We start from the raw sequence: 54,774 nt of genomic DNA, 5'->3' as shown, positions 1-54,774 counted from the left end.
ATCAACATTAAGCAGCAAGGTATTCTGAAGTTAAAAGCGACGGGGCTCGTCGTTTCTGCTCATGGAGGCCTGCGTAAGACCGGCACAGTGTCGGCAGCGGCCTAAGAAGTGAGAAGCCTCACCCTAGTGAAGCGTAGGGTGGGGAGAAGTCACCGACTTTTTATTTGCACCGCAGATGTAATTTTTAATTGGTGTAATTGCGCGTTCAATTTTAGAACTTCACTTTGTTCACCGTTGCTAATTCCGAGGGCAATATGGCCGGCCGTAAACTGGCCTAGGCCACTGTCAAAACTCTCCCATTTGTCGCCAGTCCACGCTTGTACCCACGCGTGGGGAACAAACACGTATTTCCGCCCTAAAAAACGCTCATTGCTATAAGCCAAACCAAATGCTACGCGGCTGGGGATCCCCGCTGCGCGTGCTAAGCTCGCTAGTAATAAAGCGTGTTCAGTGCAGTCTCCCTGTTTGCTGTGGTAGGCCTCAAGCGCAGTGGCATAGCCGGAGTAACTGGCTTCCTCGTTCATGTGTCGACTTACAAAGCGACTGAGTCGCCGCATTTTGGCGGCCGTGCTGATTGGCTTGTCGCCAAGGATCTCGAGTGCCTTGCTGTGGATTAGCTCGGCGTCGCTGGTGAGCCAATAATTAGCCTGTAATCGTGCCGTGAGGTCGGCGGGGCTGGCGGTGGATTCTGAGCCGCAGTTTGAACAGACAGTAATTTCGACTCCGCCGTCGATGGCCCTGACAGATTGTTCGCTAGTTGCTGGTGGTGTGCTGGATAAATGGCCAAGCAGTTGGTAGCGGATCTTACTGCGTAGTGCGGCATCGCTAATTTTGTATGGCGAAGAAATCAGTTGGCGGTATACGTGGGTGACTGGCTCAAAATAAGCCGTGGCGCATTCTTGTGTGCAGCTTTCAATTAGTAGTTCGTCACCGCCTGAGCGACTAATTTCGCGTAATGTGTAAAAGGCGGCATCAGTATATATATCTGTTTCTCTAGCGCCGCCACTCATGATTTTACGCTGAATATGCCATGTGAAGTCGGGGTTTTCTGGGTTGAGGTGTGGTTTTACGGTCAGTTGAATTTGTTCAAATTGTTGGTTGCTGAAACTCCAGCTGAAATAGTTGAATGGCGATTTTTGCCCCGCGCCATTTTGCAGGGCTTGCCGCAAAGCTTGCGATAATAAAAAGGGCTGCGGTATAGGGTAGTCTTTACCGCCGCTCGCTAGCTCGTCTTGGGTTAGGTGCAGTACGTTGCCGTCGACCGTCACTCGCATATTGTGGTTTGCGGTGGCAGAACTGACGGTTTTGCTCATCGACAGAGGTTTGCCGTCGTAGCTTTCGCGGGACTCCAATACTGTCGTGGTGGTGGTATTGCTAGCGCCGGGCTGACTTACGGTAATAGTGAGGGTTTCTCTGCTAATGATCGTCTTCTCAATCTCCTTGTGCTCGATGTGCCGGTAACCCATTTTATTACCTGCAAGGCTGAGGATTTGCCATTGCTCTTGAGCGGCTAATGTCCGAACGCTTATGGCGCAAAGTAGCGCAAAGCTTAAAAATTTAAATGCCTGCTCTGGGCTTAGTCGCTTAAACGTCATTTTCTTAAACTGTCGTGCTGAGCAAGTTGTTACTGGCTAACCAGTCGCGACTGAGTTCGACGACTTGTTTGCAATCTTCCTGTAGTGCCATATGGCCGGCGCCGCGAATAACATCGTGGCTGACGAGGGCGGGAAGGCGCTTTACTCGTCGTTCAAATTCGTTTTGCTTGTGGAGGTAAGAATGCTCAGCCCTGAGGATTAGAGTTGGAATCTGGATGTTGCGTAGGGCCAGCCATGGCGATGAGGTATGTTTGAAATTGTGTGCTTCCCACTCGCGGCTGTAACGTAGTTTATAATGGCCGTCGGGCTGTTCTACTAAGCCGGATTCGGCATAGTCGTTGAATGCTTCATCTGAAAAGTGACGATAGGCGGCTTTGTTGCGATGGTAGTCGATAAAGGTCTGGCGGTCCGGCCAAAGCTGACGACGGTTCTGCGTGCGTTTGACTAAATTCAGCTTCCCCATTAACTCGGTGGGCGCAATGGCAGCGAGCGTGGGTAGAAACCGGCCAGGTATCGCAGCAGGATCAAACATCAGTAGCGCTTTAAAAAGATCTGGTCGTTTTGCCGCGGCGATAGCGGAAATCGTTGCGCCAATAGAGTGGCCCATAGCGATTACGGGCTTCTGAGCTAAACTTGATGGGCGCTGATCTAAAAACGTAATTAGATCGTCGGCATGCTGGCGCCAAGAAAACTGCCTAGATGGGGGCGTGTTGTCCCACGCGCCGCGATTTTCAAAGCCAATGAGGTTAAAGTCGTTTTGGAAATGGCAAAGAAATGTTTTGTAGCTTCCTGCCGGGAAGCCATTGGCAGGGGCAAAGAGCAGCGTTTCATCGCCCTGTCCGCCAGATAGCCATGTTGCAGGGCCGTGACCAAATTCAGTTTGTTGGGGTTTTAACATAGTAAATGCAGGCTAAGAAATTGGAGTTCCAAGCATAGCATGGTCCCGCGAGTGTGGCGGTGACTCGCCGTATTGTTGCGCGGTGTTTTACGTTCGGAGTATCGTTGAAATCCGCTATGGACGATGCTGAGTTGGGCGAGTTATTGTGGTGTTCAAGCTGCAGCGGGGGCAATTTAGGTTTCGAATTTGCTGAATTGACCGCTCGTAAGGGAATTCCCTATAAAGTTAAGTGCCCTGCTGCCGTTAATAAAGTTACGTAAGGGTGAAATGGCGGCCAAAGAATACGCAATTTGGCACATTTCCCAATTCACAGACAAAGAGAGCCGGAGTTTCCTTTGGACTTAGCAACGTTATTAGGTATGTTGGGTGCGCTTGGGGTTATTGTCACCGCCATTGTGTTAGGTGGCAGTGCCAGTGGCTTTATCGATACCCCGAGTTTGCTAATTGTTGTTGGCGGGGGGTTATTAGCCAATTTGGTTAAGTTCCCGCTAGACCAAACGATGGGCGCCTTCAAGGTAGCGTCGAGGGCGTTTATTCATAAGCCAACCAGCTCGGCTGACCTTATTGCCGAATGTATGTCGATGGCAGGCGTAGCCCGTAAAGAGGGTTTGCTTGGTTTGGAATCACTGGAAATTAGCAATGAGTTTTTAAATAAAGGCGTACAGATGGCTATTGATGGCCATGATCCTGAGTTTGTGCGCCGAGTATTGAATAAAGAAATCAGCCAGACCATTGAGCGCCATGAAATGGGCGAGGCTGTTTTTAAGGGCTTTGGTGAATCCGCTCCAGCCATGGGGATGATTGGTACATTGGTGGGCTTAGTGCAAATGATGTCGAATATGTCTGACCCCAAGGCGTTGGGGCCGGCGATGGCGGTTGCGCTTTTGACTACCTTGTATGGCGCGGTCTTAGCGAACGTTGTTGCGCTGCCAATGGCGGAAAAAATGGCCTTTCGAACGGCTGAAGAGCGGCGCAATCGCCATTTGATTTTAGAAGCCGTTGATGGCATTCAAGAAGGTATTAATCCACGGGTACTTGAGTCATTGCTGCAAACCTATCTTCCTGATAATAAGCGCGACGTTGAACCTAAGGCTGAGGAAGCCTAAGTGGAGGAAGACGCGCCCAAGAAACCGGCTGCCGGTGCCCCAGCTTGGGTGCTTACCTTTGCTGATTTAATGTCGCTTTTGCTCGCGTTCTTTGTACTTTTGTTTTCATTTTCTGAAATGGACAAGCAAAAGTTTAAGGAGCTGTCGGGGTCGATGAAAGACGCTTTCGGTGTGCAGCGCGAAATACCCGCATTTAAGCCGCCGATAGGCACCAGCATGATCGCCCGGGAATTTAGTCCCGGCCAACCAAAACCCACAGCCGAAAATCAAATTCGCCAAGAAGCGGTGCGCGAAATGCGCGACTTTGTCAAAGTTGAAGCAGACGAGGCGCTCAATGACGATCTTGAGAAAGTTAAAGCGCATTTGGCCCTCGAGATCAGTGAAGGTCTTGTCGAGGTAGTGGACGATGGCGAACGGGTGATTATCATCCGTATTCGCGAACGGGGCTCCTTTGCATCGGGTAGCGCTGAATTGTCGCCGGGATTTGATCCTGTGCTAGTGAAGCTCGGGACACTGCTAAATGAAATAGATGGGGAAATTGTGGTTGCCGGTCACACTGACACAGTACCAATCCACACTGACCGCTTTTCCTCCAACTGGGATCTTTCATCGGCTAGGGCGACTACGGTATTGTTGGGGATTATTGCAGCGAGCGGTCAGCCGAATGAACGGTTCAGAGTAATGGCCCATGCCGCAACGCGTCCGTTAGCTGATAATGATACTGCGGAGGGGCGGGGGCGAAATCGACGCGTCGAGATATTCCTTCTCCGTGGGGCCAAGCATGACCCAGCTATGGGCTCTGCCGTAGGCGGTCGTGAAGCGTCACTGTTGGATCAATAAGTTTCTATACTTGAACGCTAAATTTAAATGTTAGTAATGTGAACTGTCTCTCGCCGAGGAATACTACGTATAGTTTGAAATTCATTTTGGTTGCTAAATACGGTTATTGAAGTTTAAAGCCGGAATAGCAGGGTGGATGTAATGACTGTACGTAAATTGGTATCTGTAGGTGTCGCCTTAGTTGCAATGTCGTTGGCCGCGGAAGCAAAAGTGTCTGGCGGCTGGGAGCTTGAAGCAATTTCAAAATCGACTGGTTATAGCGTTCACGGTCAAGAAGGTAGCAAGAACCAATTCGGATTGCTTAAACACAGTAATACCTGCGCTGCAGATGAGTTGTATATAAGCTGGGTAAGCGATAGCGACAATATATGGCCGCTCGCAGGAAAACAGATTTCCCTCGCGGCAGACTTTGATGGGGTTGCGCTAGATATTCCGGTGGAGGTCGTGTCAATCCGTCCAATGCAGGGCGATCGATACCAAGTGATTTTCGGGCGTTCGTTTGCAAATTCTGAGTTGCTATCTCTTATGGCGAATGCGGCGTCAGTTAATTTGGTGATGGCCTCGACTGATGTAGCTCAATTTTTTAGTGTTACCGGCGATCGATTTTCAATGCAAGGTTTTGCTCAAGCGCGTTTAGATGCGCAGAGCCGCTGCCAATCCCAGAGTAGTTAAACCGACCATTTAGAATATAAACAGGCTGCCCGTATTCTGCGTGGTGGCCTTTTTTTGTTTTTGCCTTCAGCTATCGTTCAGCTAGCTCCTGATATCTTACAAGCACATTCAGGAGGAACTGATGATGACAAATACAACAGCATTTGAAGTAGAACAGCCTAAGGTGATCCGCAATCTGTTACTCACTGCTTTACTTGCGGTGGCAGTGGCGGTGACACCAAAGCAAGCGCACGCGGAGCATGCGGAAACAGCTGCAGCCGTGTTAATTGGTGCCGCGGTCTTGTATGCCGCCCACGATGCTCATAAATCGGATAAAAAATACGCAAGACGCCATGCACATGTGCATGATAGACACTGTGGGCATCATGTTGAGTACCGCGGAAATAAATACCAGCGCTACGGTAATGCTCATGTTTATTATCAAAAGCACTATACCGCTGATCGATACTCGAACCACGGTAAGCATCACAAATATCTAGAGCAGCGCGATGACGGAAAGCATGGAAATAAATATGCTGAAAAGCACTATAAGAAAGACAAATACGTGCGTGATGACCGCAAGGGTAATGGGCACGGCAATGATAATCGTCATCGTGAGCAGTCGTGGAATACCCGGGTGAACGTTAGTACGCGGCACTAAAGTTAGTGGGAGCAAACGCTAGAAAGGTGGCAGTCTTAGGGCTGTCACCTTTTTTGTGATCTTGCTGTTTAGCTGAGTGAGACGGCCATATTGATTTTATTCTCATATTTAGCGCGCTTACTCGGCAAGACATTGATGCGATTGATGTCGTTGTCGGCCCAATTTAGGACTTTTTTGTCCATCACCATAAACCACAGTGGCGGGATATAGGCGAGCATAAACATAGCGTAATAACCGGCGGGGAGTTGAGGAACGTCTTCAAAATGCCGCAGGCATTGGTAGCGCCGACTAGGGTGAGCGTGGTGGTCTGAATGGCGCTGCAGCTGAAAGGTTATTAAATTAGATACGAGTGAATTTTGGTTCCACGAGTGTTCCGGTTGAGGTGTCTCATAGCGGCCGTTCTCAAGCTTTTTACGCAGTAGTCCATAGTGCTCAACATAGTTTGCCGCAGTTAAGTTGGTATGCCCGAGCAGGCTAGTGACAACAACAAAGAGTAGAACGGTCGGGCCAAAAAGGACGCCAACTACCGTAAAGAATAGGACGGTGATCGTCGCGCCGGGTAGAATTTCATTTTTTGTCGACCAGAATGACAAGCCCTTTTTGTGTAGTCTATCCGCTTCAATACGCCAACCACGCAACCAAGTGCCAGGCATTTCCCTGAGCATAAAACGGTAGAAGTTTTCGCCGAGGCGTGAAGAGGCGTGGTCGTGCGGAGTGGCGACATCGCGATGATGGCCGCGATTGTGCTCTACGCTGAAATGCGGAAGCGCCGTTATGCCAAGGGCGAGGCTTGCTGCCCAGCGCTCAGGTCGGTTTTTCTTGTGGCCTAGCTCGTGGCCAAGATTTAAAAATGCGCCGCCCAGTCCCATGCAAGAGAGTGCAAGGGCGGCTAGTCCTAGGATCGATAATTCAGCATACCAAGCGTAGGTAATTGCGCTAAACCACACAACGAGGGTGCCGGCCAGTGCCACAAACAAGGCCCAGCGAAAGTAGTTGTCGGCATCCAGGGCGGGTACATCGGCTTCATCATGGTTGTTGGGATCTTGGCCAGAGATGTAATCGAGTATTGGAACGGCAGCATAGAAAATAACAAAGCCGAGCGCTAGCCAGGCATTATTGCCCGTTTTTATGGCAGGGATGATGCCGATCAAGGCCAGCCATGGCATAAAAAAGGCGTTAATCATCCATAGCCAGCGAAATCGCTGGGTAAGATCCGTTATTGAAAATCGCGATATTGTCGTTGCCATAGTATGCCGTCCTTATTATGGGGTTTCTTTACTTCAGGTCCTTTGGCTAGTGCGCATAGTGCGATTGATTAGGCTACGCCTAGCGTAGTGCGAGTTAAATGTTGCTACTGACCTATATAATTGTTAATTTCGGCCATTATGGATAAAAATAACAATATAATTTCGGTTTCACCCACAGGGTTGCGACCAGCGCTAGGTTTGCTGATATTGTGCCAAACCTTGGAAGAATTGGGGTTGGATCACAGCGCGGCGAGCAAAATTACAGGTCTGAGCCGAAATCAGTTAGAGACGCCTGGGTGTCTAATTAAGTCGGGCCAGGAAATTGCCTTTATCGAGGCAACGCTTGCCGCGAATACGCGACCGGATCTCGCGTATCTTGTTGGTCGACGTTACCATTTTGGTGTTTTTGGTATATGGGGCTTGGCGCTTATATGCAGTAAAAATTTGTTGCAGGCTTTTCAGGTTGCTCAAGAGTTTGTTGAATTAACTCACAGCTTTGTTGGCTTGGAATTAAGTGTGGAGGGGCCAGTCGCAAGCATAGCCTTGCGTGACCACTATCCGGCGGGAGCGGTGCGTAATTTTGTCGTTGAGCGCGATCTTATTGTTACGCTTGGCATTGCGACAGAGGCCGCTGGGCAGAAATTGCCGCTACTTTCTCTTGAGGTAGCCATTCCCCGGCCCGGGCATGCTTTAGAAATAGAGCGTTTAGTAGGCTGTCCTGTGGAGTTCAATGCTCTTCATACGCGAGCCAGCTTATCGAGTGACCTTTTGCAGATTATTTTACCGCAGTCGAATGCGGTGACGTGGTCGGCTTGCGTTCGTCAGTGTCGAGAGCTTATTACGCGGCAGCATGGTGGTCATAGTTTTACGCACAGAGTGCAGCGCGCCATCGCTGATTCTGCGTTCCAAGGAATTCAAACGGTAGCGCATGCATTAGGGGTGCCTGAGCGTACACTGCGACGTCAACTTCAGCGAGAAGGTACCAGCTATCGGGTGCTGAACCAAAAAACGAGATTGGCGATGGCTCAACAGTTTCTTGCTGACGATATCCTGCGGCTTGATCAGGTTGCTGAAAGATTAGGCTATAGCGAGGCGGCCAATTTCAGTCACGCTTTTAAGCAGTGGTGCGGAATTACGCCTGGGCAATATCGGCGTAGTACGCGAGATGGCAGCGCAGAAAAACCGTTATAATGCGTGGCGAAACTTTGGGGAGTTAATCATGGTTATACAAGAATTTATTGACCGCTTGGCGCGGCAATCTGTCGCTTTTACTGACGTCATGGCGTTTATAGATGAACACTATAGCTTTACACCGACTGCCTTTCAGAATGGTGAGCAATTTAATGACGCGGGGAGCAATAATGGCTCCTGCAAGGTATTTGCATTTGGCGCATTGCATCAGTTGAGTGTGCAAGCAACGCTGCATGCCTTCGGGGATTATTATACGAATGACGTTTTGGCGAATCCCCACGGTGATGACCACGCCAATATTCGCAACTTCATGCGCAGCGGCTGGGGTGTTATTCGGTTTGAAGGTGATGCTTTAATGGCAAAGTAAGGTAACTGGCGCACACTGTGCGCCGAGTTAAGCTGGCTTAGCATAACGCATCGGTTTCACTCACCAGCGGGCGGTCAGTCTTGGTGGCGCGCATGATATTGCCGTCAGGTTTATTGTCGGCGCCACAATGGCCTAGCATCACATGGTCTTCATGGACTTCAACTAATACGCCAACAAAGGGCATGTCGCGCATACTGCCGTCTACTCGGTAACTTACGAGATCACCTGGCTTAAAGGTGTCGGGCTCAAAATTTAGGTCAAACGGGCATTTTTCGCCGCTGTCACTTCCCATATCTATCATGGTTTTCTGTCTCTAATTATTGGTTTTGGGATTTAAAACTAATAGCCGTAGTATATCTATCTTTCACACTAAATGGTGCCCTATTCATGTTGAGTGGTGTTCACGGTGTTAGTGAGAACATTATAATTAATCTACGCAAGGTATTTGGCCTTGGGGTGCAGAGACAAGGGCTACTTAGCAATGAAAATGCTTAAACGATTATTTTTAACGATCTTGGTGCTCGCGGGTTTGCTTATATTCACGCCGTTGCTGCTTGTCCAGTTTGGCCCCGCCGGCTGGGGAACAACCTCAAAACTTCTGGTGAATATGGTGTTTGGTTATGGTGACACGCTCAACGCCAGCGCTGTGAAGCAGCAGCTAAAGGTAGCAGACGGTTTTCAGGTCAGTCTATATGCTAAAGACCTTGGGAAAATACGTTTCTTGAAAGTAACTGATGCCGGCGACTTGTTGGTGAGTAGGCCAAACACAGGCGATGTGCTGTTGCTAGAGCAAGATCGTAATAGTGATGGCGTGCCTGACGGCCAGCGAATCTTGCTCGGGGGTCTGACGCGTCCCCATGGTTTGGATATCGCCGATGGTTGGTTATATGTGGCGGAGTCAGACGGACTTGGAAAAATTCACTTTAATAGCGCAACAGGGACGGTCACGGGTGAATACCAGCGCATTGTTTCTGGCTTGGGTGATAAGGGCAATCACTGGACCAAAACCGTTCGTGCGTCCGTGGATGGTTGGCTGTATCTCAGTTCAGGCTCCACGTGTAACGTCTGCGAGGAGGACGACCCGCAGCGAGCGAGTATTATGCGGCTTCGATCCGATGGCAGTGAACTCTCGGTCTATGCGAGTGGTTTGCGAAATAGCGTCGGCTTTGACTGGGCGCCTTGGGATAATAGTTTGTACGCTACCGATAACGGGCGTGACTTGCTTGGCGATGATATTCCGCCTTGTGAACTCAATAAAATTGACGCCGGTGGTTTCTACGGCTGGCCCTATGTGAATGCGAGTGCAGCAGACCCAGATTTTGGTGAATTAAATCCGGCAGTAGCAGCTAAGAATATAGCTCCGAGTTACGAATTTCGTGCACATAACGCACCGCTGGGAATTCGATTTTTACGGCATAGCGGCGTCGCGGGCTTCGAGCGCACAGCGCTCGTTGCTTTGCATGGTTCATGGAATCGCAGCGTACCTGACGGTTATAAAGTAGTGTCACTGCATTGGTTGGCCGATGGTCGTATTGTCGAACGCGATTTTTTAAGTGGCTTTTTACAAGGTGAAAACCTGCTCGGTCGCCCGGTTGATGTCGCTGAAACTAGGGACGGCAGTATTTATATCTCAGATGACTATTCGGGTTCAATATATCGCGTTAGCGCTGGCGACGAAAAGGGCATCGGTCTGTCTGCAACCGTTTTAACGGCGAGTGAGGCGCCGGAGAAAGAGAGCGGGTTGGCAGTTTATAGTAAGGAACAACGCGGCAGCTTATTTGCTCGAGGTGAGATCGTGTTTCGCGGTAATGCATGTGTAGCGTGTCACAGTGAGTCGCCGGATGATAAGTCCATGGCTGCACCGTTGGTGGGCCTAGAGCGTCGCTATAGCGTCAAGGAATTGAGCGATTTTTTTACCGCGCCGACTCCGCCGATGCCAGTGTTCCCGCTTAGTGCTGAAGATCGTGAAGCGCTGGCAGTCTATTTGTTGGTGCGCCCGTAGCGGCAGTATGAAGAATTTGGCTCCTTTATTGTTCTAATGTGCGTACTGATACGTATCGCGAAAGCTTAGCATTTTCGTTAGTGTTTGGCTAAGCGATATGACCGCGCAAAATATTGAATAATTTGGCTCGTTTTTATCAGCCTGTGTAATACGGATATTCCACCTCGTAATAGTGGGTATATTTGATCGAGTGGCATTGCTAAATGTATTGCTCGCGAATACTCCCTCTATTGTAATGAAATTTGGTAGAGGTATATCAATGACACAATCTATAACGGGTTTTGCACATAAAGCATCAAAACGTAAGCAGGGTGGATTCGCACTTGCCGCAGAATTAACCTTGATGAGTTCTATTATGGTCGCCGGAGTAACAGTTGGCATGACTACCATGCGTGATTCCCTATTAGCTGAAATGGACGACACGGCAGAGGCGATCGGTTCGTTGGACCAGAGTTTTTCCTATGCGGGTGTACGAAATGGCCACGGTACTGCGGCGGCGGGCGGTTCGGGCTTTCGGGATGCTGTTGATACTAATGCTGGGGATGGCGTCGGTTTTGTTTTTGTGACCTCAGACAATGTCGAGGGTGGCTTGTAGCGTAAGACAGCCATTTCAATGACATTAAAGGCGTCTTCGGACGCTTTTTTGGTTTTTGGCGGGCAGTAAAATTAAAGCAATTTTCGCTTGAGTCAGTCGCTGCGCGGTTTGTATTGCAGTGGCCAAGTATTCCAGGTGGGGATGTGTCGATTTCGAACGGACCTCGCTGTATGGCGTGTAATGCGCAATGAAAGAGCGACATCGCTTAGCGTTAGTAAGTAAAGTTTACTAAGCCAAACTATTCGCAATCGACCGTGTGCAACATCGACGCCACGTTTTCTTAGGGAAGACGGGAAATTATTCCTTACTATGGCCTTATTGCTAACTTGTTGTATTTCAATAATTTACTAGTATTTTCATCGGCTGGTTTCTCTCCACTTTGCGCTTTCTACTACGATACTACTTCGGATCGTAGTAAGCTTGTCGCCGCCGTATTTTCTCATAAGCGATAAATGCTGCTGGAATATGGAATACTATGTGCTGTCTCGCTGTGCACATGGCGCATGGATGGCCAGTAGGTGTAGCCTGCCAGTAAATATTTTGGTGTCATAAGGAAACGCAATGAAGTCCATTTTTCCACTTATAGTCTCCGTCTTTTTGTTATTTGCCTGTGCAAGTAATGAAACTGTGGTGTATTCAAATGGATTCAGTTTTGCCAGTTATGATTACGTCGTAATCGAGCGCGATACCAATAGCGCTATATACGGTATGGATTTAGAATTCGGCAATATGATTGGCGCCTACAATATGGCTGTGGTGGGTTCGAAGGAGGTAGAGAATTTACCGTATGAGGCGAAGAAGCGAACTTTAGGTGTGCAGCTTTCGGTTAGTGGCAGTAGCGAGCGAATTATGTTGGGTATTTCCTTTCAAGATTTCATAACTGGCCGTACTGTAGCGACTATTGGCTCAACGGAAAAGGGCGATCTATTTGATCGCGATGATCGCACTGAAATCTTTGATTTAGTAACCGGGACTGTTGTTGCTGCGATTAAACGAGACAAGTTACTTACTGTGCAGGATGGACGGAGCCTCGATCGAGATCAGCCTAAAATGACGGTTATGCCTACCGACCGGTATGAAAGCCGCGAGGAAAGCCTGTACGAATCACAAGGGGAGAAGGCTTATACCTTGACCCCAGATTTTTCCGAGTAATTCGCTAAGCGTATACTGAGTGCCGTGAAACGTTCTAGCTAATTAACGCTAGCTTGGAGGCCAGTTTTTGTCGGCCTAAACTCGTTGTTCTCACCATTGCAATGGGAAAATTGCCTTCCCCTTTATATAGATAGACGCTACCTGCACACTCTTGAACAGTCTATTTTAAGTGCCGTAATTCTACTCTACGATTCTTCTCGAGCTGTTCTTCGTTCATGTTTACATTCAATGGCTGAGACTCGCCGTAGCCTCGAGCGCTTAATCGCGACGGCTTAACCCCCTTGTCAATTAGGTAGCTACGAACGGCTTCCGCGCGCGCCTGGGATAGGCGGAGGTTGTAGCTCTCGCTAGCTCGTGCATCGGTATGGCCGCCAATTTCAAAACGCTGATCACCGCATCGAGCAAGATTTTTTGCAGTTTGGTCCAAAATACTGCGTGACTCACTAGTCAGTTCAGCTTTATCCGTTTCGAAATTTACGCCGGCTAATTGTGTAACCTCCTCTCTTGGGCAACAGCTATTATCATTCGCGCCGCTTTGATTGCTGCACCCTTGCTTTGTGGTAGAGGTGAAATTCGCTGCAACACTTTCACTGCTGGACGGCGAATCAGCGTTGCCCTGTCGTTCAATGGCAGCCTCATCAGTCGCCATGCTGAGCGCGAACGGCGTATTTTCAGTGCTGAAATAAGTGCCGATAACGTTGCCGCTACTAACCTCGTTTCTGCTCGCAGGGGATTCCGATGAGGCACTTATAGGCAGTTCAGATGGGCTGATTGCAGAGCCAAGTAGAGATACTTCCGTTGCATTTAAGGCTGCTTCGATTGCCTTTAAGTCTTGCGTGCTTGGTTCAAGCTTGTCACTAAAAAATCCGGCATCGTCGTCGGTTGTGGCACTCGAGTTATCTTGGTTGGAATCGGTGTTAACAGTATCTGATTTGTCTCCAGGGGTGCTAGATTTAGCCTGCTTGTTTTCTGTCGAGCTGTTGTCGCGGGCGGCAGTCCCAGTACTGCTGTCGGCTGACGCAGTTGTGCTAGAGCTATTGCTGCTAGAGTTGATGTCATCGCTGGTCTTTTTGGTGCTACCGGATCCGTTCAAATCGTCACTCTCAGCGGCACTTCCGCTATTTGAATAGACTGAATTGGATTGCGTATTTCCTGCGGCGTTGTTATTGCCAATATTGCCAGCGCTTGAGCTGCCAGAATTGGCAGTGTTGTTCGGGCTGCTTGGGCTATTTCCAGTACTAGCCGATGAGCTGGTATCCGCTGGCGAAATCATGCCGCCAGAACTAGCGTTATTCGAGCTACCGTTTTCATTGGCAGTGCCAGCGGAATCACCAGAAGTTGATTGCGCGTTTCCTACAGCGTTGCCGTTGGTTGAATTACTAGCGCCGCTTCCGGTAGTTGCTGATGGGCTGCTACCCGCTGGCGTAGTCGTGGTCGAGCCACCGCTATTGGAGCCGTTGTTCGACGGTGAACTGCCATCGTTTCCGTTGTTCGATACAGCGGACGCTGGGCTGCTAGAGCTAGCGCTGATCTCGCTGCCGGCACTTCCTTCGGCTCCGGGTTCGTTCGAGGTACCGATATTTGAGCTAGCGCTTTCATTGGTAGTGTCAGTTGAATCGCCAGAAGTTGATTGTGTATTCCCTTCAGCGTTGCCGCTGTTTGAGTTACTTGCGCCATTTCCAGTCGTCGTAGATGAACTGCTATCGGTTGGCGTAGTCGTGTTAGAACCATGGCTATTGGAACCGTTGCTTGACGGTGAGCTGTTAGCGTTTCCGCTGCCATCGTTGTTGGTGTTGCCGCTTCCATTGGCTGTGTTGCCAGAGTTGGATTGAGCATTGCCTACGGCGTTGTCGTTACCGTTGTTGCCTGACGATGAGTTGTTCGCGTTTGAACTATTGGTACTGCCAGCGTTTCCGTTGTTCGACGCGGGAGAGGCCGAGTTGCTATTGCCGGACGTCGATTGTGCATTACTTGTGTTGCTGCCGGATGACGAGTTGCCGGCGTTTGAATTATTCCCACTATTAGTGGGCGCGGCTGAGTTCGAACCGTCGTTGTTCGCGTTGCCTGCGTTGTTGGTATTGCCGCTTCCATTGGCTGAGTTGCCAGCATTGGATTGCGCGTTTCCTACGGCGTTGTCGTTACCGTTGTTGCCTGACGATGAGTTGTTCGCATTTGAACTATTGGTACTGCCAGCGTTTCCGTTGTTTGAGTTACTTGTGCCATTTCCAGTCGTCGTAGATGAACTGCTATCGGTTGGCGTAGTCGTGTTAGCCCCACCGCTATTGGAGCCGTTGCTTGACGGTGAGCTGTTAGTGTTTCCGCTGCTTGACGCGGGAGAAGCCGAGCTGCCATCGCCGGAAGTCGATTGTGCATTACCTGTGGTGTTGCTGGATGACGAGTTGCCGGCATTTGAATTATTCCCGCTATTAGTGGGCGCGGCCGAGCTCGAGCCGTCGTTGTTGCCTGACGATGAGTTGTTCGCATTTGAACTATTGGTACTGCCAGCGTTTCCGTTGTTCGACGCGGGAGAGGTCGAGCTGCCATTGCCGGACGTCGATTGAGCATTACCTGTGGTGTTATTGCTGGGTGACGAGTTGCCGGCATTTGAATTATTCCCACTATTAGTGGGCGCGGCTGAGTTCGAGCCGCCGTTGTTCGCGTTGCCTGCGCTGTTGGTGTTGGCGCTTCCGTTGGCTGAGCTGCTAGAATTGGATTGCGCGTTTCCTACGGCTTTGTCGTTACCGTTGTTGCCTGACGATGAGTTGTTCGCGTTTGAACTATTGGCATTGCTAGCGTTTCCGTTGCTTGAGTTGCTCGCGCCATTTCCAGTAGTTGCAGATGAGCTGCTACCCGCAGGCGTACCCGTGTTAGAGCCCGCGGTTTCGTTTGAACCACCGTCAGTTGAGGTTGGACTGCCAGTATTCGACGCTAGTGATTCAGACTGAATGCTCGTATCGTCATTGGAATTCATCGGGGTGTCGGCTGAGCTGGAAGTAGCCGCACTTTCTTTGTCTTGATTCGCTTGGCCGCCGAGGGTGTCGTTGACCACGCCATCAGCGTCATCGCGGTTGTCGTCGTCATTGCTCAGTGCATCTTCAATGCTGCCGCCAGTGAGGTCGGCAACCGTGCCGTCTACCGGATCAGTCGCGGGTTCAATGGCGCTGAGTACCGGTTCGGTGACTGGCGCAAGGGCGTCGAGAACAGGTGCAAGCACTTGGTCATCGACCAGATCAGTGATGGGGTCTAGGCCTTCATCAAGGTCATTAACCAAGGTGTCGGCGAGCTGGCCAGCGGGGCGCGTGACGATGGGTAGAGGCGAGGCTTCGCCTTCTTCGCGACCGCTATTGCGGGTGCGGCCATTGCCGAGCAGGTCATTAACCAGCCCGTTGCCGTCGCCGCTGTTGTAATCGTTGTTGGTGAGTGCGTCTTCTAAGCTGCCGCCGGTGAGATCCGACACAATGCCGTCAACGGGATTGGTGGCTGGTGCCAGGGCGATCAGCACCGGATCAGTCACGGGTGCGACAGCATCAAGGATAGGTTCAAGAAGCTGATCGTCGACAACATCGGTGACGGGATCAAGGCTTTCATCCACGGTATCAATCAGTGGCGTTAAGCTGTGGCCCAGTGGTGCGGTGATCGATTCAAGCGGTGATTTGTTCTTGGGCTTTTTACCCTGGGCATTGCCCACCGGTTTGTCGTTGCCGTTATTGCCGGTGCTACCGATATTGCCAATGCCGAACTCCGTGTCGCTTGGCTTGTTGCGGTTTTTGTTGCCGCCGAGGGTGTCGTTGACCACGCCATCACCGTCATCGCGGTTGTCGTCGTCATTGCTCAGTGCATCTTCAATGCTGCCGCCAGTGAGGTCGGCAACCGTGCCGTCTACCGGATCAGTGGCTGGTTCAATGGCGCTGAGTAGCGGTTCGGTGACGGGTGCAAGAGCGTCGAGAACCGGCGCCAGCACTTGCTCATCGACTGGGTCGGTGATCGGGTCGAGTCCTTCATCAAGGTCATTAACCAAGGTGTCGGCGAGCTGGCCAGCGGGGCGCGTGACGATGGGTAGAGGCGAGGCTTCGCCTTCTTCGCGACCGCTATTGCGGGTGCGGCCATTGCCGAGCAGGTCATTAACCAGCCCGTTGCCGTCGCCGCTGTTGTAATCGTTGTTGGTGAGTGCGTCTTCTAAGCTGCCGCCGGTGAGATCCGACACAATGCCGTCAACGGGATTGGTGGCTGGTGCCAGGGCGATCAGCACCGGATCAGTCACGGGTGCGACAGCATCAAGGATAGGTTCAAGAAGCTGATCGTCGACAACATCGGTGACGGGATCAAGGCTTTCATCCACGGTATCAATCAGTGGCGTTAAGCTGTGGCCCAGTGGTGCGGTGATCGATTCAAGCGGTGATTTGTTCTTGGGCTTTTTACCCTGGGCATTGCCCACCGGTTTGTCGTTGCCGTTATTGCCGGTGCTACCGATATTGCCAATGCCGAACTCCGTGTCGCTTGGCTTGTTGCGGTTTTTGTTGCCGCCGAGGGTGTCGTTGACCACGCCATCACCGTCATCGCGGTTGTCGTCGTCATTGCTCAGTGCATCTTCAATGCTGCCGCCAGTGAGGTCGGCAACCGTGCCGTCTACCGGATCAGTCGCGGGTTCAATGGCGCTGAGTACCGGTTCGGTGACGGGCGCAAGGGCGTCGAGAACAGGTGCAAGCACTTGGTCATCGACCAGATCAGTGATGGGGTCGAGGCCTTCATCAAGGTCATTGACTAGCGTGTCCGCGAGCTGGCCAGCGGGGCGGGTGACGATGGGTAGAGGCGAGGCTTCGCCTTCTTCGCGACCGCTATTGCGGGTGCGGCCATTGCCGAGCAGGTCATTAACAAGCCCGTTGCCGTCGCCAGTGTTGTAGTCGTTGTTGGTGAGTGCGTCTTCTAAGCTGCCGCTGGTGAGATCATGAATTATGCCGTCTACGGGTGCGGTAAGTGGGTGTACCGCTTCTAATAGAGGGTCAGTAATCGGATCGATAAAATCGATTAGCGGTTCTAATAATAGGCTATCAACTGGGTTGGTGATTGGGTCTAATCGGAGGTCAATAAAGTCGACAAGCGGGCTAATGCTTTTGCCAAGTGGTGCTGAAATGGATTCGACTGGGGATTTGTGCGGGTGCTTGCCCTTCTGTGCATTGCCTACCAGCTTATCATTGCCGTTGTTGCCGACTGCAGGGTTGCCTGAAAGGGGATTGTTTATTGATCGGAATACGTTTTGATCTGGGTTAAGCAATAAGTTGGCATCGCCGTTCAGTGGGAGCAAATTATCAGCTGGCGTAACGAGCAGAGAGTTGAGATCAAGGCCGGTTGCATTCCCAATGGGTTCTAGGACGCCGCTCGCATTGAATATGTCACCTACTGGGCCCGCATACAGCGGTGGTTGCAAGCTACAAAGGCTCAGTGCTAAAGCGATACGTGAGCGTGTATTACGAGGCTTGTCTTTGGGTCTATGCATTGTTTGATTTTCTACTCGTTATGTTGAGACGCATTGCGGTGGCATTTCGGAGAAAATAGGCGCAAATGTACAGCGTGCGCACTATGTTACTTTAAAGTATGACGAAATGTAGTCAATTACGCTAAGTACTGACTGTGACTTCGAGTAGGTATCTAACGAGCTGCAATACATTTTAAGAGTCCTGCATGGCTTTTTATATATGGGGTTTCGCGGATGTAATCTGGGTAATTGCTTATAAAATCAAGTATTTTGTGGTTAATGTGCGATAAAATGCATTGATCTTGGCGCACATGTTCGCAGCACGACTACATGTCATGAGTGGCTGCTTAAGCTTGAGTTAGCGCCTGAATAAATGCGTTTGGGAGTTACCGTAATAATGAGTTTTTTTGATCTGACAACATCCGTTTTTGCGAGCAGTGCGCGGGCATGGCGTGGAACCACAGCCTTTGGCCGCAACGTTAAACAGCCGGATAAGCTGTTGGAGTTGTACGATATTGAAGGCTGCCCATATTGCCGCTTGGTGCGCGAAGTGCTCAGTGAACTGGATATCGATGCCATGATCTACCCCTGTCCCAAAGGTGGTATGCGGTTTCGGCCTGCGGCGCTAGACATCAGTGGGGTTAGCCAGTTTCCGCTATTGGTGGACCCGAATACCGGTGACAGTATTGTCGAGTCGGCGGAAATAATTGCGCATCTCTACAAGTATTACGGTGGCGGTAAAATGCACTCGGTAAGCGGAATGGGGCGTCAGCTTGCGGTAGTAAGTTCGATGCTCGCTACGGTTTATCGGTTGGTTGGTCGCGCGCGGGGAATGTATGTAAGAAATGCTGACCATCCGGTCGAACCGTTAGAGTTGTATAGTTTTGAATCTAGCCCGTATTCTCGGCCGGTGCGGGAATTGTTGTGCGAGCTAGAGATACCCTACCGCCTGCGTAATTTCGCTAAATCGCGTTGGCAAGAAATTGGGCCGCCGCAGGTCCGTGCTAAATTTTTCCCTGACGCGCCAATCAGTAGTCCAAACCGCATTCGTCTAAGCGAGTTAACGGGGCGTTCGCAAGTGCCCTATTTGGTCGACCCTAATACTGGTGCAGGGATGTTTGAGTCGGCAGATATTATGGAGTATCTGCAAGAAACCTATAGCTGCTAAGTATGGGGTAGCGCGCCGCAAGCCATAACGTGCGGTGCGCTTTTCGGTAATAGATGCAGACACAATCCTTGAATATCGCCGCGAATTAGCGATAATTGCCGGCAAAATGTGGCTTACGTCGTAATAAAATAGATTTTCCTGTCTGGCTATACTACGTCAATTTCGGGATCTTTCGCTGTGGTGATTACTTCGCTGCTAATGGCTGCCGCTGCGTATGGCGGTAAAAACGCAGCGCAGGCTTAATAATTAAGGTGGCTATGAACCCGGTTTCAATAAAAAGCTCGAGACTGCAGGCCGTGTTGAGTGAGTTTTCGCTCGGCGGCGCTGAAATTAGCCATAAGAATTTTTCTGAGAAACTTGGTCAACTTATCGATTTGTCAGGTTCTATTGCGCTTTCCGAGTCGCTGCGAAGCTTGCAAAAGCTTGAGTTTAGCCCGGCCGAAAGCAGTCTTGTTTGTCTGCAGCGTACTTTTTTAGAGACCCGTGCCGACATGCTGGCCTTTATTCGCAATAGTTTTATTACCGAACTACACGAAGGGCAAGAGAGCGCGGCACCGTTTATACTGCCGCGGCCAAGCGCTGAAACCCTCGCGGATCCAGAGGCGGGGTTTCAAACTTACCAGCGCTTTTACAACTTACACCAAAGTCAGCTCGACCATCGTGTTTTAGTATTGCGCAGGCAGTTGCAAGAGGCGCTTTCTGGCAAGTCGCCGGCGTTAGCAAAGCTTGCAGAATTAGATCGCAGCCTAGCAGATAAACTAGGTGACTATAGTCGCCGGGTGTTTGCCAGTATTCCTCGATTATTGGCTCAGCGTTTTTATTTTCTGAATCAGCAGTACCGAGCGGTACAAGACGCGCAGCGTAGTGCAGCGGGCGACGCCGACATGAAATTGGCCTTGGAACCAGAGCTAATGTGTGACAGCCCCGCGTTATGGATGGAAAAAGGCGCTTGGTTAGATAACTTTTTTACAGAAATGCAGGGCTTGTTATTAGCCGAGCTGGAGTTACGACTTATGCCGGTGATGGGTTTGATGGAAGCGCTTGCTACAGAGGTAGATACACCACAATGACCAGAATTTTGTCGATAATCGCTTTTGTGCTGGGCGGCGTAATTGTACTTTGGATGGCGTCGGCCTTTGTTGGCAGTAATTTACTGGCGCTAGGCGTGACCCTACTCATCGCCTTTGCCTACACCGCGGGCTTTGCCGAACTGCTACGTTATCAGCAGGCAAGTTGCGGCTTGAGCGAGGCGATAGTCGCCGCTGGCGATACCGTTGACAATATAGAACAGTGGTTAGGCGCAGTGCCCGTGGCATTACGCAATGCGGTAGGGCAGCGGGTTCAGGGTGAATACGTTGGTCTGCCAGCACCAGTACTCACGCCCTATTTGATTGGGCTACTCGTCATGCTCGGCTTGTTGGGCACGTTTATTGGAATGGTCGATACCTTGAAAGGTGCCGTGATGGCGCTTGAGGGGACAACAGAGTTGGAGGCTATTCGGGCTGGTTTAGCCGCGCCCATCAAGGGGCTAGGTATGGCCTTTGCTACTTCGGTGGCAGGGGTGAGTGCATCGGCTATGTTGGGCTTTATTTCTACCCTCAGTCGCCGTGAACGTCTGCAGGTATCTCGTCAGCTCGACAGCAGTATGCGGACGGTGTTTAAACACTTTTCCTTGGGTTACCAGCGCAGCCAAAGTTATACGGCAATGCAGCAGCAGGCGGCGGTATTGCCAGTCGTAGCTCAGCAGTTAAGTGAGCTGGCAAGCCGACTGAGTCAAATGGGCGATGATCTTGGGAGCAAGCTTGTGGCAGAGCAAGAGCAATTTCACGCCAGTGCCCAGGCCCAGTATCGCGAGTTGGCCAGTTCAGTAGGTGCATCGCTGAAGCAGAGCCTTGCCGATAGCGCGCGGCTGTCGGGCGAAAGTATCGGCCCTATCATGCAGTCGTTTGTGCAGGACATAAGTCGAGATTTGAAATCCACACAACAACAGCTCGCTAATACGGCAGAAATCCAATTTAACGGTTTGAGTGAGCGCTTCGCGGAAACCGCCCAAACGTTTAGTCAAACCTGGCAGCAAGGTATCACTGATCAGCAAAAAAGCAGCGATAGTTTATTTGCAAAAATGGACGACCGCTTGGGCGTATTTAATACGACATATAGTGAAGCCAGTCATTCATTGCTGGCGACCTTTGATCAAGTGAGTAACGACAGCTTGGCCCGCCAGCAAGCGGCCGAACAGGCGCGCTTAGAAAATTGGGCGGCGGTCTTTGATCAGAGTGCCGCATTACTGCGCGACAGCGCTGAGCAACTTACAAATAATGCGCATGCTGGCTCCCAAGATGTTGTCGCCGAATTCCGAGAACTCATTGCTGCGTCTGAGAAATTGATTCAAACCCGCGTAGTTAGCGAAGACAAATGGCTGAGTGAATATCAGCAGCGTTTGGCTGAGTTAGGCAGTACGCTAACAAGCGAATTAAGCAGCTTACGTGATGCGGAAGAGCGTAGAGGCGAAGCGGCAGTTGCGCGCTTGGCTGAGTTGCAGGAGGCCGTTGCCAAACACTTGGCAATATTGGCGAATGCGCTAGAAGAGCCGATGGGCCGACTAATTGAATCCGCATCAGAAACGCCGCGCATTGCCGCTGAACTGATGGCCAAGCTTCGGGCTGAGATGAGTGACAATATTGAGCGGGATAATAGCTTGCTGAAAGAACGCAGCGAATTATTGCAGCAGCTCAATACGCTTGCTGAATCACTGCAAACCTCTGCGGCTGGTCAGCGCGAAGCCGCTGAAAATATCCTTAAAAATTCTGCTGAGTTACTCGATAACATCGGCAGTCGCTTTACCGAAAAAGTTAGCGACGAGACTGGGAAATTAGCTGAAATCATTAACCACTTTGAAGGTAGTAGCGCTGAATTGGCCAGCTTGGGTGAAGCCTTTGGCACCGCAGTGGCCTTGTTTGGTGAGTCAAATACCAGTCTTATTACAACAATGAGTTCGATTGAATCGGCGCTTAATAACAGTACCGCGCGCAGCGACGAGCAAATGGCCTATTACGTTGCCCAGGCTCGCGAAATTATTGACCACAATATGCTGTCGCAGCAAGATATTATCAGTCAGTTGCAGCAGCTTAGCGGCAAGGCGGTCGCGCAGGCGGGTGAGCGCGCGTGAGTATTTCAGAGCTGGATGATGGTCTAGATCAAGAGCCGCCAATTTGGGCGATCTTTGGTGACTTAATGACCGGGCTCGTTGGCGTGTTTGTTTTGTTGCTGGTGTGGACACTAGGCTTTCAGCTGGAGTTGTCGCAAACCTTGGAGCAAGAAATCCAAAAGCGCGAAGTAGCAGAGCAGCGGCGTCAGGCTCTCGAAGCTGCGCTTGCCGATCCCTTAGCAACAGGGCGAGTTACCTTGCGCGACGGTAGAATTGGGATCAGTGGCAGCGTTTTATTTTCCTTGAACTCAGCAGAATTACAGGAGGAGGGTCGAGAACTGCTCCATACCCTGCGGGCACCTCTGCAAGTATTTCTAAGCGATAGCGAACAGTTATTGATGGTGAGCGGTTTTACCGATGATCTGCCTATTCAACAGGGTAATCTGCATTTTGCAGATAACTGGGAGTTGTCCGCCCAGCGCGCGCTAACCGTAACGCGCGCCTTAATCGACGAGGGTATGCCACCCAGTATGGTATTTGCTGCAGCCTTTGGCGCGCAGCAGCCGGTGGTAGTAAATAGCGATAGCGCGAGTCGGTCGCAAAATCGGCGTGTTGAAATGGCGCCGGTACCGCGCGTTGCCGGCGCGCAAAACGCGCTCAGCCCAGGGCAGTAGAGCCGTAATGAATAGCGCGGCCCTACTTGAACAACTAGCGATGCTGCGGGAAGCTGGCGCCGACAGATTCGACCCCGTGCGCTTTCGGTATATTGAGGCGCTGGCGAATCGCGCTCACGGTGCTCGTGAGCCACTTGGCGAGCGACTTACTGAAAAAAGTAGCCTGTCTTTGCGGGATTATCTTGTCGCCAGTACCCGCTCCGGTGGCGATGAGCGGGACAATAGCCCGCCGGGGCCGGCGCATCCCACCATTGCAGCCTTGATCTCATTACGTCGTGATTTGGACCGCAGTCAGGTGGGCGCGAATAGTGGCTCAAGTGATTTTGAACGGCAACTGCAGGAGCAGGAGGGGGAGTTACTGCAGGGCGGCTTGTTTACACCGGCGGAAGGCGAGGCTGATTCAGTTTCGACGCAGCAAGAATCAACCGCGCCGCCATTAAAAGCCAGTCAAACCATGCGGGTGCATCAACAGCGCCGCGCTGCCGAGAAACGCATTGAGCTCGCTATTGCTGAAGGGCCAGAAAGCCCCGGCCCGCTTAACCCGCAAATGCTAGCAATTAAAGCCTTAACGATTATGCGCGATATTTCGCCGCAATATTTAAATCGTTATGTGAGCTACCTAGACACCTTGTTTTGGGTAGAGCAACTGGATACCGCTGCCAACAATAAAGCCGATAAGAAAAACAGCCGAGTTGGCGCGCGCGCTAAATCTAAAAAGAAAACTAGCTAGCCTACCGTTCGCTATACGTTCTAGCTTGTCTGAAGCAAGCGTACTAAATATACACCATGAAAATAGCGCTTGCTTAAATCGCGGATTTTCTTTTACTATCGTCCACAAGGTTTTCAAAAATTTAGTTTGAGATTTAACAAAATGAATTTTAATTGTTCCGCCAAAGCCGTCGTGGCCACGCACAAGTTAATTGTGCGCTGGGCATGTTGGTCTGTGGCTGAACAATGATGTAGTACGCTTAGTAAACACCATTATTTAAAGGCCGCAGATATTACTGCGGCCTTTCTCGTTTTAGGTCTAGTAAAAATCTACGGCAAGTATGCGGAGATACAGCAATGCTTGTACGTTTCACCTATCTTTTGGTTGTCCTTATTTGGGCGACCACGCCGCTAGCCATTAAGCTTGGCGGTGATACGCTTGCGCCAATTGCTGGCTTAACACTGCGTATTGCGCTGGCATTTACGGTTGGCAGCCTTATCTGCACTGTCGGCGGCTATGCTGGTCTGGCTATTCGCCGCCACTGGAAACTTTATGCCGCGGCGTCTATTAGTTTATTTCCGAATATGGCGCTGGTGTATATTGCCGCGCAGAGTATTTCCTCGGGTTTAATTGCGTTGTTGTTTGGCTTGACGCCCTTTTTTACAGCGGTATTGGCTAAACCGATTCTGGGTGAAAATTTATTGCAGCCGAAAAAAGTGTTTGGCATTGCCCTAGCGCTAATTGGCTTGCTGTGCATTTTCATTGATAAGGCAGCGGTGACCAATGACGGTTATATTGGTATTGGCTTAATGCTGTTATCAAACTGCCTATTCTCAGTCAGCGCGCTGCTGGTAAAAAAGCTCAATGCACAGATGAGTGTTGAGCCGAGCGAGCAAGCCCTAGGTGCGATGGCTTTTGCATTGCCGGGAATGGTTTTGACCTGGGTGTTTGGAGTTGGGGTTGAGCCGCTGATGTTGAGCCTAATATCGCTGGGGTCATTGTTGTACTTGTCATTGTTTGGATCGCTGGTGGGTTTTGTCGCCTATTATTCAATACTCAAGCATCTGACCGTTGAAACGGTGTCGCTGATTCCATTTATTACCCCGATCTTGGCGATGACGATTGGTGTGTTGGTGGTCGGCGAAGTGGTTTCACTGGCCATGGTGATGGGGGCTAGTTTGATACTTGTTGCGCTGGCAATACATCAAGACTTTTGGCAAAAACCAAAAGTAGCTGTGTAGTTATATATTAGGGGAAAAGTGCAAATGAGGCGCTTGGGCAAGCTGCTTAAGGCTGCCCAAGCGGGCTTTGTTTAGCCCATGGTTAGCTCGTGCTGTCCAAAATTTCCGGACCATCCAGCTATATCTTCTTTTTGTGGGAAATTCGTGCGAATACTCTCCATTAGACCCAAGATGTTCAAAATATGATTGCCGATGACAGGCTTGCCGTTATTGAGTAGTGAGACCGATATATCACGCTGCGGGTCGGCCCAGCACACAATGTTTGAGAAGCCAAGGTGACCAAAAGCGTAAGGGGTATCGCGTCCGTACAGACCAAATATTCTGCCGCCAAGCATGGCACCAGCGCTATAGCGCATGGGGATGATCAGTGAGCGGTCGTGTTGTGGCCGAGAGGCTTCGGAGGTCAAACGGTACACTGTTAGTGGCGATAATATTTGTTTGCCCTGCCACTCACCTTGCTGAAGTAGCATTTGGAAAAACTGACAGGCCTCGTCGGCAGTTGCATACAAATTTCCTGAGGGAATTGTCGCATCGAGAAAATCATCGGTATTCGATAATTCGACAACCGTATCGACATCGGCGCCAAGAATTGTTTCCAGTTTCTTGCCTACGATCGATACGTTCGGTAAGCCGCTTTTATAGTTTTGTGCTTCAGTGCCGCGCATAGCTTTGGGCATGCCAAAGGTAAAAGATTTAAAGCCCATGGGTTTGCGTATTACTTTATCTAAGTATTCATTGATACTTAGGCCAGTGCAGACCTTAACCAGCTCAGTAATAATAATACCGCCAGTGATTGCATGGTAAGCAAGGATACGACCGTCGCTGCACAGTGGCGGCTGTTCGCAGATCAGACGCAATGACTCTTGATGGTCAAATAGCACGCTTGGTGATGTTCCCGGTGGAACCCCAGGCACGCCGGCGCGGTGAGCTAAAAGTTGGTACACAGAAATATTCGCTTTGCCGTTTTGAGCGAATGCGGGAATGTAATAGCTTACCGGGTTTAGCAGATTGAGCAGGCCGTCTTCCGCAAGTTTGTGAATCAATACCGCACTAACGACCTTGGACGCGGAGAACAGGCATAGCGGGGTGTCGAGCTGGGCGGCGCGGGGTTCGACGCCATTCAGGCCACGAGCCTGACCAATACTGCGATGAAGGACGGTTTTACCTTGATAACGCAGACACATACTCACCATGGGGTGCATGCCGCTGTTGTGCAGTGCCTCCGCTTTTGCCCAAATCGCCTCAACATCGATGCCCGCAACGAGTTGTTCAGCGGGGTCGATAGTGAGCGGTAGATTAATCTGGGTGGACAGTTGCGGAGCTCTGAAAATGCGCCGAGTTATTGTATTTGCGCAGGGAATGACCGACATAATTCTGCTCTTAGGCTAAATGGTGATTTTTTATACCATGACGGCCGGCTCTACACTAGAACTGAATATGGTCATATTAAGTTTTAGCGTTCGTAGCGCGCAATTTCGCCGAAATAGCTTGGTATATCGGCGCTATACGTCTTGTATAGTTCGCACAGTAAAGTAGCCTGTGGCATGCTAGTTTACGAGCTTAGCGAGCATACAGTCATTCACAGTGGGAGCCACAGCACATGTCTGAATCAATAACGTACACCCCGCCAGCGGTATGGAAATGGGATAAACAGGGCGGCGGTAAATTCACCAATATTAATAGGCCTATTTCCGGTGCTACCCACGAAAAAACCTTACCGGTTGGCGAGCATGCTTTGCAGCTATACTCCCTTGCTACGCCCAATGGAGTAAAGGTAACAGTGATGCTAGAGGAGCTGCTAGAGCTCGGTCTTAGCGATGCGGAATACGATGCCTACTCGATTATTATTACCGAAGGCGAGCAGTTTGCTAGCGGATTTGTCGACATTAACCCGAACTCAAAAATACCGGCGCTGTTAGACCGCAGTTTTAATCCGCCGATTCGAATTTTTGAATCCGGCGCTATCTTATTGTACTTGGCTGAAAAATTTGACGCGTTTTACCCCAAGGAACCAGCTGAGCGCGCGGCTTGTCAGTCTTGGCTGATGTGGCATATGGGTAGCGCGCCGTTTCTTGGTGGCGGGTTTGGTCACTTTTACGCCTATGCGCCAGAAAAATACCAATACCCCATTGATCGTTATGCCATGGAAGTGAAGCGGCAATTAGACGTTCTAGACAAGCATTTGGCGAATAATACCTATTTGTGTGGCGACAATTACACCATCGCTGATATAGGTGCGTATCCTTGGTACGGCGCATTGGTACAGGGTTATTTGTATGACGCGGCAGAGTTTCTTGATGTGACTGCTTATACGCACGTTGTGCGGTGGGCAAGCTTAATTGCAGAGCGCCCAGCGGTGCAGCGTGGCCGCCGGGTTAATCGTCTTTGGGGCGAAGAAGATAAGCAAATGGCGGAGCGTCATAGCGCGGAAGATTTTAACTAATAATCAGGTAACCCAGCAAGTACCTGTTCGCAAGGTGCTTGCTGGGCGGCTTCGCTTCGCTGGCGGCGCAGAAACATCTATAGCGTGCAATCCAGCGTAAACAGAATTCGACGGGCCTAGTAAGCAGTAATGGCGACATAAATTCATGAAAATTATTATATTCAGCGTTGCGATACTTTTTATCGCGGCGTGTGCGGGTATTAAGTTGAAGAGTGATGGCCACCGCTATCTAGAGAATGTTGAATACAACGTAGTTGACGCACAGTCGCTTACGGGCGACCTCTATGTGCCTAATACGTCGGGTTTAAAGCCTGCCGTTGTCGTGGTGCATGGCGGCGGTTGGACTAGTCGCAGCGGAGATATGGAGGGTGTTAGTAAAAAGCTCCTCAGGGCTGGCTTTGTGGTATTTAATATCCGCTATCGTTTGGCGCCGGAACATAGGCACCCTGCGCAAGTTGAAGATGTGTCTGCGGCCTTGGCTTGGCTGTATGAAAATGCTGATACCTATCAGGTAGATCGACAACATATTTCTGGTTGGGGATATTCGGCTGGCGCACATCTTATTTTGATGGCCGGCTTAAATCGCCAACAACCGCCATTTCTGAGCAGTATTGTCGCTGGTGGTACACCCGCAGACCTAAGTGCATGGCCCAACTCGCCCTTGGTCTATAAGCTTATTGGTAAGGGGATGAGCGAGGCTGGTGCCGAGTGGCAAAATGCATCACCAGTTAATCACGTTAGTCGGAATTCACCCCCGGTATTTTTGTACCACGGTGAGCTGGATAGCCTGGTTGAAATAGAGCAAATGGCGTATATGGAAAAGGCCTTGCGCGATAAAAATGTGCCTGTAGAAACCTATACTGTTAAATTTCTCGGACATATCGCCACCTATGTTTTGGCATTTGGGGCGGAGCAGCGGGCGATTCAATTTAGTTTGGAGCACATTACTGAAAAAGCCGATATCTAGTCACTGCTTATAGCAAACTAGCGAGGTGGGCCGCCGGGGTGTTCGTGGGATTTGCCCGTTTTTTTAACGGGTTTCATTACTTCCTTTGCCCAATCTTTAAATTCATAGAGCAGGCCGCTGCCATTTTTGCCTTTGTTCGCGCCATCGACTGTTTTGTACATGATCATTCGTTTGGCCGGATTCGTGTGATTTGAAATATCGATAACTCTGCGCACCGACCATAATTGACCTGCCGCGCCGTTAGTGTAAAGCCCGCCTATGACAATAGTGAAGTTCGACTGAGTTTCTGTGCGCATTAGCTCATCAGCTTTGTCGATGATGTATTTTATTTGCTCTGGGGCAATATCGACTATCTCATCCAAAGATTCTATCGCTAGCTGGATGTGGCGCACATGAATATTGGCGGTTTCAGGGCTATACATACTGTTATCGTATTTCATTAGGCTTGAGGGGTAGCGGCGCCAGTGAAATAAATTGTTAAAAATAAATGCAAAAGTAAAAATTACGCCACAATTAATTAGCGTCGGGAAAAGTAAAAAATGGAAGCCTAAATCGCGGACCGCGTCGCCGCCGACTACCGCGATAAGTGCAGTGGCGCCGCCAGGCGGGTGAATGCAGCGGCCGACATGCATAATTAGAATGGCGAGGCCGACTGCGCAGCCCGCAGCTATATAAATATTGCTAATGCTTAGCGCACAAATAACCCCGGCACCTGCGGAAAGAACATTGCCGCCAAATAATGGCCAGGGCTGTGACAGAGTGCCGTGGGGTACAGCAAAAAGTAAAACCGCAGAAGCGCCCATGGACGGCAGTAATGTCATGGCCAGCGTATAATTTGTTAGCCAGTCAGTAATAAAAAACACCGCGCTAATGCTTAACACCGCGCCTATGCTTGCGACTATTTTTTCATCCAGAGACGAGCGTGCTTGAATGCCTAGAAATTGGGATACGGCCATTATCTGACTTCCACCGCTAAGCTAACTTCGCCTATTGGCTTTGGTGGGAGTAGATCTGCTAGGGTGCGCTGGCGCATGGTCTCTAAAAACGCATTGCTCGCCTCAAAAAGTAAGCCTTTTAATTGGCAGCTAGTCACGATTCTGCATGGAGGGTTGTCGCAATTTACCGGTTTCAGTGTGGTTTCAAAATCTTCGATTACTTGAGCAAGATTGATAGAGGATGGGGACCTAGCCAAACGGATTCCACCGCCATGGCCGCGTACGGAAGCTAAATACCCAAGTTTAGTCAGTTTTACGACGACTTTGGCGATATGGTTCTGCGAAATACCGTAGAACGCGCATATCACCTTGATGTTTGCCAATTCGCCGTCGGGTAGCTGACCGAGGTAGAGCAAAATTCGAAAGGCAAAATCAGTCTGTTTGGTGAGCTGCATTCTTGGTGTGCCCCTAGAGGGTTTACGGCAATCAAAGGTGCATGTATTATACCGCTTTAAAAGATGCATTAAAAATGCATCTTTACTTTATCATTAAAAGGAGATGACCTAGTGACCACACTTTATGAGCGAATCGGTGGTGAGCCCGCAGTAGATAAAGCAGTAGAGTTGTTTTATGACAAAGTAATCGCTGACGATCGTATCGCTGGCTATTTCGATAACCTTGATATGGTTGCCCAGGCGAACAAACAAAAGAAATTTTTAACCATGGTATTTGGCGGGCCTAGTGACTATAGCGGCCTTGATATGCGAAATGCACATATAAACTTAGGTTTAGGTGAGGAGCACTTTAACGCGGTGGTGGAGAATCTGGCGCAAACAATGCGAGAGCTCGGCGTGTCTGAGTCTGACATCGGTGAAGTGGGCAAAATTGCCGGTAGCGTTAAAAACGAGATACTAAATCGTTAGCGGCCAGTTAAGCTGCTGGTGTGTGGCGAGCGAATAGGTATATAGCACGATACCCGGCAGCTTTGCGATTTGGTAAAAATATTGGTTCCCATGAATCGCGTTTTACTTTTACGGTTCTATTCTCTATCAGGAGATAATGTAATACGGGTTCACACAAAATAAAGGATGACTTCCGCGCAAGGAATTAGGTTCGATTGTTATGAAATATAATTCGGCTAGCATTAGTTCACTTTGCCGAAAAATAATTGCCATTGTGGCCTTATCAGCTGCCTCACCGTTACACGCTACTGCCGATACAAAATCGGTCAGCGTGTGGGCGTTTTCGATATATGGCGTAGAGATTACGCGAAATTATCTGGGACCGTTCTTTGACGATATTTTTCAGGCCGTTGGTCGCCCATTCAATGTTGTTTATGGCCATGATGTCGGTCGGCTGAAGACCAACTGCGCTCACAAGCAGCACGATGTTATATTCGCCAGCTACAGTCGTGAGATACAAGATTTTGAAAAAGCATGTGGCTATAGGCCTGTGGCTTTAACAGACCAAGATATTCATATTTATGTGCGGTCAAATACCTCCCCTTACAATGTAAAGTCACTTGCGCTACTCAAAGGGATTCGGGCCGGCGATGTTAGTATTTTCGGTGATAAAAAATTGCTGTACTTTAATAGTCATACTGCGGCTGTCTTAGCAATGTACCGCGGTGAAGTCGATGGCTTAGTGAGCAGCGAGACTGGCGTAAAAAGACTACTTCCTGCATTAGAAAAACAGCTAAAAATTGTATTTACCTTTGCTGAAAAAGGGCATGCCGTGGTGTTAATGTCTGATTCTTACTTCGCTAGTTCAGATGGTGAAAAGCTTCGTTTGGTATTGCTTGAAAATCGTCCAAAGAGCGTTGAAGTATTGGTTGATGGTATGGGTTTGGGTAAATGGCGCGAACCTTAATTTTGCTGCGTAGGATTTATTTCGACTCATTTTAGGTTTGTGGCTGCAAGCCTTGTAATCCATTATGCTTGCTTTGCAAACGAGGTTAGCGGAGTAGTGAATGTGCGGGGCATTTGAACAGCATGGTATAGCGATGCATCGCTGGGCTGCTATGTTAGGTGATTGGCCAAGTCACGATCAAGACAGGAAAAATATCCGGCCAAGCAATATGGCATCGACATTTGACGCTGAAGGTTACTCGCTGCGCAAATGGTCGCTGATTCCTCGTTGGTCAAAGGACCCGAAATTAAAGTTCGCGACATTTAACGCGCGTGCAGAAACACTTACGGAAAAGCCTAGCTTTCGCGATGCTTGGCGTCGCTCTCAGCGCTGCGTCATCCCAGCGTCAGCCTATTTCGAGTGGCCGATACTGGACGGCAAAAAACAATGTCACCGTATAGCGCGACAAGACGACGCGATTCTATTTGGCGGGCTGTGGGAAACATGGGGGCAAGCCGACGTAACTCTTAATACCTTTACGATTATTACCACCGCGGCGGCAAGCGACATCGCGTGGGTGCACTCGCGTACGCCATTGCAGCTCGACCCAGAGCAAGTAGATCAGTGGCTGAGTTCGTCGCCGGAGGAGGCTGAACAGATGTTGCGGCCGCAGAACGCGTCGGGGTTGGTGGCGAGCCTCGTGGCGAGTCCTAGAGGCGGTTAGAGTAGCTTCAGATGCTGCGCCTTGAACCCAACTCGTGATTTTACACGTTTAATGTTCTTTCTTGCTGGGCCGACAGTATCTGGTGCCTATGCTTGGTGGCGATGATCGTCAGTAGTACTGGCATTAATTTATTCCAATCGGTACCGGTTACTTTAAAAAAACCATAGGTCGCAAGCGCGAGCCAGCCTGGAGGGCCAATAAGCTGGGCAATGGTTGCCGATAAACCTGTGTAGGCGGCGTAGGGCAGGGTAATGCCCACCGCGTGTGTCGCGAACCCTAGCGCCGTGGTGGCGCCGGCGTACACCGCATAGCCCGATGCGTTTGCCAGTGCTAGCACACTGGCCGCAGTGCGCAGGCCGCCAATCTCGCGACTTTTAATCCCGGCGGCGTCCCACATGGGTGTGGCATTAAATTCCTCGGTAAAAAACTGGTCTCGTTGTGGTGGGCTCATTTTTGCTAACGCGGCGACGATAACCGCCTGAGGAATATAGCGTTCGTATTCTTCAATAGATGTGCAGTGTTTATGTATGCCGAGTTTTTTTGCTGCGCCTGCCAAAAGGGCTTCGTAGCTTGGGCAGGGCATATCTTTGCTGGTGTCTTGTCGTGTTAGCCGTTTGAAATTGCGTTTGATACCGTGCCTAGCGCGTGAGTTGTACATCCATCGTATCTGCTCGGTAATCACCTGCGCGGAGGTCGTTGCCTCGTCTAAATCGCAGAGAATCGCCATGATGATTTTGTCGCGGTCATCCCAGTCCGCCAGCAAATCTATAATTTCAGTCTGCTGAGTCACGTTTCTTTTGATCCAGCATGATTTCTGCCCGTGAGCGCAGCGGGGTGTTGTGGCGTAGAGCGTCGAAACCGTCGTGCTGCTCTAGACTCTTTTTTGTGGGCTTTGGTTTTGAGCGCTTTACTTTGCCAGTGTCATTGCTCTGGGCTCGCGCTAATTTGGCGGCCTTGGCAATTTTGCGTTCAACAAACCACAGGTAGCCGGTGCCCGCTGTTAGCCAGCCTAGCCAGCGAAAATAAAAGGCGAGCGGGGTCAGTTCGAGTCTCTCTGTCGCTTTGAAAAACGCCACGGCCTCTGAGTGAACCAAATTCACCGCGAAAACAAGAAGCACGGCAATAATGAGGCCGAGCGCGCGCTGCCGAATGTGTCGTCGCCACATCAGATACAAGGCGCCGCTGCGGAGCAGGGGAATGAGCATTAAAAATTTCCTAAGGTTAGCGCGGCAATTAGGGCAGCTAAGCTATAGTTCTTCAGTTTGCCTCTCAATTTTACCTCTTCGTCGTGCACCAAGATCTCCAGTTCCTCGGGGCCTAGCTCTGTAGGGGTAATACCCCGTAGCGCGAGCTGCTTTTTGGCGTTGGTGATGGCACCTTCGCGGATGCGGGCGCGGTATTTAGCGATCAATTTATGTTTGGTTTGTGTAATCATGGGCTCAAAGTGGCCGTTCGGTGATTGCTTATGTATCCCTACATTCTAGCGCGCTGATCTAGGCTTAGCGACTTACCGCTTGAAATGTATTTAAAGGGCTTTTAATGGCATATTCCTCAAAACGGCGCCGTGCGCGAGTGGCGCTTCAGCGCGATGAGTCGTCGTTAACGGTCAGTGCGCGGGGCGTGCTGGCTGTCGCCGCCGCTATCTTGGTATTGTTTGCTTTCTATGGCGGTGGTTACAGTCGTTTTATTCCGGTTTTAGACCACGCGAATCTGGCCTTTCATGAGGCTGGGCATGTGGTTTTCGGCTTTCTGGGTTCGACGCTTGGTCTTTACGGTGGCACATTGGGGCAATTGGTTTTCCCCGTGGTGGTATTTGTGTCGTTTTACCGACAACGGCAGGCGGTCCCCGCGGCCTTTGCTCTGCTCTGGTTTTGCCAGAATTTATTGAATATTGCGCGTTACGCTGCCGACGCGCGGGCGCAACAGCTCCCCTTGGTCGGCGGCGGCGACCATGACTGGTTCAATATTTTTTACCGGTGGGATGCCTTGCAGGCAGATAAGTCATTTGCGGCTACATTAGCGACGCTCGCCTGGCTGGGGATGATACTGAGTTTTGTGTGGCTCGCTCGGCTCTGGATGAAATTACAGCGTTAATGCGGCTGTATACGCCCGCTTGAAATTCAGATTGGCGCGGCCAGAAGCTGCCGGTCGCGCCAGTCTCAATTAATCACAAAAGCTTGGGTCGTATTCGTAAACAAATCGGGTTTTTGTTTTGGATGCGGGATCAGTCCATGCGCTTAAATCTTGCAGAGCTAAAAACGCCTGCTTAGCGCGATTCACCACCTTCTTGGTGTAGTCGGCAGCGTTATCCTCGTATTTGAATGACACCTCGGCAACAACGGGCGAGCTTGCGCCACTAGGCGTACCGTTGTACCACAGGGTGACAGAAATCTCGGCGTCAATTGAGCCTAAGTCGATGTCGACATTTTTGTATACGTGTTCGCGAATGGTGAGGTTGCCAACACGATCTAGCGCGGTGCTATCGGAAAAACCGTAGTCGCTGTCAAAGCCGGGAAATTGATCGTTAATATCGTCCATCTGATTGATGGTGCGGGTATTTGGCGCAGTAGTAGAATGGCTGTACAGCACAACAAAATTAGAACTTGCTGAAATACCAACATCAGACTCTAGCTTGCTCTCAGCAGAACCGCTGGTCGCCGACATGTCTTCGAAATCGGATATATAGCGATCTTCGCTGCGAAACTTGAGGGTGACTTCTGAATCGCCACTCTCAATTCGTTCGCGAAAGGAGTAGCCCTTGTTTCTGAGAACACAGCTGCCGTCGATGTCAAAAAATTCAACATCGCGAATTTTGCTCAGCGAGGCCGAGCCAGTCACGTTGCGACTTATAGCCGCTTCAATCGCGGTTTCAGCGTCGTCAATAAAATCGTCTACGTCGCTGCTTTCTGTGTTGTAGGCAAAGAGCGCGGGTTGCAGCATTAATTTATATTCCCGCGATATAACATCGGGGTTCGCAGACGCGGTACTTGCAGCACTTAATAATGAGATCGCTAGTAGTCTTTTCATGGCGGTGGCACGTCCTGTTCAGCTCAAAATTTGAATAGCTGCACAAGATAATGGCCTAGTGTTACTGGCGAATGACATCAAGGGTGTTGGCGGAGTATTGGACTAAAAATGCAGTGTCTGCTGATTTAAAGCGACGCTTAGCAAAACCAAGGATGAGATCATGGCAGGTGTATTAGCAACGGTGCAGAGACTAATCGACGGCAAAAAAGTGGCGGAGTCTAGCGATTTGCAGGGCCGCCACTTTTTGGTGACGGGCTGCGCAGAGGGCTCGCTCGGTTTTGCGACAGCCTTGGGGCTGTTGGAGCGCGGCGCGGTGGTTTCGCTAACGGTGCGTCAAAATAGCCATCTTATCGCTGCAAGTTTATGTCAGCTACTGGACGGCCAATACCATCATAATATTCACGCCTTTAATTTGGATTTGTCGTCATTCGATTCGGTCGAGCAATTTGTGCGCGCCTATCAAGTGGCGGACTTGCCTTTAGATGTGCTCATTAATAATGCGGGTATACATCTTGACCTGATGTCGAAGTGGACTTCACCGCAATGCAGTGCCGATGGTCATGAAATCCAGTGGCGCGTTAATTATTTAGGCACCGCGCATCTCACCTTGCGATTGCTGCCCTTGCTAAGCTCGTCGGCGAAAAACTCAGGTGATAGCCGCGTTGTGAATGTGGTTTCTCAACTGCATAGCAAAGGGCTTAATAGCGAATTTTTTGAGCCGCAACGCCCCTATAACTCGTGGCATGCATATGGCCAATCCAAATTGGCGCTGGTGCATTTAACCCGGAGTATCAACAGGCATTTCGCTCAAGTAGGTATCAGCAGCTATTGTCTACACCCCGGCGCCGTATACACCAATGTGGCGGGTAAAGGGCTAGCCAATACTGGCCTTATTGAAAAAGTGCGCAATATCTTGGCGCCGCTAGAAAAACTGTTTTTGAAAACGCCAAGACAGGGCGCGCAAACCCAGATCCATTGTGCTACAGCGGCCAAGGAAGCGTTAATGCCGGGAAGCTACTATCGGGATATGCGGGTGGCAGCCGCTAGCAGCGAGGCGGAAGATGCTGCCACTGCCGACGCTTTGTGGTCTGAACTGCATGCTTGGGTCGATCAAGTTCAAGCGGCGTGATTAGCAGAAAAGTCGTCGCGATGGTGGGGCTAGGGTTGGCTCTTGTTTCGTTATTTCGCTTCTCACGTTTCTCGTTATTTTTATTGTGAGTATTTAGGTAACGTTATGGCGTGCGCCGTAATGGTGCTGGCGTTGTTATTTTTGGTGCAAAATGCCCAAATGTTTCAGAGCTTATAAAGGCCTAGCGCCGATGATGCCTTATTTTGTATACAAAAAAAGACCAGAAAGAGATAAAAGTATACTTATATATCTAATAATGCGGTTTGAGGTCGACTTTTTGCTGATTTGTTACCGCAGGTGTGAATATTGGTATCGTTAATGCATTGCTCAGTGTGGCGTTATGTCATTCTACTTATCTACTGAGGAGTGTTTTGTTTATGAAGCCATTAGTGTTCGCCGCCGCATTGTCTGCGGCAGTATATGGTTCTGCAGTGTCGGCTGATTGTTTTGATCGTGTATTGATCACTTTGAAGAGTGCGCCAGAGATTCCCTCTGCCCTTGAGTCTAATTTCGAGACTATGGAGCAAGTAGGGGAGCAAATTCAGGGTGTTGTTAGCTCGGCAGAAAGTTTGCTAAGTCAGTGCTCCGGATCAAGCTATAATTTCCGTTTCAGTTATGTGATGCATCGCATAGAGTCAATTGCCAATGATTATAACGAGCAAGCGCGTTTGTATAATAGTTTAACGCCCATTGCTAAGGATCAACTCGCAAGTGCGAGCTAGCCGTAAATAGCCGGCCAACAAGAAAATAGAATGATAAGATCATGCAACAAAGCCGCGATATCCGTCGCGGCTTTGTTGCGTTTGCGAAGGCAAATTCCAGTAAACAGTAATTAAACTCTGCCGAACCGCCGCTGTTCGTTCGCAAATATCTGGTGCAAAGGCAATAGTCTTGTGGAAACAGTCACTTTATTGACAGACTATTCGTTCTTTTACTACTAAGCTAAAGCACTTTTAGCGCATCGATAAGAAGAAAAATATGGAACAGAGTGTATTTATCAGCATTGGCCTACCCGTTTCGCTGTTTATTATTATGATCGGTATGGGGCTTGGTCTCTCGGTCAAGGACTTTGTGAAAGAGGCCAAGCACCCCCGCGCAGCGATTGTCGGAAGTGTCGGTCAGCTATTGATACTGCCCGCGCTTGGATTTTTTGTGGCATGGGCGCTAAATTTATCACCCTATATTGCCATTGGCTTGGTGATACTGGCTGCTTGCCCTGGTGGCGCCACCTCGAATGTCATTACCTATATGGCGAGGGGAAATGTAGCGCTCTCGATTGTTGTCACGGCAGTAGCCAGTATCGCCACTATTATCACTATGCCTCTGTTAGTTAATCAGGCGTTAGCGTGGCAATTAGGGCGGTCGGCGAATGTGAGTATGCCGGTGATAGACACCATTACCATGTTGGTGGTGATTGTCTTGTTGCCCACGGGCATCGGTATGGTGATCCGTGCAAGAAATCCGGTATTGGCCGTGCGGGCGGAAAGGCCTTTAAATACCTTTGGCGCGGTTGTGCTGCTGGTGTTGATTTTACTTATCTCTTACGGTTTGCGAGACCGCCTGCTCGACTTGCTAATTCAGGCGGGGCCGGCGTGCTTGTTATTGAATACACTTGGTATAGCGGCAGGCTTTCTTGTCGCGCGCGCTGCTGGTGTAGCAAAGTCTTGCCAATTGGCGATCGCGGTCGAGTTGGGGGTTAAAAACAGCACCATTGGTATTCTGGTGGCCACGACAATACTGGGTTCACAGGAAATGGCGATTCCATCCATGGTGTATGGTCTTACCATGTATCTGTTTGGCGCAGGTATAATTGCTTTTGGGCGGCGTTGGGCGGATTAAGCACTTATCTAGAGAGGAGTTTGTGTCGCAATCAGGTATTAGCTAGATCATGGCTTTCGCGGGATAAAGGCTATCCCGCGAAGCTTGGTCGGCGTCTATTAAAAGTCGTAGGTAATGCCGGCAAAGAAGTAGGCACCGTTAAAGCCAAATGGTGCTGAGCGTCGTGAGTACTGAAATACACCCTCAGAATCTACGAAGACATTGCCGCCACTGTCGGCGATGGTGCCAGCACGGCTCTGACCGATGATGTTTCTATCTGGCGTTTCGTCAAAAATATTATTACCACCAAAATTAAGCGTAAGGTCTTCTTGCAAGCGGTAGCTTAGGTTGAGGTCGGTAAGTATTTTTGCGCTAAAGGTTTGTCGATTCGCGTTGTCACAGGCCCCTTCGCATACCGTGTACTCTCCGTAGCGATTGAAGGCTAGCACTGCGGTGAATCGTTCTAAGGAGTAGTTAAAGCTGAGGTTAATGCGGTCCTTGGGCTGCCACTCTTCAATAATAGAAATATCTTGCGGGCTAAAGATATCGGCTGGGTCGAGCGTTGACAGTCCGCCACCGGCGAACACGCTTGTGACTTCAGTTTCGGTAAAGTTGGCGGCAAATGATATGGCTAGGTCACCCTCGCCTGCGGCCATGGTGTAGGTACTAACAATATCTACGCCGCTGGTTTCAGTGTCTGCGCCATTAAGAAAAAACTGAGCACTACTTGCCCCAGCCGCAGCCAAAGCGGCGGTTAAGTTGGGGTCGCCTAGCGATGAGGTTAAGCCACCACTCAGTACGATGCGATCGTCAATATCAATTTGGTAAGCATCCACGGTGATCGTTAAAGCGTCGATTGGCTCTAATACGAAACCAACACTTAAGTTAAGTGACTCCTCTTCTTTGAGCGTTGGAATACCAATGGCTTTGGCCACCGCACTGTCATTGCGGAAGGTGCCGCGCTCTTGTGCAGTTAGGCCACCCATGCCGTCTGATACGAACTGGGTGCTAATATTATTGAAATACTGCTGCTGCATAGACGGCGCCCGAAAGCCCGTACTTACAGCGCCCCTCAAGCTCACTCGATCGGTGACCCGAAAACTGCTGGCGAGTTTGAAATTGGCGGTGCCGCCAAAGTCATCGTAGTCATCGTAGCGCAGCGCGCCACTTGCAAGCCAGGCATCAGAAATCTCGTATTCCGCATCTGCGTATAGAGACCAGACGTCGCGGCTTTCATCTACTTCATTGCCCGGCTGGAAACCAGGAAAAACCTGAATGCCGGCAGCGCCGTCGGCGGGATACATGGAATTGCCGCTAGCATCGGTGTCGTAGTCGAAGTACGAGTATTCTTCACCAGCCGCGATTTCATAATTATCTCGGCGCAACTCCGCACCCCAAGCCACACTCCATGCGCCCATTGGCTTCGTGAAATCGAGATTTATGGTCTGTAATCCCAGGCTTAGTGTGCCAGCATCGGCAGCGCGAGATGCCTGTGACCGAATCGCTGCATCACCGAGGCTCTGGCCATATCGCAGTTCATTTACATAAGAAGCATTAACTGAGTTGCTGATATAGAATTCAAAGTCGTTCCAGCCGGCGGTGTAAGACACATCCATGCTAACGTCATCGGCCAATTCGCGGCGATACCCTAGGTTGACAGAAAAGTCGTCGATTTGAGTGTTGATTAACGGCAGGAAACCGTCAGGTGCGAAGGCCTCGCCATCAGCTAAAGTTGGGTTGTTGTCGGTTTGATTTGCTCGGCGATAAAAGCCTGCTGATGTGCTCTCGCGGTCAGAATAGGTAAGAAACCCATACAGTTCACCTGACTCCAGCTGGTAAGCAGAATTTAGTATTAACGCTAACTGCGTTGACTCGGCATCGCCGATTCTAAAGTTCTGGCGCGGGAATGTTGCTTCCCGTGGATCGGCTGCTTCATCTATTCCGTCTGGGTCGCCGCTACCGGTGCCGTCATTTCCTGCATCGCAACCAGCCAAATACTGACACTGGCCACTTAAGCCTGCGCGGTTTGTTGAGCCGCGATCTCGGTAGTTCAACGTCGCGTTTATAAAACCGCGATCGCCCAGAGGAAAGCCTTTCGCTAGGTCAATATTGTAGGTCTCGCCATCACCTTCACTATACTCCCCGTAAGACACGCCAATTCGTCCCGCTTCTGGCTCATCGCTGAGTACAATATTAATGACCCCGGCAATAGCATCAGAGCCGTATTGTGCCGCGGCGCCATCGCGCAGTACTTCTATTCGTTTTATAGCCGCTCCCGGTACGGCATTCATATCGACGCCAGAGGTGCCGCGACCCACTGAGGTGTTCACGTGAATAAGCGCGCTGGTATGACGGCGCTTGCCGTTGATTAGGACCAGGGTTTGGTCTGGGCCCAAACCACGCAAGGTTGCTGGTCTTAGAGCGTCTGTACCGTCGCTGATGGATGAGCTAGAGAAATTAAACGATGGCGCTACAGACTGGAGCATACGGCCGACTTCGGTTTGGCCTGTTTGGCGGAGAGTGTCTGCCCCTAAGGAGTCCACCGGAACGGGCATGTCAACCGCAGTTCGCCCTGGTTTGCGCGACCCTAATACCACGACTTCTTCAATTTCGAGAGTTTTTCCTGAGGCGCTAGCGCCCTGCGCATAAATATCAGCGGCAGCGAGCGATAGCAGGCATACCCCAACCGGTAGTTTTAGTGTTTTGACATAGGACATGAAGATCTTCCCCGCAATAATTTTTATTAAAATCGAGTCAGTGGCCGAATAGAAACGCTAATCTATCGACTACTTCTCAATATAGGATACTTTTCATTATTCACAAGTTGAGTGTCGGGATTAGTCTCTAATGTGACATGATGTTTCTGCGAGGGTATTGGCCCACTTACAGAATAAGATTTAGCCGATTGATAGATGGGTGTTAAGAAAATCTATATTTTATTTTTCAAAGGCTTAGGAGGTTTCTGGGAGTGGCGGTATTTGGCCGAAAATAAAGCGGTTTAGTTAGCCAAGACTTGCCTGAATGCCAAGTACGAATTGATACTCGGCGTTGAAAAGGCTACTTGCTAAATAGCCAAGAAATTATATGTAACAGGAATTATTTTTTGTCGTTATTTTTTCGTTAACGGTATAGGTAGCGCGCATTACTTAAGAGGGTTTTCTCGCATGAAGCGAAACATGTCGCTGGTGAATGCGAGTGGCCAGCGAACATGATTGACAAGGCCGATGCTGAGCAGATTATCTTCTGATGCGCAGAGTGCATTACAAGCCTGCACTTCGTTCAACTGTAGGTCGTCAACTAGCACGTGTTGCTGGACGAGTTCAGGATAACGCGCTGCTAGATCCGCATGCAGTTTGCTGCTGCTGTAGCAAATACCGATGACATCACATGAATTGTTCAGTCCGTAAATCGGTGTTAATTCAGATGCAAATGGGATCTGTGGATTTGGGTCAGTATTGTCGTCGTAGGGATTGGGGGCGGAGTAAACTGCGGCGGCGGCAATGTCTGGCGTATTGAGTGAATACATAATCGCCATTGCTGCACCATTAGACCAGCCCGAAAGATAAATGCGCTGATCATCAATGCCGCCACTGTTTTTTGCTTCTGCGATGAAATGGTCGATCGCTGCAACATCGACATTCAAGTCGGGGCTGCTGCGGTCCAAATTTCTATACCAATTGTCCCAACCAATACCGGTATCGTCAGGCGCCGGGTAAAAATGTTCGGTGTCGCGGCCCGCCGGTAACAATAAAGCAAAGCCTGGGCGCTCAGGATCGCCGGTGAGGTCGGCGGTGGAGATTTGTTCCAAAATATTGGTGGTGAGGATGACATCTGGCGGGAATAGTGACGGATGCAGCCACACCACTAGAGGAAGCGGTATGTCATCGCTTGCTGTTGCGGGTTTGATCAAGCAGGCATTGCGCGCTTCGCCATTGGCGTCGGTCCAGTCGAATTGCGTTCCGCCTTCAGCGATGCAAAGGTTTGCGATTAGTAGCAAACCAGTTGGTGACGTGGTGCTCGGTCGCGGTGAGTTTCCGTAATCGGCGTTGACGCTGGGTGATGCTGGCTGGAGGTTTGATTTAGTGGAAGTACCGCCGCAGGCTGAGATTAGGCTGAACAAACACAATAGAATAAGCGGTTTTTTCATCGTGGACCTGTCGTAGGGCTTTTATAATTTTAAGTGATCTTGGCCTAGTCCCTTCGCTAACGCAAGTGCACATGACGCAGGGTTTATAAGCTATGTTTAGGTACTTTACGCTGACTAGCCGCGGCTAATCAGCGTATGCCGCGATACTGCCTTTTATCGATTTAATACAGAAATATAGTCGTCAGCGAATCGTTTAACGCCGTCGATCTTCTTGGCGAGGTCTTGCGTATCACCATGATAGAAGGCCCAAGGCTGGGTTAAAATATGGCTAACACCGCCCTCTTCTAATCGTTTGTACGCATTGGGTGTAAAAGCGTCTGATGGCGTCGCCATGACAGAGAAGGGCAATTTGTCGCGGCCATACTCTCGGCGGTATGTCTTTATCTTAGCGATACTTGCCAAGATCTCTTCGCTGGTTTGTAAATCTGTTACCCAGCCGTCGCCGATTATTGCCGCGCGGCGCATGGCGGCCTCGCTAATACCACCAACCCAAATTGGAATATATGCGCTGGGCGCTGGGTTCATTTCGAGTGGCGGAAACTGGTAGTGCTTGCCTTGATATTCCACTAATTCCCCCGTCCAAAGCAGTCGCATAATCTCAACCATTTCGTCGGCCCGTTTTCCGCGGGTATGAAAATCCTGCTGCAGTAGTTCAAACTCGTCCTTAGACCAGCCAACGCCGATCGCGGGAATCACGCGATTGTCAGAAATAATCGCCGCAGTACTAATTGCCTTAGCAACCAAGAATGGATTTCGCATGGGTAATACGAAAATATTGTTTGTGAATTTTAGGCGAGTCGTGATGCTCGCTAAGGCGCCAATCATTACCCAGGGGTCAGGCCAGTCGGTGAAAGGCTGCCAGCGCCGCTCGCCATTTTCTGTGTAAGGATAGGGTGTATTCAGTTTTTCAGGATTTACGACATGATCAGAAAATGACATGGCCTCCCAGCCACACTCATCGGCGGCGAGCGCTATTTTCTTTAAGTCAGTTACGCTGCTAAATGACGTAGATAAAACAAAATGCATGTTGTGGTCCTATTATTTTTATTGGTTTTCTGGTTCTAAATACGGTGTTAATTGCTTGTAGTTTAGCGTTTCTGATTTTAAAAATACCGACGAGTCTAAACAGACTAAACGCCAGCTAAATTAACGGTGCACTGCTGGGGTTTAAGCAGTGCCGCGCGAAAATTATCAGGTATTGTAATTTTCTGGTGCTCATTCGCAGTCACCATTACATAAACGATTTTAGCGTTAGCGATTTCTCGTTGCGTCGCAACATCGGTAAACTTTAATTGCATGGTATACGATGTTTTTCCTAGGGAGATATCTTCAATGCTAATAGCGACAACATCGTCGAAGGTGCAGGGCGATTTCCATTCAATTAATAAGGACACCACCTGGCTATCGAGGCCCATATCGAGTATTGGCTGATAGCCGCCGAAGGCTTGCCGGAAAAACTCGGACACCGCGACGTCGACATACTCTCCGTAGCGCGCATTAAACATAACGCTTTGGGCGTCACAGTCGGAATAGCGAATTCTGACCAATACTTTAAATAGATCGTGCAAGTGCATTTCTCCTGCCCTAGGTACCTTATATCCGTTTGAACAACATAATGCCTTAATTTCTGGCTTGTAGGAAAGGCCTGTCGCACGTCCACCTACGCGGTTGAGCTCGATATTAAAAATAGCACCATCGGGATTCTGGTAGCGACAACGATTCTCCATTCACAAGAAATGGCGATTCCGTCAATGGTATAAGGTCTAACCATGTACCTGTTTGGCGCCGCCTTGGTTGCTTACGGAAGGTCGACCATTGGCGTAAAAAGTTAGGTGCTTGTCCAATAATGCGCGGTGTTCATAGAACTATCTAAGCAAAATCTACACGGAGGTGATTTTGCAGCGCTTTGGTGGGAGCGCCCTATTAAATATGTAGGTTTAACAGGTCAATTAGGCCAATCGCAATTAAATAACCAGCAACAATATAGTTAAGCAAGCGCGGCTTGACCAAAATGGCTGCGCCTGCCGCAATAGAAATAATCGGAATAATATCTAAGGTAATTGTCATGATATGCTCACTGTGATGTTGCTGAGTTAAAAACCATTTTTTAACCCAGTGTCCGCGACTAAAGTAGCACGAACGTTGCATTTTATCGCTTGCTATTCGGTGGTGTAATCGGCGGAGCATACCGCCATTAAGCTGCCTAAGGAATTATTATGAATAATTATAAATTTAATGATCAACAAATATCGTGGAGTCAGCTGCCTGGTTTTGATCATCTTAGCTATCAAATTCTCGACGTCGATCGAGAGAAGCTGATTGTCGATGTCCTGTTTAAATTTGCGGCCAATGAAAAAATCGCGCTACACCGGCACGTTACCCTAAATCATATGTTTGTAATACAAGGTGAGCACCGTATTTACAGCTCGGACGGTCGCCTTACCGAAACACGGCCCACCGGGCGTTACACAGTAAGCCATGCCAGCAATGAGCCTCATCAAGAAGGTGGTGGTGATCAAGATGTCATTATCTTGTTCAGCATACGAGGAACCAGCGGCGCCATGTATGAAATACTCGACGCAGAACACAATGTTATTGCCACGCTAGGCATGGATGAGTTTGAGGGCTTGTATGCAGCGCAAAAGGGTTAAGGTCATTGGCTGCATAGGTCGATGAGAATGCAGTTAGAGAAATGCCGCGGGCGGGCTAAAATGTTTGGCTTCATTGTCCATGCAAGGTAAGTGGATGGTGGCTCTATATTGGCGTTTAAATGAAAAAGGCCGCGATGTGCGGCCTTTGGTCAATTCAAGAATATTTTCTCTATTGCTAAAATATTCTCTCAAGTGCGAACTGGGGTGGCCGACCGGCAATTCTCACTAGAGGCGATTCCGCCCCTCCCGTAATACGGGCGTTTGCGGCGACTGTCGCATTAGAGAAAATACTGTTTTAGCGCTTGTGAAAATACTAATATAAAAATCAACAAGTTACGGGCGCGTCGGAAACTGCAAAAATAGCTAATATCAGCCAAAAAATAACTCAGAGTCCAGGCTATATATGCACTCGACTATGTGATTTTCTGCAATTGCTTCACCGTGCTAATTGCAGCAATTCAATCTCCACGCGTCAATATTCACGGTCGATGTGATCTACGTAAATCTAGTCAAACCTTGGTGATTTATTGAATTAGTTGCCTTAGTTCGCGTCGGCTTGTGACCCCTAATTTCTTATAGGCATGGTAGAGGTGTGACGATACCGTGGTCGGAGCCAGTCCAATATCGATGGCCACTTCCTTGTCTGATAACCCGCGGCAAACAGCGTCAACGACTTCGCGCTCGCGTGATGTGAGGCGATCTAGTGGCCCCTCATCCCATATTTCGACCATATACAGGTCGCCAAGTGGGGTTGTCTTTGCTTGCAAATTACCATCGCCTAAGGTGAACGTTCCTTCTTGCACCGCAAAGGGTAATCGGCCGTTTTCGCAGGCTTGAAACTTTTCTTCGAGCTCTTCGGCAAATCCCGCCTGTGCTTCATGTAAAACACCCTCGCCGTCGACAACGGCTGCAAACCGTTCCTGAGTTTCACTTTTAGGGCGTGTTAGGTGCAAAAAGTACACGTGTGAGTATGCATCAACAAGGTGGAAGCTCAATGCCTCATGGGTTGCTTTATCTTCTTCAGAAAAGTCATTGTCACGATCAAACCGGTACAGGCTCAACAGTGTGTATAAGCGTGTACGCATGTCAGCGTGAGCACTGGATAATATTCGCTCGACACCGAAGTTTTGAAAGCATCGATGATAGGTCTTCGATTGGTAGTAGGTTTCATCATCTACGACATCGCAGATTCGGAAGGCTGAACCTAGATTTGCTGAGATAGCGTTATACAGAGGATTTAAATCTGCTGTCTTTTCCAATGAGGACGTAAAGCCATCCTGTAGGCCCAATACTGTGGCGTTGTGGAATTTTCCTTTGCTCATGTTACCGCAGGCAAAAATAGCAGCATCAAACGGGATCAGAGCTCTGAGTTGCTGCAGCGCCCAAGGTTTAAACTGGTCTACCGGTACTTGAGCGCCACCGCGATAAAGACTGCTCACAAAGGCTCGTATTTGTTTATTGTTTTTCATGGTGTGTTCACTCTTATTAGCATTTGAGTATACCGCTGATCAACGCGATATGTTTGGCGAAACTAAGTAAAAATTACGGGGAAACCACGACGATTCGAGAATATAGGGATGGAAATCTCAGTAAAGACTACGGAGTTGCTGCATTCCCCATTGAAGTAACACTTGTTCACATGACAAGCTCATTCGATAAGAAATGAATAAGTCCCAAAAGGATAGGGGCAGAGTGGTCGTCTTGACGGACACCGAATAATTTTAATAAGACTACTAGGGTGGCAAGTACAGTGAATTTATTCAAAATAGGAAAGCAGGCTTCAGTTTTCCCAGTATTAGCGATCATGCTGGGATTGGTGTTGAGTAATCCGGCGAATGCGGCCTGCAGTTTATTATCAGGCCTTACGGGCACCTGCCCTAGTGTGTCTATTTCTGCTGCACCGGACAACGGCCCGGTCGGCGGCAACACCACGCTAACGTGGAGCAGCAGCCGAGCCAGTTCCTGTTCGGCCAGTGGTGATTGGGCAGGAGCGAAAGCGTTGTCAGCCAGTGGCTCAGTTGATATTAGCCGCGTTGGTGCCAACAACTATACGCTGACCTGCGCCAACGGCAGCGACACTACCAGCCAAACGGTGAGTGTAAGCGGGCGCCAACGCACTTCCAGCGATTTGGTCAATGATGTGCTGGCTGCAACGGGGCAAACTCTAGACTCCGGTGAGATGCAGCAAGTAGCCGATGCGACCAGTAGTTTGATTGCTCGATATGCCCCCGGCGTCACCGTCGCCAATGCAACCGTTGATAATGTGAAGGCCGCGGTCCAGCAGGCGCTAAACTCGCCGTTTTTGGATCGTGACACGACGCGCGAACTCGTCCAGCGCGCGATGGCGAATCCATCGTCCTGGCGTGACCTCGACCTGCAATCTGTAGTCGTGACTTTGTTGCATCCCTACGTTAAAGCCGCTGGTTTGTGTACCACAGACTCCAATAATCCCAATGTCGAAGATTGCGCCTTCGTGATGCAGGCGCATGATGCGCAGGATATCAAGGCCGAGATCAAGGGTGCGAACGGTACGGTGTCGAGTGTTCCGGTTGTGCCACCCGGCAGTGATTTGGAATACATACTGTCGATGTCTCCGGAAGAATGTTTTGAATCAATGGATGGCTTGATAGGTGCTCAGGCGAGTGCCTTTGCATCCTTAAATGTTTTTCAATCTTTTGCTCAAGCTGCACTCAACTTCCTCATTCCAGCAGCACACGCTTCGAGCACGGCGATTCCTGATGCAGAGACCTGTGGTCGGATATTCATCGGTCAAGTCTTTCAGTACAAAATCGACTTCGATATCTGGAGCCTCATGCTTCAGGTGAACGCCGAAGTAGATGTCTTTGGCCTGGTGCAGAATCTGGCCTACGCCAGTGACACGCTCACAGCCAATATTCCGATTGCTTTCGATTGCGGCTTTGGTTGCTTAGTTCAGACGCTATTCAATTGCTTCGATTCGTTAACCAGCGGTGATCTTGAAAATCTGGGCATGTGTATGGCCAACTACGCCACCAAGCCCGAGCGGGTTCTGCATGGTGGCAGTAGTTATGGTATGACTACGCAATCACGCACCGAGTGCAATGTTTATCCAGCGCGAAGTGATGAACGTCCATATTTCCAGGATCTTGCGGATAACGGATCGACGCCGCCAGATGGTCAAGGCTTCGTATCAAAAGAAGATTTACGTTTAGGTACTCATAGTCAGCAATCACCTAGCAGTAGCGAAAATGGCAGTGCTGCTGCAGAGTTGAATAGCCTCACGGGTAATAATGCGTACAGCAGCTATGTGAGCTATGTGCCTGCTGGTGCTGGCGCGCCATACCCAGCGGCCACCTACAGCACTAATAGTGGTCATGTTGGTGTAGAAAATCCTACGTGGTGGCATGCCTATAACAATGTAACAGCTTGGAACTTTAATATTGTGCTTGCTGCTGCCAATGCGATGCCTACTCTGGCCGGCATGTCGAGCATGGACTGCCAGTTCAATGCGCTGCAGGTGCATCCGAGTGCGCCAGGCATATTCGTCAATGGTGACCAAGCTCAGTTCTGGCACGGCAGTGCCGCTGCACTGGACGAAATGAACATTGCAGTGGGTTGGGAATCAGCGCATGCACCGTTCCTCTGTGCGGCTGGTGTAGCCACTGCCGTGAACGGTGGTGCGGTTCCTGGAGCTGAAACGGGTAACTTCTATGACGTGGCCGATCTGCAAGATGGCCATTCTCCACCGACTGCCGGCGCCAATGATTTGTGTGTTGCAGGTGCTTGTCTGCCTGAACAAAATAATCTGCAAGGTGGCGGCGCGCTTTTGGCCATTCTCAGCGATACCTTGGGCGACTTGACTGGATTTACTCAGGAAAGTGACAAGTTTCGTGAGTTGGTGGCTGGTGATGGCACCTGCCTGGATGTGCGTGAGCACACGATGCAAAACGGTCAGCAAGTGATTCATTTTCCATGTCACGGCCTTGGTAATCAGGCTTGGAAGTACGATGCGGCAACTAAGCAATTGCGTGCACGCACAAATTCGAATTATTGCTTGGATTCAGCTGACAATAACGGCAATACCTCATTAGGTAATTCCTTGAAGATTTGGTCTTGTTTGGCGCCCGACAATGTATCCATTAAAAATCAACAATGGAACTGGGTTGCAGGCCAGTGGCGAAATGCAAACAATAATAACTGGGCTATTTCGGCGACCGCGACGCCTTACGGCACACAGATTGGCAATGTCGTTTTGCAGCAGTCGAACTTATCCGATAGTAAACAGATGTGGGAATGGGGTCCAAGCTACCCTATCGTTTCGCGTGAACTGCGAACCGCTGATGGGCTGTGCTTAGAGCTGAACAATGAAAGTGTCAGTAACAATTCCGCGCTGATCGCATGGGACTGTAACGGTGGTGCTAGCCAGTCTTGGAGCTATCATGCTGCAAGTAAAATGCTGCGTAATAGCAACCGGCTCTATTGCATGGACAACGGCGGCAACGCCAACGCTGGTGGTGGGATAAATTTATTCACCTGTGACTCTGCGACAGGCCAATATGCCAACAACGTTCGCTGGGATATCTCTAGTGATCAGTTCCTGAGCACGATTAATTCCGGCTTGGCCGTGGCCGCTCCGGCTAATGGACAACGTGGACAGCTGACACATCAAGTCTCAAATCCTGATGCACCCACCCAGCAATGGACCTGGGGTCGTGCTGAGGGCTGGGATTATCGGGAGCTGAAGACTGATGATGGTCGATGTGTAGACGATTATGGCTATGCAGTGGGCACGTACGGTTGTAATAACGGAGATAATCAGGACTTCATTTATGATCCATTAACCAAACGCATCCACGTGAAATCTAACAAATACAAATGCTTGCAGGCGGATAGCCGAGCGCATGGAGCATGGGTTAGAATGGTTGATTGCATGAATTACTCAGGAAATCCTGACAACATCAGTTGGTATGCAGAGGGCAATCAGATTAGAACGGGAGTGGATTTGAATCTGGCACTTACCGCTCCAGCTGGAAGTGGTGAAATAACTTTGCAGCCTGCCAATACTTCCAGTTCTGCTCAAAATTGGCATTGGTCGAATTAGGAATCGTGAGTGTTTCAATGCCTAGATAAGTAAGCCGAATGAACTGATTCAGCTCAGCTTGGCCGAAGCTTGATCAGGCGCCCGTAGCGAATGCTGCGGGCGCTTTTTTATGTTGAAATTCACTGTTTTAGGTGGGGGCGCTGACCTTTGTCAGTGTACTTCTCCGGGCAAAGTATCCCGGATACAGAAACCCGGTAACAGTTACACCAACTATCAACCAGGCTGGAATTAAGATACTGGGAACAATCCAATCTTTTAAACCTAATTGTTAATTTACACTCGTTTTTATAATTGTACTTAGCGGCTTACATATCAATGTTAATCATATGTAGTGTGGTTGGCTAAATGCCCACTTTTTTTAACCCCTTGGCAAAGATACTGCAGCTCGATTGATCTGCCAGGCAACATCGAATGCGAAATCAAGAGTTAATGTTTCCGCTCACTTCTACCTTTGGATTTTTAAACTCCATTTTTATCCATGCAAGTAACAGTTTTATGTAGAAGGGTGGTGTGTGTGATTTCAGACTTGGAATGTCGCTAGGAAGATTCGAGGAGTCATCAAAGTCGGCCACCATTTTATTGAAGGTCGTGTTTGATTTGGCCAATGGTTTAGGTAGATGCTCAACAAGTGCGCACCTTTCATTTCAAAAAATACAGGCGTATTACAACAATATGCAGTTACGAGCACCCTTAACTAACTGATTTTATAAGAAAAAGGCCACTTGTAGTGGCCTTTTTCAGTTGGGTGATAATACTTCGGGATCATCACTAGTGACAAAGTGTCGTTCTCTAGTGAGAATTGCCGGTATGCGGCAGTTCTCACTAGAGGCGATTCCGTACCCCCCGTAATACGGGCGTTTCAGCTATCTGTGTCATTAGTGAAAATCTTGTTTTTTCGCTAGTGAAAATACTCATATAAGAATCAACAAGTTACGTGCGTGTCGCAAACGGTAAAAATAGCTAATATCAGTCAAACAGAAACACCCTGAGTCTAGTTAGGCTCGGGGTTTGTGTGGTATTCGATAGCCTAATCTTCCGCAATTACTTCCCTTTTTGCAAGACATACCAGTCGACCGTGTCGCAGGCTGGGTCAGCTGACAGCTGCCCAGATATTACTCTGGGGTGTTTTTGATGCTATTACGTAGCTTGAGGCTAGTGTTCAGTTGCTATGCTGCCGCTAGACCTTTGAGTCGCGCTATAATTCTTAACTCCTCAACATATGCTCTTCAGCGTTACGTTTATCTTCATATTCAATTTGATGGTCAATATTTTCTATGAAACGTACAGCCCAATTTTTTACCTTGATATTATTGTGATCGATTAAAGTTTGAAGTATTTGCTTATCAGCCTCTAAATATGGGACTAAAGATCCTGACCATGATCTACTTGAAAAATTTGCTGATATTTCACTAAGGAATAGTTCGCTATCAGAAAACTCTACTAATAAGCGAATCATCAATGGATTGACGACACGCTCCTCACCATTTTCGATAAACATCGAAATTGATTGGCCTACGATAAGAAGAGCAACTTCATCTTTACACCAATCAACAATTACCTCAGGATTTAAGATGTCAAAAATACTGCTATCTCTTTTTTTATAAGATTTACCGCTACCTAGTAGGTCAATTAAACGGTACGGTTTAATTGCGTTTCCATCAGTAAACTTTTCAGCGATATTAGGCCAGATATAATTTCCATGTAATTCAAAAGCTTTATAAAAACCATTGCCTAAATAATCCCATAAATCAGAATAATCAACATCATTATCCCCAACTTGATCGACTAGATGAATGCATAGCTTTAATGCAAACTCAGCATCTTCATATTCCAATAGTCTTTCTACTGAGTTTAACCAATTGTAACTGTCCGAATGGCGAGTCTTATCTTCTTTTTTGAAAGAAGCGTTAAGAACTAGGTAGACTAAAGTAGGTCTTAACTTAGTAAAATCAACATCATTACGACCATGTGTATACATGTTCATATTATCAAGTGCCACCCAAATTGCGGTAGCATCAATTTCGCTTAGTGACATACAGAAATGGGCTATTTCTTCTTCGGCTAAATGTTCGGTTGCACGGCCATAAACGAGCGTAGAGGCAGAATAACTAGGGAGTTTTCCTTCGCTTATCAGCTTAATGAAAACATCTAAATGCGAGCTTTCAAAACACCCTGTGCGTATCGCATCAGGATAATATTCAATAAGCTCTTCATCTGAACCTATTAACTCTATTGTTTCTTTCCATCTTATAGGCTCCTTAACATTAAGTCCGAATAATAAGCCAGAAAGGAATTGAGTATTTATACTTTTTTGCTTACGTAAATAGTCAAGTGTCGAGTTTAGTAGCTCTTCAATATTATCTGTTTCTAGCACTAAATGTTTTGCAAATACCCAAGTCTGTTTCTGCTCAGGAAAGGTCATTAAGAGTTCAAAATGTTGATATAAATCAGAAAGCCTGTTCCTAAGGTCTTTTGCCAGTTGCTTCGCATCCTCTGCTGACATATCAATATAGTGACCATTGTTGTCTTTCACATGTTCTCTAGATGGGTTTAATACGACTAATTTCAGCTGTTCTTCGATGCTATCTTCATCAGGGGATAATAACTTCTCCCAAGACTTCAATAGCTCGATCTGATCCTGATTCATTCCTTTGGCATCATAGTGTAAAGCATGGGTTATTGATTGTGCTGCGGAAGGCCAGTATTTCCCTGTAAGCTTTATTACTTCCTTTACAAAAAAGTCCAATTTCTCTGGCAGTTTAAATCGGATTAACCCTCTAATTTCATGACCAAATGCATCTTTAACTTGTTCAACCAAGTACCCTCTTTTAATAATCTTAAGTAATATGTCTAGTAAAGACTGCCAGTAATCATAAACTTCCTGATAAGTTTTCGGACTCCAGTCTGTAAGCTCAGGTTTAGTACCTTGAAACTCTGCTCCAATGGTTCTTGTACCGCCATGCGTATTAATTGCGGTTTTAACCGCATTAATAATCACAAAGTCTGCGCTTTCAATATTTAGGGCTAAAGCTTTATCTAAAATAGCAAGTCTTTCACCGAAATCAGCTTCCGTGCCAGATAATTGCCAACGAAATAACTGCGAGAATTGTCCTAGAGCATTATTACTAAAATTTTCACTTTCAAATTGAGCTAATTTAAATAAACACCATGTTGCCTTATCAAAGTAAGATTTATGATAAACAAGCATTTCAAGTGACCAAACAAAGTTTCTTCTCACATCACTATCAATATTACTAATTTCATCGTCAGATAATCTTGATAAAATTCGATTTAAAAGATCACTTGTTACTTTAGGGTTCACTTCTACCAATGCGCGAAAAAGTCTTGAACCCTGTTTAGAAAGTAACAATTCCGCTTGGCCGAAAGGGCTTCCGCCCTCACAAAATTTTTCTACAAAATTTTGAACATTCATAGATGAATCTAAGAATGTTATTTGCTTACAAAAGCTCTCTACCATTGATTCTGGAAGTTTGCTAATTAAGTTGCTTTGGCTATCAAATAGACTGCCATCCCACCATTCCATTGCTAAGTTTAACGCTAGAGGTTTAGGTACAACTCTTGCAAAGCGTCCAGTAGTATTTATAAGTTCTTTTTGGCTGAAATTTGTAATTACACGCTCAAAATCTAGCTGACTGCTTTCAGCTATCTCGTTAATAAAGTTAGCTTCTAAATTTTCCTTTTCGTTATAATCCCGTTCACACTTTATATAATCAAACAATGATATAACTTTAATAATTTCTCTATGTTTTTCTGAAAGACGGCCATCACCATTGATAAGCTTTTCAACAAGATCATGCTCGGTGAAGTTGGTATCAAAATTACCACTTGCCCTAATTTGTTTAATCAACATATCAGCAAGCAATGGAAAGCCCTCGATAAAATTTACTAATCGATTAATTTCAAGCTCTTTTAGAGCTGGTAAATTTTGTGTTAACAATTCTGTTATTTTATCTTGTTCAAGCCTATCAAGCTTTATGTGAAGGCAATCATTTACAGAATTATGATAGAAATTTAAAGTAATCACTTTAAGTTTTTTTTGATTGTGTGTTATTTGACTTATCTTTTTATGTAAATCAATGCTGCAAGTTTCAACAATAACTAACCCCCCGACATTATCTGTAATGGCTAGCCCTATGCTACTTAGTATTTCTTTATCGTCGTCAGCACCGTCATAAATTAGAATATCCTCTTCAGATAAACTATTTGTTAACGTTAAAAATTCGATAATTAAGCGGGATTTACCTAAGCCAGATAGGCCAGTGAGGCGAATTAAAGGTGCATCACTATCTAAACCTTTTTGTAAGGCTTTTAAGTTGTTTTCTGTTTTTTTATCTTGTACGTAGTTTAAATCATGATGGCGATCTAATTTGAACCATTCTTTATAAGTAGAGGATTGTTTATTTTTATATTTAGTAAGCGATTTTTTTCTGTTAATAAAGTCTCTAAGTAAATTGAAAGAAAGATCATTTTCATCTTTTGGTTTAACTATGTTTTTGTGGCCTGCATCAATATTGGTTTCAACATCATGATATCTGAATATACTTTTTGCACTATTTGAGGTGACAATTGCGTCTTTCCCGCCAATAACAGACATGATTTCTAATCTGGAATCTAAATTAGTATATGACCACTGGTCATTTAACTGTTCTACGAAATTTCCATCTTTATTTAATGCTTTTAATTTATTGCATCTTAAAGGCAAGTTAGAGAGTAAGCTGGCAAAGCCAGTACCGTCATGCGGTACGGCAAAAAAAGCGATTTTAGTAATATTATGTTTGACTTTTTTAAGCTCAAGATTTAATAATAACTGCCTAATCACTAATCCACCTAAACTGTGCCCAACTAAAATCAAGTCATCATCGAAACAATTATTAACTTTAATTTCAGATAAAAGCCCTTCAGCTAGTTGATGAATGCTGGTACTGTTACCAAAAAGTGGAAAGTAGAAGCTATCAAATCCGTATAAAGAAACCTTACAGTCAATTGTATTTTTTAATAGCTCTGGAAATTTACCCCATGTCCTTTTGCCACCGTAAAAACCATGTACAAATACTAACTTCTGACTCATAAATATCCTTATAACTCAATCTGGCCTGATATTAATTTAGGCAAAGGGTGATCCTCGCAAATAAGGTATCACCATTGATAAATTTGGCACCGCTGTTAACTGTTTTTTTCGATAATATCACCAATCACCATTGAACCTTGAAATAAACCACTCATGTGTTGATTTGCATTTAAAACTGAGTCAGGATTTACATCTAAA

General features: G+C 48.5%; 45 protein-coding genes. 26 read left to right on the top strand and 19 right to left on the bottom strand.

The window, feature by feature from the left end:
- Positions 1 to 149: 149 nt before the first annotated feature.
- Positions 150 to 1,595, bottom strand: coding sequence for a transglutaminase-like domain-containing protein (locus tag ABD836_RS18450; RefSeq protein WP_344938814.1), 1,446 nt, complete (start codon positions 1,593 to 1,595; stop codon positions 150 to 152).
- A 4-nt stretch (positions 1,596 to 1,599) separates the two neighbouring features.
- Positions 1,600 to 2,493, bottom strand: coding sequence for an alpha/beta fold hydrolase (locus ABD836_RS18445; RefSeq protein WP_344938812.1), 894 nt, complete (start codon positions 2,491 to 2,493; stop codon positions 1,600 to 1,602).
- A gap of 335 nt (positions 2,494 to 2,828) precedes the next feature.
- Between ABD836_RS18445 and pomA the strand changes: the two genes are divergently transcribed.
- The 4 genes from pomA to ABD836_RS18425 all read left to right on the top strand — a co-directional run bounded on the left by pomA (position 2,829) and on the right by ABD836_RS18425 (position 5,751).
- Entirely contained in the window at positions 2,829 to 3,599 is a 771-nt protein-coding gene (pomA, locus tag ABD836_RS18440; RefSeq protein ID WP_344938810.1) for a flagellar motor protein PomA, read from the top strand.
- Positions 3,600 to 4,439 carry a flagellar motor protein MotB gene (locus tag ABD836_RS18435; RefSeq protein WP_344938808.1) on the top strand — a complete coding sequence of 280 codons (840 nt, stop codon included), beginning with the start codon at positions 3,600 to 3,602 and terminating at the stop codon, positions 4,437 to 4,439.
- 141 nt (positions 4,440 to 4,580) lie between these two features.
- Positions 4,581 to 5,111, top strand: coding sequence for a hypothetical protein (locus tag ABD836_RS18430; protein ID WP_344938806.1), 531 nt, complete (start codon positions 4,581 to 4,583; stop codon positions 5,109 to 5,111).
- A 121-nt stretch (positions 5,112 to 5,232) separates the two neighbouring features.
- Positions 5,233 to 5,751 carry a hypothetical protein gene (locus tag ABD836_RS18425; protein ID WP_344938805.1) on the top strand — a complete coding sequence of 173 codons (519 nt, stop codon included), beginning with the start codon at positions 5,233 to 5,235 and terminating at the stop codon, positions 5,749 to 5,751.
- A 68-nt stretch (positions 5,752 to 5,819) separates the two neighbouring features.
- Here ABD836_RS18425 and ABD836_RS18420 read toward each other — a convergent pair whose 3' ends face one another.
- Positions 5,820 to 6,998, bottom strand: coding sequence for an alkane 1-monooxygenase (locus ABD836_RS18420; RefSeq protein ID WP_344938804.1), 1,179 nt, complete (start codon positions 6,996 to 6,998; stop codon positions 5,820 to 5,822).
- A 138-nt stretch (positions 6,999 to 7,136) separates the two neighbouring features.
- On the opposite strand from ABD836_RS18420, the gene ABD836_RS18415 reads away from it, so the two are divergent.
- Positions 7,137 to 8,189, top strand: a complete 1,053-nt coding sequence (locus ABD836_RS18415) for an AraC family transcriptional regulator (protein ID WP_344938802.1) — start codon at positions 7,137 to 7,139, stop codon at positions 8,187 to 8,189.
- Between the two features lie 28 nt (positions 8,190 to 8,217).
- The gene (locus ABD836_RS18410) at positions 8,218 to 8,556 is read left to right on the top strand and encodes a HopJ type III effector protein (RefSeq protein WP_344938800.1); all 339 of its coding nucleotides are present in this window, start codon (positions 8,218 to 8,220) and stop codon (positions 8,554 to 8,556) included.
- Between the two features lie 37 nt (positions 8,557 to 8,593).
- Here the strand turns inward: ABD836_RS18410 and ABD836_RS18405 are convergent, their stop codons facing one another.
- A complete protein-coding gene (locus ABD836_RS18405; RefSeq protein WP_344938798.1) occupies positions 8,594 to 8,857 on the bottom strand; it encodes a hypothetical protein in 264 nt (87 codons plus the stop codon).
- Positions 8,858 to 9,037: 180 nt separating this feature from the next.
- On the opposite strand from ABD836_RS18405, the gene ABD836_RS18400 reads away from it, so the two are divergent.
- The 3 genes from ABD836_RS18400 to ABD836_RS18390 all read left to right on the top strand — a co-directional run bounded on the left by ABD836_RS18400 (position 9,038) and on the right by ABD836_RS18390 (position 12,305).
- Positions 9,038 to 10,558 (top strand): PQQ-dependent sugar dehydrogenase, encoded by a 1,521-nt coding sequence (locus ABD836_RS18400; protein ID WP_344938796.1) that lies wholly within the window; start codon positions 9,038 to 9,040, stop codon positions 10,556 to 10,558.
- A gap of 259 nt (positions 10,559 to 10,817) precedes the next feature.
- The gene (locus ABD836_RS18395; RefSeq protein WP_344938795.1) at positions 10,818 to 11,153 is read left to right on the top strand and encodes a hypothetical protein; all 336 of its coding nucleotides are present in this window, start codon (positions 10,818 to 10,820) and stop codon (positions 11,151 to 11,153) included.
- A gap of 561 nt (positions 11,154 to 11,714) precedes the next feature.
- A complete protein-coding gene (locus ABD836_RS18390; RefSeq protein WP_344938793.1) occupies positions 11,715 to 12,305 on the top strand; it encodes a hypothetical protein in 591 nt (196 codons plus the stop codon).
- Positions 12,306 to 12,465: 160 nt separating this feature from the next.
- Here the strand turns inward: ABD836_RS18390 and ABD836_RS18385 are convergent, their stop codons facing one another.
- The gene (locus tag ABD836_RS18385; RefSeq protein WP_344938792.1) at positions 12,466 to 17,799 is read right to left on the bottom strand and encodes an OmpA family protein; all 5,334 of its coding nucleotides are present in this window, start codon (positions 17,797 to 17,799) and stop codon (positions 12,466 to 12,468) included.
- A 376-nt stretch (positions 17,800 to 18,175) separates the two neighbouring features.
- Here ABD836_RS18385 and ABD836_RS18380 point away from each other — a divergent pair, with 376 nt between their 5' ends.
- From ABD836_RS18380 to ABD836_RS18355, 6 genes are all read left to right on the top strand, one after another.
- Positions 18,176 to 18,946, top strand: a complete 771-nt coding sequence (locus tag ABD836_RS18380; RefSeq protein WP_344938790.1) for a glutathione S-transferase N-terminal domain-containing protein — start codon at positions 18,176 to 18,178, stop codon at positions 18,944 to 18,946.
- Positions 18,947 to 19,203: 257 nt separating this feature from the next.
- On the top strand, positions 19,204 to 20,016 hold the full coding sequence (locus tag ABD836_RS18375; RefSeq protein WP_344938788.1) for a DUF3348 family protein: 813 nt from the start codon (positions 19,204 to 19,206) through the stop codon (positions 20,014 to 20,016).
- Entirely contained in the window at positions 20,013 to 22,115 is a 2,103-nt protein-coding gene (locus tag ABD836_RS18370) for a DUF802 domain-containing protein (protein ID WP_344938787.1), read from the top strand. Before ABD836_RS18375 ends, ABD836_RS18370 begins: the two co-directional genes overlap by 4 nt.
- Positions 22,112 to 22,768: an OmpA family protein gene (locus ABD836_RS18365; protein WP_344938785.1), complete on the top strand. Its 657-nt coding sequence runs from the start codon at positions 22,112 to 22,114 to the stop codon at positions 22,766 to 22,768. Before ABD836_RS18370 ends, ABD836_RS18365 begins: the two co-directional genes overlap by 4 nt.
- A gap of 7 nt (positions 22,769 to 22,775) precedes the next feature.
- Entirely contained in the window at positions 22,776 to 23,498 is a 723-nt protein-coding gene (locus tag ABD836_RS18360) for a DUF2894 domain-containing protein (RefSeq protein ID WP_344938784.1), read from the top strand.
- Between the two features lie 335 nt (positions 23,499 to 23,833).
- The gene (locus tag ABD836_RS18355; RefSeq protein WP_344938782.1) at positions 23,834 to 24,718 is read left to right on the top strand and encodes a DMT family transporter; all 885 of its coding nucleotides are present in this window, start codon (positions 23,834 to 23,836) and stop codon (positions 24,716 to 24,718) included.
- A gap of 71 nt (positions 24,719 to 24,789) precedes the next feature.
- On the opposite strand, the gene ABD836_RS18350 is transcribed toward ABD836_RS18355, so the two are convergent.
- A complete protein-coding gene (locus ABD836_RS18350) occupies positions 24,790 to 26,088 on the bottom strand; it encodes a serine hydrolase domain-containing protein (RefSeq protein ID WP_344938781.1) in 1,299 nt (432 codons plus the stop codon).
- A gap of 230 nt (positions 26,089 to 26,318) precedes the next feature.
- Here ABD836_RS18350 and yghU point away from each other — a divergent pair, with 230 nt between their 5' ends.
- The gene (gene yghU, locus ABD836_RS18345) at positions 26,319 to 27,161 is read left to right on the top strand and encodes a glutathione-dependent disulfide-bond oxidoreductase (RefSeq protein ID WP_344938779.1); all 843 of its coding nucleotides are present in this window, start codon (positions 26,319 to 26,321) and stop codon (positions 27,159 to 27,161) included.
- Between the two features lie 145 nt (positions 27,162 to 27,306).
- Positions 27,307 to 28,128 (top strand): alpha/beta hydrolase fold domain-containing protein, encoded by an 822-nt coding sequence (locus tag ABD836_RS18340; protein WP_344938778.1) that lies wholly within the window; start codon positions 27,307 to 27,309, stop codon positions 28,126 to 28,128.
- A 17-nt stretch (positions 28,129 to 28,145) separates the two neighbouring features.
- On the opposite strand, the gene ABD836_RS18335 is transcribed toward ABD836_RS18340, so the two are convergent.
- Positions 28,146 to 29,084, bottom strand: coding sequence for an HPP family protein (locus ABD836_RS18335; RefSeq protein ID WP_344938776.1), 939 nt, complete (start codon positions 29,082 to 29,084; stop codon positions 28,146 to 28,148).
- Positions 29,084 to 29,518 carry an RrF2 family transcriptional regulator gene (locus tag ABD836_RS18330; protein ID WP_344938775.1) on the bottom strand — a complete coding sequence of 145 codons (435 nt, stop codon included), beginning with the start codon at positions 29,516 to 29,518 and terminating at the stop codon, positions 29,084 to 29,086. Before ABD836_RS18330 ends, ABD836_RS18335 begins: the two co-directional genes overlap by 1 nt.
- 111 nt (positions 29,519 to 29,629) lie before the next feature.
- On the opposite strand from ABD836_RS18330, the gene ABD836_RS18325 reads away from it, so the two are divergent.
- The 3 genes from ABD836_RS18325 to ABD836_RS18315 all read left to right on the top strand — a co-directional run bounded on the left by ABD836_RS18325 (position 29,630) and on the right by ABD836_RS18315 (position 31,635).
- On the top strand, positions 29,630 to 29,986 hold the full coding sequence (locus ABD836_RS18325; protein WP_344938773.1) for a group I truncated hemoglobin: 357 nt from the start codon (positions 29,630 to 29,632) through the stop codon (positions 29,984 to 29,986).
- Between the two features lie 199 nt (positions 29,987 to 30,185).
- Positions 30,186 to 30,932, top strand: coding sequence for a substrate-binding domain-containing protein (locus ABD836_RS18320; RefSeq protein ID WP_344938771.1), 747 nt, complete (start codon positions 30,186 to 30,188; stop codon positions 30,930 to 30,932).
- Positions 30,933 to 31,032: 100 nt separating this feature from the next.
- Entirely contained in the window at positions 31,033 to 31,635 is a 603-nt protein-coding gene (locus ABD836_RS18315; protein WP_344938770.1) for an SOS response-associated peptidase, read from the top strand.
- A gap of 40 nt (positions 31,636 to 31,675) precedes the next feature.
- Here the strand turns inward: ABD836_RS18315 and ABD836_RS18310 are convergent, their stop codons facing one another.
- The 3 genes from ABD836_RS18310 to ABD836_RS18300 are packed head-to-tail and all read right to left on the bottom strand — an operon-like array spanning position 31,676 to position 33,070.
- Positions 31,676 to 32,425, bottom strand: a complete 750-nt coding sequence (locus ABD836_RS18310) for a hypothetical protein (RefSeq protein WP_344938768.1) — start codon at positions 32,423 to 32,425, stop codon at positions 31,676 to 31,678.
- On the bottom strand, positions 32,409 to 32,840 hold the full coding sequence (locus ABD836_RS18305; RefSeq protein WP_344938766.1) for a hypothetical protein: 432 nt from the start codon (positions 32,838 to 32,840) through the stop codon (positions 32,409 to 32,411). Before ABD836_RS18305 ends, ABD836_RS18310 begins: the two co-directional genes overlap by 17 nt.
- Positions 32,840 to 33,070 carry a hypothetical protein gene (locus ABD836_RS18300; protein WP_344938765.1) on the bottom strand — a complete coding sequence of 77 codons (231 nt, stop codon included), beginning with the start codon at positions 33,068 to 33,070 and terminating at the stop codon, positions 32,840 to 32,842. Before ABD836_RS18300 ends, ABD836_RS18305 begins: the two co-directional genes overlap by 1 nt.
- A gap of 104 nt (positions 33,071 to 33,174) precedes the next feature.
- On the opposite strand from ABD836_RS18300, the gene ABD836_RS18295 reads away from it, so the two are divergent.
- Complete coding sequence (locus ABD836_RS18295; RefSeq protein ID WP_344938763.1) at positions 33,175 to 33,729, top strand: hypothetical protein; 555 nt, start codon at positions 33,175 to 33,177, stop codon at positions 33,727 to 33,729.
- A 69-nt stretch (positions 33,730 to 33,798) separates the two neighbouring features.
- On the opposite strand, the gene ABD836_RS18290 is transcribed toward ABD836_RS18295, so the two are convergent.
- Positions 33,799 to 34,662, bottom strand: a complete 864-nt coding sequence (locus ABD836_RS18290) for a hypothetical protein (protein ID WP_344938762.1) — start codon at positions 34,660 to 34,662, stop codon at positions 33,799 to 33,801.
- A 160-nt stretch (positions 34,663 to 34,822) separates the two neighbouring features.
- On the opposite strand from ABD836_RS18290, the gene ABD836_RS18285 reads away from it, so the two are divergent.
- From ABD836_RS18285 to ABD836_RS18275, 3 genes are all read left to right on the top strand, one after another.
- Positions 34,823 to 35,791 (top strand): SDR family NAD(P)-dependent oxidoreductase, encoded by a 969-nt coding sequence (locus tag ABD836_RS18285; RefSeq protein WP_344938760.1) that lies wholly within the window; start codon positions 34,823 to 34,825, stop codon positions 35,789 to 35,791.
- A gap of 377 nt (positions 35,792 to 36,168) precedes the next feature.
- Positions 36,169 to 36,513: a hypothetical protein gene (locus ABD836_RS18280; RefSeq protein WP_344938759.1), complete on the top strand. Its 345-nt coding sequence runs from the start codon at positions 36,169 to 36,171 to the stop codon at positions 36,511 to 36,513.
- 256 nt (positions 36,514 to 36,769) lie between these two features.
- Positions 36,770 to 37,630, top strand: coding sequence for a bile acid:sodium symporter family protein (locus ABD836_RS18275; protein ID WP_344938757.1), 861 nt, complete (start codon positions 36,770 to 36,772; stop codon positions 37,628 to 37,630).
- A gap of 98 nt (positions 37,631 to 37,728) precedes the next feature.
- On the opposite strand, the gene ABD836_RS18270 is transcribed toward ABD836_RS18275, so the two are convergent.
- The 5 genes from ABD836_RS18270 to ABD836_RS18250 all read right to left on the bottom strand — a co-directional run bounded on the left by ABD836_RS18270 (position 37,729) and on the right by ABD836_RS18250 (position 43,904).
- A complete protein-coding gene (locus ABD836_RS18270) occupies positions 37,729 to 40,326 on the bottom strand; it encodes a TonB-dependent receptor plug domain-containing protein (protein WP_344938755.1) in 2,598 nt (865 codons plus the stop codon).
- A 425-nt stretch (positions 40,327 to 40,751) separates the two neighbouring features.
- Complete coding sequence (locus ABD836_RS18265) at positions 40,752 to 41,756, bottom strand: alpha/beta hydrolase family protein (RefSeq protein WP_344938754.1); 1,005 nt, start codon at positions 41,754 to 41,756, stop codon at positions 40,752 to 40,754.
- Between the two features lie 153 nt (positions 41,757 to 41,909).
- Entirely contained in the window at positions 41,910 to 42,782 is an 873-nt protein-coding gene (locus tag ABD836_RS18260) for an LLM class F420-dependent oxidoreductase (protein WP_344938752.1), read from the bottom strand.
- 104 nt (positions 42,783 to 42,886) lie between these two features.
- A complete protein-coding gene (locus ABD836_RS18255) occupies positions 42,887 to 43,330 on the bottom strand; it encodes an acyl-CoA thioesterase (RefSeq protein WP_425583051.1) in 444 nt (147 codons plus the stop codon).
- A gap of 349 nt (positions 43,331 to 43,679) precedes the next feature.
- Entirely contained in the window at positions 43,680 to 43,904 is a 225-nt protein-coding gene (locus ABD836_RS18250; RefSeq protein ID WP_344938749.1) for a DUF3096 domain-containing protein, read from the bottom strand.
- A 68-nt stretch (positions 43,905 to 43,972) separates the two neighbouring features.
- Here ABD836_RS18250 and ABD836_RS18245 point away from each other — a divergent pair, with 68 nt between their 5' ends.
- Positions 43,973 to 44,407 (top strand): cupin domain-containing protein, encoded by a 435-nt coding sequence (locus ABD836_RS18245; protein ID WP_344938748.1) that lies wholly within the window; start codon positions 43,973 to 43,975, stop codon positions 44,405 to 44,407.
- A gap of 524 nt (positions 44,408 to 44,931) precedes the next feature.
- On the opposite strand, the gene ABD836_RS18240 is transcribed toward ABD836_RS18245, so the two are convergent.
- A complete protein-coding gene (locus ABD836_RS18240; RefSeq protein ID WP_344938746.1) occupies positions 44,932 to 45,876 on the bottom strand; it encodes a helix-turn-helix domain-containing protein in 945 nt (314 codons plus the stop codon).
- A 281-nt stretch (positions 45,877 to 46,157) separates the two neighbouring features.
- Between ABD836_RS18240 and ABD836_RS18235 the strand changes: the two genes are divergently transcribed.
- A complete protein-coding gene (locus ABD836_RS18235) occupies positions 46,158 to 49,487 on the top strand; it encodes a ricin-type beta-trefoil lectin domain protein (RefSeq protein ID WP_344938745.1) in 3,330 nt (1,109 codons plus the stop codon).
- 1,204 nt (positions 49,488 to 50,691) lie between these two features.
- On the opposite strand, the gene ABD836_RS18230 is transcribed toward ABD836_RS18235, so the two are convergent.
- Positions 50,692 to 54,576 carry an esterase/lipase family protein gene (locus ABD836_RS18230; protein ID WP_344938743.1) on the bottom strand — a complete coding sequence of 1,295 codons (3,885 nt, stop codon included), beginning with the start codon at positions 54,574 to 54,576 and terminating at the stop codon, positions 50,692 to 50,694.
- Between the last annotated feature and the right edge of the window lie 198 nt (positions 54,577 to 54,774).

It is taken from the genome of Zhongshania borealis, from assembly GCF_039539625.1.
GTDB classification, from domain to species: Bacteria; Pseudomonadota; Gammaproteobacteria; order Pseudomonadales; family Spongiibacteraceae; genus Spongiibacter; species Spongiibacter borealis.
The sequence above is the reverse complement of the archived record's forward strand: the minus strand, read 5'-3'. Positions and strand labels throughout refer to the sequence as shown.

Bases quoted from the DNA above. Each gene is read 5' to 3' on its own strand.
- ABD836_RS18450 (WP_344938814.1), bottom strand. From the start codon at position 1,595: ATGACGTTTAAGCGACTAAGCCCAGAGCAGGCATTTAAATTTTTAAGC.
- ABD836_RS18445 (WP_344938812.1), bottom strand. From the start codon at position 2,493: ATGTTAAAACCCCAACAAACTGAATTTGGTCACGGCCCTGCAACATGG.
- ABD836_RS18430 (WP_344938806.1), top strand. From the start codon at position 4,581: ATGACTGTACGTAAATTGGTATCTGTAGGTGTCGCCTTAGTTGCAATG.
- ABD836_RS18425 (WP_344938805.1), top strand. From the start codon at position 5,233: ATGATGACAAATACAACAGCATTTGAAGTAGAACAGCCTAAGGTGATC.
- ABD836_RS18420 (WP_344938804.1), bottom strand. From the start codon at position 6,998: ATGGCAACGACAATATCGCGATTTTCAATAACGGATCTTACCCAGCGA.
- ABD836_RS18415 (WP_344938802.1), top strand. From the start codon at position 7,137: ATGGATAAAAATAACAATATAATTTCGGTTTCACCCACAGGGTTGCGA.
- ABD836_RS18410 (WP_344938800.1), top strand. From the start codon at position 8,218: ATGGTTATACAAGAATTTATTGACCGCTTGGCGCGGCAATCTGTCGCT.
- ABD836_RS18405 (WP_344938798.1), bottom strand. From the start codon at position 8,857: ATGATAGATATGGGAAGTGACAGCGGCGAAAAATGCCCGTTTGACCTA.
- ABD836_RS18400 (WP_344938796.1), top strand. From the start codon at position 9,038: ATGAAAATGCTTAAACGATTATTTTTAACGATCTTGGTGCTCGCGGGT.
- ABD836_RS18395 (WP_344938795.1), top strand. From the start codon at position 10,818: ATGACACAATCTATAACGGGTTTTGCACATAAAGCATCAAAACGTAAG.
- ABD836_RS18390 (WP_344938793.1), top strand. From the start codon at position 11,715: ATGAAGTCCATTTTTCCACTTATAGTCTCCGTCTTTTTGTTATTTGCC.
- ABD836_RS18385 (WP_344938792.1), bottom strand. From the start codon at position 17,799: ATGCATAGACCCAAAGACAAGCCTCGTAATACACGCTCACGTATCGCT.
- ABD836_RS18380 (WP_344938790.1), top strand. From the start codon at position 18,176: ATGAGTTTTTTTGATCTGACAACATCCGTTTTTGCGAGCAGTGCGCGG.
- ABD836_RS18375 (WP_344938788.1), top strand. From the start codon at position 19,204: ATGAACCCGGTTTCAATAAAAAGCTCGAGACTGCAGGCCGTGTTGAGT.
- ABD836_RS18370 (WP_344938787.1), top strand. From the start codon at position 20,013: ATGACCAGAATTTTGTCGATAATCGCTTTTGTGCTGGGCGGCGTAATT.
- ABD836_RS18360 (WP_344938784.1), top strand. From the start codon at position 22,776: ATGAATAGCGCGGCCCTACTTGAACAACTAGCGATGCTGCGGGAAGCT.
- ABD836_RS18355 (WP_344938782.1), top strand. From the start codon at position 23,834: ATGCTTGTACGTTTCACCTATCTTTTGGTTGTCCTTATTTGGGCGACC.
- ABD836_RS18350 (WP_344938781.1), bottom strand. From the start codon at position 26,088: ATGTCGGTCATTCCCTGCGCAAATACAATAACTCGGCGCATTTTCAGA.
- yghU (WP_344938779.1), top strand. From the start codon at position 26,319: ATGTCTGAATCAATAACGTACACCCCGCCAGCGGTATGGAAATGGGAT.
- ABD836_RS18340 (WP_344938778.1), top strand. From the start codon at position 27,307: ATGAAAATTATTATATTCAGCGTTGCGATACTTTTTATCGCGGCGTGT.
- ABD836_RS18335 (WP_344938776.1), bottom strand. From the start codon at position 29,084: ATGGCCGTATCCCAATTTCTAGGCATTCAAGCACGCTCGTCTCTGGAT.
- ABD836_RS18330 (WP_344938775.1), bottom strand. From the start codon at position 29,518: ATGCAGCTCACCAAACAGACTGATTTTGCCTTTCGAATTTTGCTCTAC.
- ABD836_RS18320 (WP_344938771.1), top strand. From the start codon at position 30,186: ATGAAATATAATTCGGCTAGCATTAGTTCACTTTGCCGAAAAATAATT.
- ABD836_RS18315 (WP_344938770.1), top strand. From the start codon at position 31,033: ATGTGCGGGGCATTTGAACAGCATGGTATAGCGATGCATCGCTGGGCT.
- ABD836_RS18305 (WP_344938766.1), bottom strand. From the start codon at position 32,840: ATGCTCATTCCCCTGCTCCGCAGCGGCGCCTTGTATCTGATGTGGCGA.
- ABD836_RS18300 (WP_344938765.1), bottom strand. From the start codon at position 33,070: ATGATTACACAAACCAAACATAAATTGATCGCTAAATACCGCGCCCGC.
- ABD836_RS18295 (WP_344938763.1), top strand. From the start codon at position 33,175: ATGGCATATTCCTCAAAACGGCGCCGTGCGCGAGTGGCGCTTCAGCGC.
- ABD836_RS18290 (WP_344938762.1), bottom strand. From the start codon at position 34,662: ATGAAAAGACTACTAGCGATCTCATTATTAAGTGCTGCAAGTACCGCG.
- ABD836_RS18285 (WP_344938760.1), top strand. From the start codon at position 34,823: ATGGCAGGTGTATTAGCAACGGTGCAGAGACTAATCGACGGCAAAAAA.
- ABD836_RS18280 (WP_344938759.1), top strand. From the start codon at position 36,169: ATGAAGCCATTAGTGTTCGCCGCCGCATTGTCTGCGGCAGTATATGGT.
- ABD836_RS18275 (WP_344938757.1), top strand. From the start codon at position 36,770: ATGGAACAGAGTGTATTTATCAGCATTGGCCTACCCGTTTCGCTGTTT.
- ABD836_RS18270 (WP_344938755.1), bottom strand. From the start codon at position 40,326: ATGTCCTATGTCAAAACACTAAAACTACCGGTTGGGGTATGCCTGCTA.
- ABD836_RS18265 (WP_344938754.1), bottom strand. From the start codon at position 41,756: ATGAAAAAACCGCTTATTCTATTGTGTTTGTTCAGCCTAATCTCAGCC.
- ABD836_RS18260 (WP_344938752.1), bottom strand. From the start codon at position 42,782: ATGCATTTTGTTTTATCTACGTCATTTAGCAGCGTAACTGACTTAAAG.
- ABD836_RS18255 (WP_425583051.1), bottom strand. From the start codon at position 43,330: ATGCACTTGCACGATCTATTTAAAGTATTGGTCAGAATTCGCTATTCC.
- ABD836_RS18250 (WP_344938749.1), bottom strand. From the start codon at position 43,904: ATGCAACGTTCGTGCTACTTTAGTCGCGGACACTGGGTTAAAAAATGG.
- ABD836_RS18245 (WP_344938748.1), top strand. From the start codon at position 43,973: ATGAATAATTATAAATTTAATGATCAACAAATATCGTGGAGTCAGCTG.
- ABD836_RS18240 (WP_344938746.1), bottom strand. From the start codon at position 45,876: ATGAAAAACAATAAACAAATACGAGCCTTTGTGAGCAGTCTTTATCGC.
- ABD836_RS18230 (WP_344938743.1), bottom strand. From the start codon at position 54,576: ATGAGTCAGAAGTTAGTATTTGTACATGGTTTTTACGGTGGCAAAAGG.